The 56,221-nt window shown below is 66.3% G+C and carries 57 protein-coding genes (2 of these 57 running past the window's edge); 28 read left to right on the forward strand and 29 right to left on the reverse strand.

The features are described 5' to 3' along the window. On the reverse strand, positions 1 to 281 hold the 5' end (the start) of the coding sequence (locus AMD30_RS06175) for a biotin--[acetyl-CoA-carboxylase] ligase (RefSeq protein ID WP_055475048.1). 511 nt of this gene lie to the left of the window's left edge; 281 of the gene's 792 nt are visible here — the first part of the coding sequence; its start codon is at positions 279 to 281; its stop codon lies off the left edge, out of view. Positions 282 to 439: 158 nt separating this feature from the next. Here AMD30_RS06175 and AMD30_RS06180 point away from each other — a divergent pair, with 158 nt between their 5' ends. From AMD30_RS06180 to AMD30_RS06190, 3 genes are read left to right on the forward strand one after another with little or no spacing between them, the layout of a single operon-like run. Beyond that, entirely contained in the window at positions 440 to 2,068 is a 1,629-nt protein-coding gene (locus AMD30_RS06180; protein ID WP_055475049.1) for an acyl-CoA carboxylase subunit beta, read from the forward strand. Positions 2,069 to 2,100: 32 nt separating this feature from the next. Then, positions 2,101 to 2,319 (forward strand): acyl-CoA carboxylase subunit epsilon, encoded by a 219-nt coding sequence (locus AMD30_RS06185; RefSeq protein WP_171011626.1) that lies wholly within the window; start codon positions 2,101 to 2,103, stop codon positions 2,317 to 2,319. A gap of 2 nt (positions 2,320 to 2,321) precedes the next feature. Further along, positions 2,322 to 2,990 carry a Maf family protein gene (locus AMD30_RS06190; protein WP_055475051.1) on the forward strand — a complete coding sequence of 223 codons (669 nt, stop codon included), beginning with the start codon at positions 2,322 to 2,324 and terminating at the stop codon, positions 2,988 to 2,990. A 25-nt stretch (positions 2,991 to 3,015) separates the two neighbouring features. Here the strand turns inward: AMD30_RS06190 and AMD30_RS06195 are convergent, their stop codons facing one another. Then, entirely contained in the window at positions 3,016 to 3,999 is a 984-nt protein-coding gene (locus tag AMD30_RS06195) for a metalloprotease (protein WP_231632652.1), read from the reverse strand. A 152-nt stretch (positions 4,000 to 4,151) separates the two neighbouring features. Between AMD30_RS06195 and AMD30_RS06200 the strand changes: the two genes are divergently transcribed. From AMD30_RS06200 to AMD30_RS06220, 5 genes are all read left to right on the forward strand, one after another. Continuing rightward, positions 4,152 to 5,048, forward strand: coding sequence for a sulfurtransferase (locus AMD30_RS06200; protein WP_055475116.1), 897 nt, complete (start codon positions 4,152 to 4,154; stop codon positions 5,046 to 5,048). Between the two features lie 13 nt (positions 5,049 to 5,061). Next, positions 5,062 to 5,499, forward strand: coding sequence for a SufE family protein (locus tag AMD30_RS06205; protein ID WP_055475052.1), 438 nt, complete (start codon positions 5,062 to 5,064; stop codon positions 5,497 to 5,499). Next, complete coding sequence (locus AMD30_RS06210) at positions 5,496 to 7,034, forward strand: condensation domain-containing protein (protein ID WP_055475053.1); 1,539 nt, start codon at positions 5,496 to 5,498, stop codon at positions 7,032 to 7,034. The genes AMD30_RS06205 and AMD30_RS06210 overlap by 4 nt, the downstream gene beginning before the upstream one ends. A 206-nt stretch (positions 7,035 to 7,240) precedes the next feature. After that, positions 7,241 to 9,043, forward strand: a complete 1,803-nt coding sequence (locus AMD30_RS06215) for an acetyl/propionyl/methylcrotonyl-CoA carboxylase subunit alpha (protein ID WP_055475054.1) — start codon at positions 7,241 to 7,243, stop codon at positions 9,041 to 9,043. Between the two features lie 101 nt (positions 9,044 to 9,144). Continuing rightward, positions 9,145 to 9,507 carry a GNAT family N-acetyltransferase gene (locus AMD30_RS06220; protein WP_055475055.1) on the forward strand — a complete coding sequence of 121 codons (363 nt, stop codon included), beginning with the start codon at positions 9,145 to 9,147 and terminating at the stop codon, positions 9,505 to 9,507. A gap of 112 nt (positions 9,508 to 9,619) precedes the next feature. Here the strand turns inward: AMD30_RS06220 and AMD30_RS06225 are convergent, their stop codons facing one another. Beyond that, positions 9,620 to 9,955, reverse strand: coding sequence for a hypothetical protein (locus tag AMD30_RS06225; RefSeq protein WP_055475056.1), 336 nt, complete (start codon positions 9,953 to 9,955; stop codon positions 9,620 to 9,622). After that, positions 9,955 to 10,149 (reverse strand): hypothetical protein, encoded by a 195-nt coding sequence (locus AMD30_RS06230; protein WP_137809921.1) that lies wholly within the window; start codon positions 10,147 to 10,149, stop codon positions 9,955 to 9,957. Before AMD30_RS06230 ends, AMD30_RS06225 begins: the two co-directional genes overlap by 1 nt. 193 nt (positions 10,150 to 10,342) lie before the next feature. Here AMD30_RS06230 and AMD30_RS06235 point away from each other — a divergent pair, with 193 nt between their 5' ends. Further along, complete coding sequence (locus AMD30_RS06235; protein WP_055475058.1) at positions 10,343 to 11,260, forward strand: hypothetical protein; 918 nt, start codon at positions 10,343 to 10,345, stop codon at positions 11,258 to 11,260. Positions 11,261 to 11,368: 108 nt separating this feature from the next. Then, positions 11,369 to 12,829, forward strand: a complete 1,461-nt coding sequence (locus tag AMD30_RS06240) for a DUF222 domain-containing protein (RefSeq protein ID WP_240198504.1) — start codon at positions 11,369 to 11,371, stop codon at positions 12,827 to 12,829. A gap of 75 nt (positions 12,830 to 12,904) precedes the next feature. Here the strand turns inward: AMD30_RS06240 and AMD30_RS24975 are convergent, their stop codons facing one another. From AMD30_RS24975 to AMD30_RS06265, 7 genes are all read right to left on the reverse strand, one after another. Beyond that, positions 12,905 to 13,150 (reverse strand): hypothetical protein, encoded by a 246-nt coding sequence (locus AMD30_RS24975; protein ID WP_137809920.1) that lies wholly within the window; start codon positions 13,148 to 13,150, stop codon positions 12,905 to 12,907. 277 nt (positions 13,151 to 13,427) lie between these two features. Then, complete coding sequence (locus AMD30_RS06245) at positions 13,428 to 14,876, reverse strand: aldehyde dehydrogenase (protein ID WP_137809919.1); 1,449 nt, start codon at positions 14,874 to 14,876, stop codon at positions 13,428 to 13,430. Between the two features lie 25 nt (positions 14,877 to 14,901). Then, positions 14,902 to 16,014 (reverse strand): NDMA-dependent alcohol dehydrogenase, encoded by a 1,113-nt coding sequence (locus AMD30_RS06250; protein ID WP_055475060.1) that lies wholly within the window; start codon positions 16,012 to 16,014, stop codon positions 14,902 to 14,904. Positions 16,015 to 16,157: 143 nt separating this feature from the next. Next, positions 16,158 to 17,111: a porin PorA family protein gene (locus AMD30_RS24460; protein ID WP_269432752.1), complete on the reverse strand. Its 954-nt coding sequence runs from the start codon at positions 17,109 to 17,111 to the stop codon at positions 16,158 to 16,160. A gap of 115 nt (positions 17,112 to 17,226) precedes the next feature. After that, positions 17,227 to 18,210 carry a helix-turn-helix domain-containing protein gene (locus AMD30_RS24465; RefSeq protein WP_165630250.1) on the reverse strand — a complete coding sequence of 328 codons (984 nt, stop codon included), beginning with the start codon at positions 18,208 to 18,210 and terminating at the stop codon, positions 17,227 to 17,229. Between the two features lie 116 nt (positions 18,211 to 18,326). Beyond that, positions 18,327 to 19,487, reverse strand: coding sequence for an acyl-CoA dehydrogenase family protein (locus tag AMD30_RS06260; protein ID WP_055475062.1), 1,161 nt, complete (start codon positions 19,485 to 19,487; stop codon positions 18,327 to 18,329). A gap of 120 nt (positions 19,488 to 19,607) precedes the next feature. Then, positions 19,608 to 21,269 carry a long-chain-fatty-acid--CoA ligase gene (locus AMD30_RS06265; protein ID WP_223258868.1) on the reverse strand — a complete coding sequence of 554 codons (1,662 nt, stop codon included), beginning with the start codon at positions 21,267 to 21,269 and terminating at the stop codon, positions 19,608 to 19,610. Between the two features lie 108 nt (positions 21,270 to 21,377). Between AMD30_RS06265 and AMD30_RS06270 the strand changes: the two genes are divergently transcribed. Beyond that, positions 21,378 to 21,998 (forward strand): TetR/AcrR family transcriptional regulator, encoded by a 621-nt coding sequence (locus tag AMD30_RS06270; protein WP_055475064.1) that lies wholly within the window; start codon positions 21,378 to 21,380, stop codon positions 21,996 to 21,998. A 727-nt stretch (positions 21,999 to 22,725) separates the two neighbouring features. On the opposite strand, the gene AMD30_RS06275 is transcribed toward AMD30_RS06270, so the two are convergent. Both AMD30_RS06275 and AMD30_RS06280 read right to left on the reverse strand, forming a co-directional pair. Beyond that, a complete protein-coding gene (locus tag AMD30_RS06275; RefSeq protein WP_055475065.1) occupies positions 22,726 to 23,436 on the reverse strand; it encodes a creatininase family protein in 711 nt (236 codons plus the stop codon). Next, complete coding sequence (locus tag AMD30_RS06280) at positions 23,433 to 24,644, reverse strand: helix-turn-helix domain-containing protein (RefSeq protein WP_055475066.1); 1,212 nt, start codon at positions 24,642 to 24,644, stop codon at positions 23,433 to 23,435. The genes AMD30_RS06275 and AMD30_RS06280 overlap by 4 nt, the downstream gene beginning before the upstream one ends. A 158-nt stretch (positions 24,645 to 24,802) precedes the next feature. Between AMD30_RS06280 and AMD30_RS06285 the strand changes: the two genes are divergently transcribed. From AMD30_RS06285 to AMD30_RS06310, 6 genes are all read left to right on the forward strand, one after another. Then, on the forward strand, positions 24,803 to 25,129 hold the full coding sequence (locus tag AMD30_RS06285; protein WP_055475117.1) for a hypothetical protein: 327 nt from the start codon (positions 24,803 to 24,805) through the stop codon (positions 25,127 to 25,129). Between the two features lie 128 nt (positions 25,130 to 25,257). Further along, positions 25,258 to 26,658, forward strand: coding sequence for an FtsK/SpoIIIE domain-containing protein (locus AMD30_RS06290; protein WP_055475067.1), 1,401 nt, complete (start codon positions 25,258 to 25,260; stop codon positions 26,656 to 26,658). Positions 26,659 to 26,673: 15 nt separating this feature from the next. After that, a complete protein-coding gene (locus tag AMD30_RS06295; RefSeq protein WP_083229338.1) occupies positions 26,674 to 27,999 on the forward strand; it encodes a replication initiator in 1,326 nt (441 codons plus the stop codon). Then, positions 27,996 to 28,157, forward strand: a complete 162-nt coding sequence (locus AMD30_RS06300) for a hypothetical protein (protein ID WP_156354182.1) — start codon at positions 27,996 to 27,998, stop codon at positions 28,155 to 28,157. Before AMD30_RS06295 ends, AMD30_RS06300 begins: the two co-directional genes overlap by 4 nt. Before the next feature lie 29 nt (positions 28,158 to 28,186). Then, positions 28,187 to 29,041, forward strand: coding sequence for a hypothetical protein (locus tag AMD30_RS06305; RefSeq protein ID WP_055475070.1), 855 nt, complete (start codon positions 28,187 to 28,189; stop codon positions 29,039 to 29,041). A 243-nt stretch (positions 29,042 to 29,284) separates the two neighbouring features. Next, positions 29,285 to 29,728 (forward strand): hypothetical protein, encoded by a 444-nt coding sequence (locus AMD30_RS06310; protein WP_137809918.1) that lies wholly within the window; start codon positions 29,285 to 29,287, stop codon positions 29,726 to 29,728. Positions 29,729 to 29,759: 31 nt separating this feature from the next. Here the strand turns inward: AMD30_RS06310 and AMD30_RS06315 are convergent, their stop codons facing one another. Further along, positions 29,760 to 31,154, reverse strand: coding sequence for a recombinase family protein (locus AMD30_RS06315; protein ID WP_055475072.1), 1,395 nt, complete (start codon positions 31,152 to 31,154; stop codon positions 29,760 to 29,762). A 170-nt stretch (positions 31,155 to 31,324) separates the two neighbouring features. On the opposite strand from AMD30_RS06315, the gene AMD30_RS25395 reads away from it, so the two are divergent. Continuing rightward, positions 31,325 to 31,495: a hypothetical protein gene (locus AMD30_RS25395; protein WP_223258865.1), complete on the forward strand. Its 171-nt coding sequence runs from the start codon at positions 31,325 to 31,327 to the stop codon at positions 31,493 to 31,495. 39 nt (positions 31,496 to 31,534) lie between these two features. On the opposite strand, the gene AMD30_RS06320 is transcribed toward AMD30_RS25395, so the two are convergent. Next, positions 31,535 to 32,389: a sigma-70 family RNA polymerase sigma factor gene (locus AMD30_RS06320; RefSeq protein ID WP_055475073.1), complete on the reverse strand. Its 855-nt coding sequence runs from the start codon at positions 32,387 to 32,389 to the stop codon at positions 31,535 to 31,537. A gap of 155 nt (positions 32,390 to 32,544) precedes the next feature. Between AMD30_RS06320 and AMD30_RS06325 the strand changes: the two genes are divergently transcribed. Continuing rightward, positions 32,545 to 32,907, forward strand: a complete 363-nt coding sequence (locus AMD30_RS06325; RefSeq protein ID WP_055475074.1) for a DoxX family protein — start codon at positions 32,545 to 32,547, stop codon at positions 32,905 to 32,907. 22 nt (positions 32,908 to 32,929) lie between these two features. On the opposite strand, the gene AMD30_RS06330 is transcribed toward AMD30_RS06325, so the two are convergent. The 3 genes from AMD30_RS06330 to AMD30_RS06340 are packed head-to-tail and all read right to left on the reverse strand — an operon-like array spanning position 32,930 to position 36,150. Continuing rightward, complete coding sequence (locus tag AMD30_RS06330) at positions 32,930 to 33,487, reverse strand: nuclear transport factor 2 family protein (RefSeq protein WP_055475075.1); 558 nt, start codon at positions 33,485 to 33,487, stop codon at positions 32,930 to 32,932. Next, complete coding sequence (locus tag AMD30_RS06335) at positions 33,484 to 34,656, reverse strand: flavin reductase family protein (protein WP_055475118.1); 1,173 nt, start codon at positions 34,654 to 34,656, stop codon at positions 33,484 to 33,486. Before AMD30_RS06335 ends, AMD30_RS06330 begins: the two co-directional genes overlap by 4 nt. A gap of 39 nt (positions 34,657 to 34,695) precedes the next feature. Beyond that, positions 34,696 to 36,150: an MFS transporter gene (locus tag AMD30_RS06340; RefSeq protein ID WP_055475076.1), complete on the reverse strand. Its 1,455-nt coding sequence runs from the start codon at positions 36,148 to 36,150 to the stop codon at positions 34,696 to 34,698. Between the two features lie 157 nt (positions 36,151 to 36,307). Between AMD30_RS06340 and AMD30_RS06345 the strand changes: the two genes are divergently transcribed. The 3 genes from AMD30_RS06345 to AMD30_RS06355 are packed head-to-tail and all read left to right on the forward strand — an operon-like array spanning position 36,308 to position 38,539. Beyond that, positions 36,308 to 37,603, forward strand: a complete 1,296-nt coding sequence (locus tag AMD30_RS06345) for an amidase (RefSeq protein WP_055475077.1) — start codon at positions 36,308 to 36,310, stop codon at positions 37,601 to 37,603. Between the two features lie 25 nt (positions 37,604 to 37,628). Further along, on the forward strand, positions 37,629 to 37,907 hold the full coding sequence (locus AMD30_RS06350; RefSeq protein ID WP_055475078.1) for a hypothetical protein: 279 nt from the start codon (positions 37,629 to 37,631) through the stop codon (positions 37,905 to 37,907). Further along, complete coding sequence (locus AMD30_RS06355) at positions 37,904 to 38,539, forward strand: response regulator transcription factor (protein WP_374100783.1); 636 nt, start codon at positions 37,904 to 37,906, stop codon at positions 38,537 to 38,539. The genes AMD30_RS06350 and AMD30_RS06355 overlap by 4 nt, the downstream gene beginning before the upstream one ends. A 32-nt stretch (positions 38,540 to 38,571) precedes the next feature. On the opposite strand, the gene AMD30_RS06360 is transcribed toward AMD30_RS06355, so the two are convergent. From AMD30_RS06360 to AMD30_RS06385, 6 genes are all read right to left on the reverse strand, one after another. Next, on the reverse strand, positions 38,572 to 39,522 hold the full coding sequence (locus AMD30_RS06360; RefSeq protein ID WP_055475079.1) for a PDR/VanB family oxidoreductase: 951 nt from the start codon (positions 39,520 to 39,522) through the stop codon (positions 38,572 to 38,574). A 41-nt stretch (positions 39,523 to 39,563) separates the two neighbouring features. Further along, a complete protein-coding gene (locus AMD30_RS06365; protein WP_055475080.1) occupies positions 39,564 to 40,316 on the reverse strand; it encodes an SDR family NAD(P)-dependent oxidoreductase in 753 nt (250 codons plus the stop codon). Between the two features lie 14 nt (positions 40,317 to 40,330). Then, the gene (locus tag AMD30_RS06370; protein WP_055475081.1) at positions 40,331 to 40,828 is read right to left on the reverse strand and encodes an aromatic-ring-hydroxylating dioxygenase subunit beta; all 498 of its coding nucleotides are present in this window, start codon (positions 40,826 to 40,828) and stop codon (positions 40,331 to 40,333) included. Then, on the reverse strand, positions 40,821 to 42,098 hold the full coding sequence (locus tag AMD30_RS06375; RefSeq protein WP_055475082.1) for an aromatic ring-hydroxylating oxygenase subunit alpha: 1,278 nt from the start codon (positions 42,096 to 42,098) through the stop codon (positions 40,821 to 40,823). Before AMD30_RS06375 ends, AMD30_RS06370 begins: the two co-directional genes overlap by 8 nt. A 76-nt stretch (positions 42,099 to 42,174) precedes the next feature. Then, complete coding sequence (locus tag AMD30_RS06380; protein ID WP_055475083.1) at positions 42,175 to 42,537, reverse strand: hypothetical protein; 363 nt, start codon at positions 42,535 to 42,537, stop codon at positions 42,175 to 42,177. Between the two features lie 50 nt (positions 42,538 to 42,587). Continuing rightward, positions 42,588 to 43,763, reverse strand: a complete 1,176-nt coding sequence (locus tag AMD30_RS06385) for an acyl-CoA dehydrogenase family protein (RefSeq protein ID WP_055475084.1) — start codon at positions 43,761 to 43,763, stop codon at positions 42,588 to 42,590. A 174-nt stretch (positions 43,764 to 43,937) separates the two neighbouring features. Between AMD30_RS06385 and AMD30_RS06390 the strand changes: the two genes are divergently transcribed. Next, positions 43,938 to 45,464: a PAS domain S-box protein gene (locus AMD30_RS06390; RefSeq protein ID WP_156354184.1), complete on the forward strand. Its 1,527-nt coding sequence runs from the start codon at positions 43,938 to 43,940 to the stop codon at positions 45,462 to 45,464. A gap of 49 nt (positions 45,465 to 45,513) precedes the next feature. On the opposite strand, the gene AMD30_RS06395 is transcribed toward AMD30_RS06390, so the two are convergent. Both AMD30_RS06395 and AMD30_RS06400 read right to left on the reverse strand, forming a co-directional pair. Continuing rightward, entirely contained in the window at positions 45,514 to 46,641 is a 1,128-nt protein-coding gene (locus AMD30_RS06395; protein WP_055475085.1) for a nitronate monooxygenase, read from the reverse strand. A gap of 180 nt (positions 46,642 to 46,821) precedes the next feature. Further along, positions 46,822 to 48,132 carry an NAD(P)/FAD-dependent oxidoreductase gene (locus AMD30_RS06400; protein ID WP_055475086.1) on the reverse strand — a complete coding sequence of 437 codons (1,311 nt, stop codon included), beginning with the start codon at positions 48,130 to 48,132 and terminating at the stop codon, positions 46,822 to 46,824. A gap of 75 nt (positions 48,133 to 48,207) precedes the next feature. Between AMD30_RS06400 and AMD30_RS06405 the strand changes: the two genes are divergently transcribed. From AMD30_RS06405 to AMD30_RS06415, 3 genes are read left to right on the forward strand one after another with little or no spacing between them, the layout of a single operon-like run. Further along, positions 48,208 to 48,729 (forward strand): 2Fe-2S iron-sulfur cluster-binding protein, encoded by a 522-nt coding sequence (locus AMD30_RS06405; RefSeq protein ID WP_055475121.1) that lies wholly within the window; start codon positions 48,208 to 48,210, stop codon positions 48,727 to 48,729. Further along, entirely contained in the window at positions 48,726 to 49,709 is a 984-nt protein-coding gene (locus AMD30_RS06410) for an FAD binding domain-containing protein (protein WP_055475087.1), read from the forward strand. The genes AMD30_RS06405 and AMD30_RS06410 overlap by 4 nt, the downstream gene beginning before the upstream one ends. After that, entirely contained in the window at positions 49,706 to 51,808 is a 2,103-nt protein-coding gene (locus AMD30_RS06415) for a xanthine dehydrogenase family protein molybdopterin-binding subunit (protein WP_055475088.1), read from the forward strand. Before AMD30_RS06410 ends, AMD30_RS06415 begins: the two co-directional genes overlap by 4 nt. A gap of 21 nt (positions 51,809 to 51,829) precedes the next feature. On the opposite strand, the gene AMD30_RS06420 is transcribed toward AMD30_RS06415, so the two are convergent. Next, positions 51,830 to 52,600, reverse strand: a complete 771-nt coding sequence (locus AMD30_RS06420; RefSeq protein WP_055475089.1) for a hypothetical protein — start codon at positions 52,598 to 52,600, stop codon at positions 51,830 to 51,832. Between the two features lie 129 nt (positions 52,601 to 52,729). Continuing rightward, the gene (locus AMD30_RS06425; RefSeq protein ID WP_055475090.1) at positions 52,730 to 53,314 is read right to left on the reverse strand and encodes a nucleotidyltransferase family protein; all 585 of its coding nucleotides are present in this window, start codon (positions 53,312 to 53,314) and stop codon (positions 52,730 to 52,732) included. A 51-nt stretch (positions 53,315 to 53,365) separates the two neighbouring features. Between AMD30_RS06425 and uraD the strand changes: the two genes are divergently transcribed. After that, positions 53,366 to 53,869 carry a 2-oxo-4-hydroxy-4-carboxy-5-ureidoimidazoline decarboxylase gene (gene uraD / locus AMD30_RS06430; protein ID WP_055475091.1) on the forward strand — a complete coding sequence of 168 codons (504 nt, stop codon included), beginning with the start codon at positions 53,366 to 53,368 and terminating at the stop codon, positions 53,867 to 53,869. Then, positions 53,866 to 54,192 (forward strand): hydroxyisourate hydrolase, encoded by a 327-nt coding sequence (gene uraH, locus AMD30_RS06435; RefSeq protein ID WP_055475092.1) that lies wholly within the window; start codon positions 53,866 to 53,868, stop codon positions 54,190 to 54,192. The genes uraD and uraH overlap by 4 nt, the downstream gene beginning before the upstream one ends. Positions 54,193 to 54,229: 37 nt before the next feature. Here uraH and AMD30_RS06440 read toward each other — a convergent pair whose 3' ends face one another. Then, a protein-coding gene (locus tag AMD30_RS06440; RefSeq protein WP_055475093.1) for a pyruvate carboxylase crosses the window boundary here: on the reverse strand, positions 54,230 to 56,221 show its 3' portion. It continues 1,398 nt past the right edge of the window; only the last 1,992 of its 3,390 coding nucleotides appear in the window; its start codon lies off the right edge, out of view — the gene reads right to left on this strand; its stop codon occupies positions 54,230 to 54,232.

Below are 56,221 nucleotides of genomic sequence, written 5' to 3' on the forward strand. Positions count from 1 at the left end.
CCGGCCAGCAGCGACAGCCAGCCCAGGTCCTCGGTGTGGTCGGCGACGTCGAGCGCGGCCGACATGGCCAGCTGCGTGCCGGCCGGCGCGGTCCAGGTGCGGGCGTGGCGGCCACGTCCGGCGGTCTGGTCGGTGGTGATCCGCACGGCGCCCCCGACGGATTCGCCGGCGGCGCGCGAGACGAGGTCGGCATTGGTCGAACCGGTCGCCTCGACCACCTCGATGCGGTGCCAGCGGGTGCCGGTGAGACGGGTGCGGAGCAGATCGGCGTCGAGACTCATACCTGACGAAACTACTGGCCGCCGCCTCCGCACGAACGGATACCACCGGTTTCACGGTCGACCCGCCGGCCCACCGACCGATCGCTCGTAAACCTGAGGGATATCTCACGTTGATCCGGTTGACGTGGCTCACACTCGGGTAGTTAGCATCGTCAGTCATGACCACTGCTTCGCGCGACGACGCCGCCGCTCCCGACATCCACACGACGGCGGGAAAGCTCGCCGATCTGCGCAATCGTCTCGAGGAGACCAAGCATCCGGTGGGTGAGGCCGCCGTCGAGAAGACCCACGCCAAGGGCAAGCTCACCGCGCGGGAACGGATCACCCACCTGCTCGACGAGGGGTCCTTCGTCGAACTCGACGCCCTCGCCCGGCACCGCAGCACCAACTTCGGACTCGCCGAGCGCCGCCCGCTCGGTGACGGCGTCGTCTCGGGTTACGGCACCATCGACGGTCGCGAGGTCTGCGTCTTCTCGCAGGATTCGACGGTCTTCGGCGGCAGCCTCGGCGAGGTCTACGGCGAGAAGATCGTCAAGGTCATGGACCTCGCGATCAAGACCGGTCGCCCCCTGATCGGCATCAACGACGGCGCCGGCGCCCGCATCCAGGAGGGCGTGGTCTCGCTCGGCCTCTACGGCGAGATCTTCCACCGCAACGTGCGTGCTTCCGGTGTCATCCCGCAGATCTCGCTGATCATGGGCGCCGCGGCCGGCGGTCACGTGTACTCCCCCGCGCTCACCGACTTCGTGGTCATGGTCGACCAGACCAGCCAGATGTTCATCACCGGTCCGGACGTCATCAAGACGGTCACCGGTGAAGAGGTGACGATGGAGGAGCTCGGCGGCGCCCACACGCACATGTCGAAGTCGGGCACCGCGCACTACGTCGCCTCCGACGAAGAGGACGCCCTGGAGTACGTCAAGGAACTCCTGAGCTACCTGCCGAGCAACAACCGCGCCGATGCCCCGCGTCTGCCCGTCGCGCAGCCGGCCGCCGGTTCCATCGAGGACACCCTCACCGAAGAAGACCTCGAGCTCGACACCCTGATCCCGGATTCGCCGAACCAACCCTATGACATGCACGAGGTCATCCGTCGCATACTCGACGACGACGAGTTCCTCGAGGTGCAGGCCGAGTACGCGACGAACATCATCATCGGCTACGGCCGGGTGGACGGCCGCAGCGTCGGCATCGTCGCCAACCAGCCGACGCAGTTCGCCGGCTGCCTCGACATCGACGCCTCGGAGAAGGCCGCCCGGTTCGTGCGCACCTGCGACGCCTTCAACATCCCCATCGTCACCCTGGTCGACGTCCCGGGCTTCCTTCCCGGCACCGATCAGGAGTACCGCGGCATCATCCGTCGCGGTGCGAAGCTGCTCTACGCCTACGGCGAGGCGACGGTCGGCAAGATCACCGTCATCACCCGGAAGGCCTACGGCGGCGCGTACGACGTCATGGGCTCCAAGCACATGGGTGCCGACGTGAACCTGGCGTGGCCCACCGCCCAGATCGCCGTCATGGGCGCCTCGGGTGCGGTCGGGTTCGTGTACCGCAGCCAGCTCAAGGACGCGGCCGCCAAGGGTGAGGACGTCGACGCACTGCGTCTGCAGCTGCAGGAGGAGTACGAGGACACCCTCGTCAACCCGTATGTCGCGGCCGCCCGCGGATACGTGGACGCGGTGATCCCGCCGAGCCACACCCGCGGTCAGATCGCCACTGCGCTCAAGCTGCTCGAGCGCAAGATGGTCAACCTGCCGCCCAAGAAGCACGGCAACATCCCCCTGTGACACCAGCGGTCAGTTCCGAGAGCGAGAATTCCGTGAGCGAAGACTCCACGAAGTCCGAGCGTCCGTTCCTGACGGTCGTCGGCGGCAATCCGACCGACGAGGACCTCGCCGTGCTGGTGACCGTCCTCGCCGGTGCCGGTTCGGGCGGCGGTTCGGCCGAGCCCGAGACCCGGAACGACTGGGGCCACCCGATCGACCGGCTGCGTCCGCAGTGGGGCGGCCCGGGAAGCTTCACCAACCTGCGTTACTGACGATGACATCCGAATCCGAGATCGGGCCGGGTACTCCCGGCCCGATCTTCGTACTCGGTTCGGCCTCCCCTGCCCGGCTCCGCATCCTTCGGGCGGCAGGCGTCGAGCCGGTCGTGCGGGTGTCGGATGTCGACGAGGATGCGCTCCTCGCCGCGCTCCCCGATTCCACACCGGCCGGTGTGGTGGTCGCCGAACTCGCCCGCGCGAAGGCGGAAGCCGTTGCGGCACTTCCGGAGATCGCCGAACTCGCCGGGTCCGGCAGCGCCGTGGCCGTCATCGGCTGCGACTCGATGCTCCATCTAGGCGGCCGGCTGCTCGGCAAACCGCACACCCCCGAACGCGCCGTCGCGCAGTGGTCGGAGATGCGCGGTCGTAGCGCGGACCTGCTGACCGGCCATCACCTGATCCGCCTCGACCGGCCCGCGACCGCCGGCGGGACGAGCTCCACCACGATCCATTTCGCCGCCGCCGACGACCACGTCATCGAGCGGTATGTCGCCAGCGGTGAACCTCTACAGGTGGCCGGCGCATTCACCCTCGACGGTCTGGGTGGCTGGCTGGTCGAGCGCATCGAGGGCGACCCGTCGTCGGTCATCGGTATCGGCCTGCCGCTGGTCCGCACCCTCCTGGCCGACGTCGGGCTCTCGGTCACCGACTTCTGGCGCCACTGACGACGACCCGCTCCCTGAGGTGGCCCTACTCCACCTCGAAGAATTCCGGCCAGTACCGCTCGATGCAGTCGACCGGCTGACCCTGGCGGTTGAACTGCGGGCCGGTCAGTCCGACCGTCAACGCCACCGCACGTTCGCGCGCCGAGCCGTGTCCGGACGCGCCGCCGGTGTCGCCGATGATCGGCAGCAGCGTCGCGACCTGCAGGATCTCCCGCGCGCCGAGCGCATCACGCTGGTAGGCGGTTGCACCCCAGTTCGCGGCCAGGCAGTCGGCGATGAGCTCGCTGTTCTTGCCGGCCGGGAGACGGCTGTCGGGGATGTCGAACGCCTCGGCCATCCGGAACACGACGTTGTGGCCGTATTCGTGAGCGACCACGATCGCCGCGGTGAAGTCGCCGACGATCGGCGATGGCACCCCGAAGACGTTGCCGTCCCAGATGGCCGCGAAGGTGTCGACCGGGAGCACGATGCTGCCCTCGGTCGGGGTGCCCTCTCCGTTCGGTTCGGTGTCCACTCCACAGAAGAACGCGTTGGCCTCGTCGGACGGGATCGGTACGGGGTTCGAATCCTCGTCGCCGGCAATGCACTCCGTGGCGAAGGAGGTGCCGGACTCGATCAGCACCCGTCCCGGTGCCGGGTCGCCCCAGCCCAGTTCGTCGAACCACCCACCCCATGTCTGGTCGAGGTCGTCGAGGAGCGTGGTCAGGTAGTCGGGCACCGCGGTGTCCACGTTGGCCGGGGTGACCCCGCTGGTCATGAGTTCCGCGGTCGGCGTCGGCAACTTCGGGCAGTCGTCGGGCCGGCACTGCGCCGCGTCGGCGTCGCCGGTCGGGTCCGTTGAGCGCGACGGCGTCGGACTCGGTGCGCTGCTTGTCGACGCGGACGACGGACGGGACTCCCCGGAATTCTCGGACGGGATGAGTGCGCATCCGCTTCCGACGGTCAGTGTCACCACGGCGGCCAGAGCGACCGCCCACCGCATCGCGAGGGGCCCGCGTCGATCGATCATTCGGCGAACGTAGCAGGCGGGACCCGCTTCACCTGGGGTTTGTCGTCTGATCGAAGCACGCTCCGGCCGATGCCCTACGCTTTATCAGCGGGACCGCAGATGGTCCGCGCGTGATCCACGCGGAACGTCCGAACAGCGAGCTGGAGAGCACCGTGAGCGTTGACACCGACCCGAATCCGGCCTTCGCCGACTACGCCCACCCCGAGCGGCTGGTGACGACCCAGTGGCTGTCGGCGCATCTCGGCGCCAAAGGACTCAAGATCATCGAGTCCGACGAGGATGTGCTGCTCTACGACATCGGCCACATCCCGACCGCTCAGAAGATCGACTGGCACCTTCATCTCAACGACCCGGTCACGCGCGACTACATCAACGGCGAGCAGTTCGCGGAACTGATGCGCAGCAAGGGAATCGAACGCGACGACACTGTCGTGATCTACGGCGACAAGAGCAACTGGTGGGCCGCCTACGCGCTGTGGGTCTTCACCTTGTTCGGCCACGAGGACGTCCGCCTGCTCGACGGTGGCCGCGACGCCTGGATGGCCGAGGACCGTGACACCTCCTTCGACGTCCCCGATTACCCGCGGTCGGACTACCCGGTGGTCGAGCGCGACGACGCCAAGATCCGCGCGTTCGCGCCGCAGGTCCTGGAGGCCCTGGGCACCGAGCCCCTCGTCGACGTCCGTTCCCCGCAGGAGTACACCGGCGAGCGCACGCACATGCCGGACTACCCGGAGGAGGGCGCGCTGCGCGGCGGGCACATCCCGACCGCCATCTCGATCCCGTGGGCGAAGTCCGCTGCCCCCGACGGCCGTTTCCGCAGCCGCGCCGAACTCGACGAGATCTACGCCGGGCTCGACCCGAAGACGCCCACGATCGCCTACTGCCGCATCGGTGAGCGGTCGAGCCACACCTGGTTCGTGCTGACACATCTGCTGGGGCACACCGCGGTCCGCAACTACGACGGATCGTGGACCGAGTGGGGCAACGCGGTGCGCGTGCCGATCGCCGTCGGCGAGGAGCCGGGCGCCGTTCCCGGCACCGAGTGAACCCGACCGCACGATGAGTCTGCCTCCAGCCCTGGCCGAGATCGTCGACGACTTCGGCGCACTCGACGACTCCGACAAGGTCACGCTCCTGCTCGAGTTCGCCGGCGAATTGCCGGACATACCGGCGCATCTCGAGCAGGATGCGATGGAACCGGTACCCGAGTGCCAGTCGCCGGTCTTCCTGTCCGTCGACGCCGCCGACCCGTCGTCGGTGCGGCTGTATTTCAGCGCTCCGCGCGAGGCGCCGACGACCCGCGGTTTCGCCGCCATCCTTCATCAGGGACTCGACACCGCGTCGGCGCGCGAAATCCTCGACGTGCCATCGGATTTCTATTACGACCTGGGACTCGGCAGCGCCGTGAGTCCGCTGCGCCTGCGGGGTATGGCGGGCATGCTGGGCCGCATCAAGGCGCAGGTTCGCGCCCAGGTGCCCGACACGCCCGGGGCATGAAGTTCATCCAGATCCGCGACGAACCCATCGCGCCCGGCGGTCTCGTCGAGTGGACGCCGTATGTGCCGGGCGGACTGGGTAATTGGGACTACGACTCGCGCCTGACCTCGCACAATCACGAGCAGCATCTGCGGGCGGCGTTCGAGTACCGGGTCCGCACGCGTCGCGAGGGCGGACGTGAGGCCTGGCTCGGGTTGAGCATCGAGTTCGACGAGCCGCTGTCGATCCCGGCCATCCGGTCGGTGCTGACCCAGTGGATCGACCGGCACGAGGTGCTGCGTAGTCACGTCGTGATCAAGGGCTCCGGCCTGCAGCGGCTGACCACCGCGCCGGGGACCGTGAAACTCAAGATGGGCCGGGTCGGCTGGTACGCCGAGTCGGGTCCGCTCGTGGAGCAACTGGCGGGCTCGTTCGATCGCGCCACCGCGCCGCTGCACTGGCCGGCCTACCGGTTCGCGACGGTCGGACGCGAACGCTCGTTCACGCTCCTCTTCGCCGCCGATCACTCGCTGGTCGACGGGTACTCGCTGATCATGGCCCAGCAGGAGCTGGTGTCGATGTACCGGGCGGCGCGGGAGCATCGCGGCGCGAATCTGCCCGAGGTCGGCAGTTATGTCGACTTCAGCGCCGCGGAACGCCGGCTCGCCGACCAGACCGGGCGCGATCATCCGGCCGTCGGCCTGTGGTCGGAGTTCCTGGCCGCCGGCAACGGTGACATGCCCGGCCTGCACACGGCTGACCCGGCCAACGATCACCGCACCCCCGACGATGTCGACACGGACGCGGCACTCCCCCAGGAGTCGCTGTGGGGTGTGGTCGCCGACGACGCGACGGCCAACCGGTTCACCGCGATCTGCTCGGAGGCCGGCGGCACGCTGACCGCCGGAGTGCTGGCGGCCTTCGCCGTGGTGCACCACGAACTGACCGGCGATCGGCAGTTCCGTTGTGTGCTGCCGCGGCACACGCGCGACGACGCCCGCTGGCTGACCTCCCTCGGCTGGTTCGTCGGGGTCGCTCCCTTCTGTCTCGACATGTCCGACTCCCCGACGTTCGACCAGGCCGTCGTCCGATCCACCGCCGCGCTCAAGCACGGGCGTCAGGGCGCTTCGCTGCCGTTCCTGCGGGTGGCCGACCTGATCGGGCACGAGGGTGGCCCGCGGTTCGTCATCTCGTTCATCGACACGCGCTATGCACCGGGCGCCGGGGCCGCCGACGCGGGGCGTGCGAAGGTCCTCCGCAGTCACAGCTATTCGCCCGACGAGGTGTACATCTGGATCAACCGCACCCCGTCGGGACTGCGGTACTCCGCCCGGTTCCCGCGCGAGTCGCCGCTGCGTGAGCTCGGCGTCACCGCCTCGGCGAACACTCCGGGTGCACAACATGAGGGAAACGTCACATTTCCCGCCGCCGAGGCCCGTTCCGAAGACGGTTGGGCGATCGACCCGACAGGTGGTCCCGTCCACGCCTACCTGCGTGCTTTCGCCGAACTGGTCCGACGCCTCGGTGATGCGAGCACATTCTCTCCGGCGTTGTGACCCAGGGCTCCACCGAACGATTGCTCGGTGGGCTAGGGTATTGCCCGGAAGGTCGCGACACCTGCACCGCGAAGGTGTCGCATCGCCCTCGCCGTCCGCATCCCGGCCGGTGACGGCGGGCCGCCAGACTTGACCGACGTCCGCCCAACGTGTCGCGTGCGCTACCGCGTCGTGCACCTGAGTACGAGTAAGGCCCAGGAGAACAAGTGCCCAGTACCTCTGCGAACACTCCGTCCGCAATCAGCAAGGTCCTCATCGCCAACCGTGGCGAAATCGCTGTCCGCGTGATCCGCGCCGCCCGGGATGCAGGCATCGCGAGCGTCGCGGTGTACGCCGAGCCCGACGCGAACGCACTGTTCGTCAAACTCGCGGACGAGGCTTTCGCACTGGGCGGGCAGACATCGGCGGAGTCGTACCTGGTCTTCGACAAGATCCTCGACGCGGCCAAGAAGTCCGGCGCCGACGCGATCCACCCGGGTTACGGCTTCCTGTCGGAGAACGGCGACTTCGCGCAGGCCGTCATCGACGCCGGGCTGATCTGGATCGGTCCGTCCCCGCAGTCGATCCGCGACCTCGGCGACAAGGTGACCGCGCGCCACATCGCGCTCAAGGCCGACGCACCGATGGCCCCCGGCACCAAGGATCCGGTGAAGGACGCCGACGAGGTCGTCGCCTTCGCCCAGGAGCACGGCGTGCCGGTCGCCATCAAGGCGGCATTCGGCGGCGGTGGACGTGGCATGAAGGTCGCGTACACGATCGAGGAGATCCCGCATCTGTTCGAGTCGGCCACGCGTGAGGCCGTCGCGGCGTTCGGTCGCGGCGAGTGCTTCGTCGAGCGCTACCTCGACAAGGCCCGCCACGTCGAGGCCCAGGTCATCGCCGACCAGCACGGCAACGTCATCGTCGCCGGCACCCGCGACTGCTCGCTGCAGCGTCGATTCCAGAAGCTGGTCGAGGAGGCCCCGGCCCCGTTCCTGACCGACGAGCAGCGCACCAAGATCCACGAGTCCGCCAAGGCCATCTGCCGCGAGGCCGGCTACTACGGCGCCGGCACGGTCGAGTTCCTGGTCGGCAGCGACGGGCTGGTCTCGTTCCTCGAGGTCAACACCCGCCTGCAGGTGGAGCACCCGGTCACCGAGGAGACCGCGGGCATCGACCTGGTGCGTCAGCAGTTCCGCATCGCCAACGGCGAGAAGCTGGAGATCACCGAGGACCCGACCCCGCGCGGTCACGCCTTCGAGTTCCGCATCAACGGTGAGGACGCCGGCCGCAACTTCCTGCCCGCCCCGGGACCGATCTCGGTCTACAAGGAGCCGACCGGCCCCGGCGTCCGCGTCGACTCCGGCGTCGTCGAGGGTGACGTCATCGGCGGCCAGTTCGACTCGATGCTGGCCAAGCTGATCGTCACCGGCGAGACCCGCGAGCAGGCGCTGGAGCGTTCGCGTCGCGCACTCGCCGAGTTCGAGGTCGAGGGCCTGGCGACGGTCATCCCGTTCCACCGGCACATCGTCTCCAACCCCGCCTTCATCGGCGACGGCGAGAAGTTCGACGTCTACACCAAGTGGATCGAGACCGATTGGGAGAACCCGATCGAGCCGTACACCGGCGGCGAGCCCATCGAAGACGACGAGGCCGCCCCGCGGCAGAACGTCGTCGTCGAGGTCGGCGGCCGTCGCGTCGAGGTGTCGCTGCCCGGCGATCTCGCCCTCGGTGGCGGTGGCGGCTCGGCCAACGGCGTCGTCCGCAAGAAGCCGAAGGCACGTTCGCGCAAGAAGGGTGGCGGCGCAGCCGTTTCCGGCGACGCCGTGGCAGCTCCGATGCAGGGCACCGTCGTCAAGGTCGCCGTGGAGGAGGGCCAGGAGGTCGCCGCCGGCGATCTGGTCGTCGTCCTCGAGGCCATGAAGATGGAGAACCCGGTCACCGCCCACAAGGACGGCGTCGTCACCGGCCTCACCATCGAGGCCGGTGCTGCCGTCACCCAGGGCACGGTGCTGCTCGAGCTGAAGTAAGACACACCGCTCCCTCGCTGCCTGAGGTGCGAGCGCCCCTGCTCCCTGAGGTGCGAGGAGCGCAAGCGACGAGCCTCGAAGGGCGGGCGTACAACAAGGCAATGCAACCAGTCGAGATCAACGCCGGGACGTGGTATCTGCGTGCGCTTCGTGCGGACGAGCGGATCACCGACGTCCCGGCGTTGTCTCATCTCGAGGTCGACGACCCCGCCGCGTACGTCGCTGCGGCGCAGCGTGACTGGGAGTCGGAGACACGATTCGTCTGGGCGATCTGCATCCCCACCACCGGTGAGCTCATCGCCCTGATCGGGGTCACGCCGAACGGCTCGTCGGGCCGCCTGTGGGGCGAGGCACGCGACGGCTACGACGAGGCGCTGGACACCGCCGTCGGGCCGGTCTCGAGGTTTGCCGAGGGTGCACTCGGTCTGGTTGTCGGGCAAATGCTGTCGCGCGGGATCGGCTGAGACGCGGAGTCAGCACACGACCATTCGTCGTACCCGGGGCGATCTTCGTCCATTCGGCGATCTGCGCGCCGCTTCAGATGACCCAGGTCTTGCTCACCGCCGAACGTTACGGTCAGCAATCTCCGCAGGTCGTCTTGATCCAGGAAAGGTCGTACCGGGTTTCTCCTCGGTCGCCGCAGAATTCGCATACGGTGCTCGACTCGTCGGTTGTCGCGTCGACCAGGAGCTCGCAAAGGCTCCACGTGAAATCGTCGACCGAGTTTCCGTAATTGAGGTAGCAGCGCAAAACCCCGAACTTCTCTTTGATCTGCGCGTAGGTGAAGTCGTCGGTGACGGCTGAGAGCCGGCGATGGAGGCGAACCAAGAGCGGATACCAGCCGGCGTTCACAGTGCAGCCGACTGCCGGGGACGCCATCGCGGCGGGGAGTCGGACGGGTTCGGGCGCCATCAGGCGACGCCTCGCTCGGCCTCCGCGGGCCCCTCGAAATCCACGCCCGTCAGTGGGCTCATCGAGTCGATCGCAGACGATGAATGGCGGTGTCGATGGGAACGGCACATCTCTCCGGTCTCGCGCACGATGCCCGCGCGAGCGCCGGCCTCGGCCGAATCAATGAATTCTGCGAGGGCTTTCGAGTTCACCATGTCGCCTCCTCTCGGTTCGGCCGAGTTGACCTGTCGGCTTCCGTCACCAGAATGCGACGCGGCACCGACATCCACCACAACGATCGCCGTCCGATTGCGACGAGTCACCCCACGATTGATGTCACTGGCCCCGAGTAGGTTCTCGGCGTAGGAATGGACGACCGAGACAGAACGTCAGGGAGGAGGTGCCGCGTTGGGCACGTTCACGAACGATCACTGGATCGACTCGTCCGGCGAAGGCTCCGATCGGTTCACTCGGATCATCGCCGAGTTGCAGGAGCAGTCGCTGATCCCACACTCGACATCCGGCGAATCAGCCAGAGCTCTCGCGTGGGAGTTGGTCGACCGGCGCGATCGGATCGCCGCCGAGTTGTGGGACTGCCGGACATCGGGAATCTCTGTGCCGGTTGGGAAGACGGCACTCCGCTTGGCATCCGGAGCGCTCTACGACGCCGAGCAAGCGGTGGTCGACGAACTCGTCTCGCGGATCCCGGCGAGAGCGGTTCATGAGCGGATGAACTCCGCCGCCTACCTGGCAGCGGATATCGACGCTGCGACAGCCGAGGCCGCAGTGCTCGACACACATGAATCCGTCGGTCGGGCAACGCAGCACGAGGCCACCGATACCGAACTGCTCGGCGATCCCGCCGACTACGCCGGAATCGACCCCATCGAGGACGTGGCGATTCCACCCCGGATCGAATGGACCGAAGCCGACCGCAAGGCCGTGCTCGACGAGGCCATCGGAACGTACGGAATCGCTGCCGGCGAGTGGTACTCGGTGGAATGGCCGCCGACGGAGGGCTCCCTGTGGGACCCCGGATACCTCGTCACCTCGGACTGGGAGCCATGCGACGAACACGCCGACGATCCGGACAGTGACGCAGCACTCGACTGTGTCCGATGCGAAGACTCGGTCACCACTGAGGTCGAAGCGATGGCCGTCTGGAAGTTCACGACCAGGTTGACTCACCACCGAATCGGGTTCGACAGCAACGGTTCTCTGATCGTCGATCGGGTGGCGGAGGAGATCGACCCGACATTCGAGGTACGCGAGATCACGCAGGACCCACGCCTGATCCGCATCGGCCTGCCACGCGGACATCGCTGACCTCGATCTGAGGATGACCTGTCGGTGCGTCGTGGTTGCATCATCGGATATTCGAAGGAGAAACAAATACACCCTTGACTCGAACATATATTCGAGTATCGTGGAGGTATGTCATCGGGGGCGGGGGCCGGGTCCACTACATCTGTGGACCCATCACAGGAGTCGGTCGAGCCGCGCTTTCGTCCCGACCATGAACTCTCCGCTGCCGAACTCGTCGAGGTCCTCAACCACTGCGCGGGTTTGGCGGCAGCGTCGGCGCATCGAATGATGGTCGTTGCCAGCCTCATTCACGACGAACGCGAGATGGACTACGCGCAGCGGCGCGCCGAGACGCACAGCGGCGAACTCGACTCCATCGAAGCCTTCGAGCACCTGTCCGCGCGGGTGGCCGCTGGTGAGAATCCCTACGAGCAGTTCGGGCCCAACGGTCTCGAACAGGCCATCGCCGAAGTCGGTGCCACCCTCACCGTGACGCCGGCCGAGGCGAAAGATCTCATCGAAGCCGGCGACGCACTGCGCTACCGACTCTCCTTCACCGGACACGCACTCGCGTGCGGTCGAATCGACAAGCGCCGCTTCCTCATCGCCCTCAAACGCACCGACCTCATCACCGACGACGAAGAGATGCAGACCGTCGACGCCCATCTCGCCGAGGCGATCTTCGCCCGCGCACCGATGTCCACGGCCCGGTTCACCGCCATGGTCGATTCCATCGTCGCCAAGTGGGCACCCGACGCGATCCGCCGACGCAAGGAGCGAGTGAAATCCGACCGCAAGGTGACCGTCACCCCCGACCGGTTCACACCCGGGCAGTCCCGGATCTCCGGCACGCTGCCCACTGCTGATTCCGCCGAGTTCGACGCCCGCCTGACGGCGATGGCCACCGCGGTCCACGCCGGTGACCCTCGAAAGTTGGCCAACCGCCGAGTCGATGCTCTGAAAGCGCTCGCGCGGGGCGAAGCTTCTATCGCGTGCGAATGCGACGACTGCCGACCTGCCGCAATGGACATTGAAGCCAACACCACCGGCGACGTCGACGCAGCGACAGTGGACACCGCCGACCACACGACTGAGGCACCCGCGCGCCACTCCGGGAACGATGACACCGACACCCCGGACAGCGACACGGTTGTCGCCGACCCTCCGGGTCCGGACGCGTCGCCGTCGTCATCGCCGGCGCCGCGCGCGACCTTTCACATCGTGGTCAACCTGTCGACCCTGATCGGTCTAGACAACGACCCCGCATTCCTCGACCGCCACGGCATCCTCGACGCCGACACCGCCCGGCAGCTGCTCGCCGAAGCCCGACGCACCTACATCCATCCCGCACCGAACCCCGCCGCGCCCGACGCGCCACCGGTATCGCCTCCCGAGGCGGACAGTTCGACAACGCGGTACACCCCGTCGAAGAAGCTCCAGGCCCTGGTGCGTGCCGGCGAACTGTGCTGCACCTTCCCCGGCTGCAACGCCCCGGTCTGGCAGATCGACCTCGACCACACCGAACCGTTCGACCACACCGACCCGCGGCGCGGCGGCCCGACCGATGCACGCAACCTCGCTAGTCGCTAACAACACCCCTTCCGGTGGCCGGATCAGGCTGCTTCGTGCCTCTGCTCGCAGTGTCTTCGTCGTCATCGACGGGCTTCACTGGAACTGCGCCGGAGAAACGGCCACCGGCCATGGGCGTATCGAAACGGGTCTGTCTCCGCCGTGAATGACGGATCGTTTGGTCAGGGCAGGGCAACCTATTTCGACGCCGATGGTTCCGGGCGCACCTATATGGCTGGTGTAGGTCCGGGGCGAGACGAAGTCGGAGCCCGGCGCCGGCACCGCGCGCGAGTGCGCCTTGAAAATAAAGTAGAGAATGTCCTCAAAAATATCGTCAGGCATCCTAATACGGTTCACCATCTTGCTAGCCGGACGAGTGCATCCGCGTGATACCAGCATGCGGATCCGTCATCCAGGCGAACAGGGATAGATCCCAAACGGTCGGGTTTGCCGATCACATAGCCAAACGCTGGCACCGCCGCTGCGTGCCGTGCGCGCACGATGACTTTGTCCCCGTAGCGCCAGCCGTCATGTCTCTCCGTGATGTCAGGAACCTCCCCTCAGTCCGTGTGTCGTTCCTGCCCGGTGGGCACTGCGGCAGGAACGACACACGGGGTGGCTACGCGCTGGTCGACAGATATGTCGTGTGGGTTCGCATGCATGCCGCGAGGCCTTCGGGGCCGAGTTCGCGCCCCAAACCGCTCGCTTTGATACCGCCGAATGGCGCAACCGGGTCGAGCATGTAGTAGTTGACACCTACCGTGCCAGATTCGATCTGCTCGGCGATCTGGATACCGTGAGCCTCATCTGCGGTCCACACGGTGCCGGCCAACCCGTATGCCGAATCGTTAGCGATCTGAACCGCCTGACCGACGTCGTCGTATGGCATCAGAGCGAGTACCGGTCCGAACACTTCTTCTTGCGCAAGGGGACTCGACGGATCAACATCCGAGAAGAGGGTGGGTTGTACATACCAACCACGATCGAGGTGGGCCGGCCGACCGCCGCCGGCAACAACGCGAGCGCCGTCGTCCTTGGCTCTTGCGATGTGTGCCTCCACCCGGTTGCGGTGCGCATCAGTGACCAGTGGCCCGACCTGTGTACTCGGATCAAGTGGATCGCCGATGACAGCACCATTCACGAGTCCGGCGAAGACCTCAAGCGACTCGTCGAACCTGTTGCGAGGGACAAGAATTCGGCCATTCAGCACACAGGTCTGACCGTTATTCAGTAACGTCGCCTGAAACAGTCCTTCGATGTTCGCAGTGAGGTCAGCATCGTCGAGGATGATCGCTGCCGACTTTCCCCCGAGCTCGAGGGTCACTGGGCGGAGTAACTCACCACAGGTCTTTGCGATTTGGCGGCCGACGGTGGTCGATCCGGTGAACGTGACCTTGTCGACGTCTCGGTGTGACACGAGGTAGGAGCCAGTGCTCGCCCGCCCGGGAACGATGTTGACGACTCCCGCGGGTATGTTCGCGGCGGCGACCGCTTCTGCGAAAACATAAGAGTCCAAGACTGTTTCCGGGCTGGGCTTCACCACCACGGTGCAGCCAGCGGCCAACGCAGGCGCCACCTTCAAGGCAGTGACCAGGTTTGGATAGTTCCATGGCACGATCGCGGCGACCACACCGACGGGGGACTGCCGAACAATGGCGCGGCCACCGAGTACGCCTGGACGTGTCTGCTCCAGTTCTGTGGTCCGAATGAGGTTGGCGTAATACCGGTACACGGTCGCGGGAAGCCCGGATTCGAGCGTTCCGGCGATGGCAATCGGCATCCCGTTTTGCGACGAGACCAATTCGGTGAGTTGCGGCGCGCGCGCCTCCAACTCGTCGGCAAGCCGCTCGATCGCCGCTGCGCGGTCGTCGGGGCTCCACGCCGACCAACCACGCGGATCGTCGAATGCACGTCGTGCCGCGGCAACCGCGGCGTCGACGTCGTCCTCATCTGCTGCTGGTGCGCGTCCGATGACTTCTTCGGTGGCCGCGGACAATATCTCGATGCGTTCGGGCGCGTGGGCTGGTGACAATGCGCCATCGATGAACAGTGCGTTCTGGTCGATCATGTGTTCCTCCGTGAGTGCTTGCATCTCAGTGGCTGTGCGTGATGATCCCGCGAATGTTCTTGCCATCGAACATGTCTTGATATCCCTGATTGATATCGCCGAGTTGGTACTCGGCGGTGACGGTCTCGTCGAGCTTGAGTTGGCCGTCTCGGTACAGTCGGAGCAGCCGGTGAATGTCGGCTCTCGGGTTAGCTTCGCCGAAAAGACTTCCAGCCAAACGCTTTTGGAAGAGTGTGAACATCATCAACGGGATAGTTGCAGTGTTCTCAGTTGCCGGGGCAATACCGGTGACAACACCCACACCGCCTTTTCGCACCAACTCCAGCGTCTGCCCGATCATTTCGCCGGCGACGACTCCGACTGTGAGAATCGCCGAGTCCGCCATTACACCGCGGGTGAGGTCGGCCACAAGCGCGGTGGCCTCCTCGAAGCTTGTGCAGAAATGCGTTGCCCCGAGTGGCATTACCTGCTGCCTCTTTGATTCGACAATGTCCACCGCGACGATATTCTCGGCGCCCGCTATCCGGGCGCCCTGGATCGCGCTGCCGCCAATGCCGCCGCAGCCGATGACGACGACGGTATCGCCCGGTTGGACCTTTGCGGTGTTCACCGCCGAGCCCCACCCCGTGGTTACTCCGCAACCAAGTAGACACGCTCGCTCAAGTGGTACGTCGTCGTCTACCTTCACCACGGACTCTTGGTGCACCGTGCCGTACTCAGCGAAAGTTCCCAGCAGCGATAGGGCGCCGAGATCCTTTCCGCGGGCGCGGCGACGGTAGCTGCCGTCGAGCATGGTGCCGGCAAGGATGAATGCGCCCATGTCGCAAAGATTCTGCTGTCCAGTCGAGCACCACCGGCACTGTCCGCATGCGGGAAGAAACGAACACACAACCTTGTCACCGGGCCGTAGGTTCTTGACTCCTGGACCGACTTCTTCAATGACACCTGCCCCCTCGTGGCCGCCGACGGTGGGGACGGCGATCGGCATGTCGCCGGTGCGAGCGTGATCGTCGGAGTGGCACAGCCCGCTCGCTTCGTAGCGGATGAGCACTTCGCCTTCCTGGGGCCCGTCGAGCTCGACTTCTTCGACACTCCAATCCTGGCCGGGACCCCAGAGAACTGCGGCTTGCATTTTCATTACTTGCTCCAATCAATGAAAGAATTCGGGCGATCGCCCATCGTGGATAGTGTGCTGCGTCACACACGCGCGAAGCGTGGATCGCAACGCCACGTGCTTGAACAGGAGCGCCATTTGCGGGCGGACCAATTCGTCGCGTTCGGCTAGTGGCTGTTCACCGGTTGCTTGTCATCGACCGGCGCGTCGGGCGCAGATCGCCGCCGCCGTAGTTCCCGCCACACTGTCCAAAGGAGCAGGAAGACTCCAAGGATCGTCAGAATGGTGGGCAACCAGGTGCTCATGATCGTGAGCATGAGTCCGCTCTTGTGTGCGGTCTTGGCCGCGCTCGCCACCGACTGGTCAGTCGTCTTCACGTTCAGTTGCAACACGGGCAATAGTTCGATCTGTTTCCCGCCGAGATCGGCATACGCGGTTACCGTGCGGTCGATCGCGACCGATAGCGGTGCCCCGAGTTGCTTGTCGACCTGCAGGTCATAGTTCGTGGTCGCCATGTAGGACAGCGGTATCGCAGGAGGGATCGGACCTGCCTGCTTTATCGCTTCCTGGCTGGCGGTAGGGAGGCTTGGCATCAACTGTGCGGCAATAGCACTGGGTAGCGCAGGCGGGAGCGTCTTCAGCAGCGACGGGCTCTTCACTGCACCTGTCCCGGTCGAGTTGTACTCATACACGTTGCGGCCATGTACTTTTGCCGCGGCTCGGTAGTTCAATGGGAATGCCTGCTGCGTCGCGTTGTCATTCAAGCGATACGAGCTGCCAGATCCTTTAGGGCCGATCGGCAGCGTGACGGTGTAACCGTCCGTGTGCTCGACCTGCTGTCCGTTCGGCGGATCCGTCGGCAGCATGTTGGTCCGGTTGATCGAATACGTATGGTCGTCAGTCAACGTCTGCGTCGCGACCTGGACCGTCGAATTGTCGGTGACCACAACGGTGTTTCCAGAGGTCTTTACCGCCTTGACTGTTCGATCCATTGTCACCGGAGCGTTGCTGATGAACGCGTGCGCGACATCGCCGCGGCCGAGCGCTTGCGCATCGAGCAAGTTTGCGACACCCGAATAGTGTTGAGTTGTATTTAGTTTTCGACGGAAATTTGGTAGCACTCGGCACGACGACAAACCAGATGGCCAGGGCCAGGGCAATGAGCAAGACGCCGACTGCCGACCAGACCTTCGAAGAGAGTTTCATGATTCCTCCTCGATCGGGGGCCTTCCCCAATCAAGTCAGAGTGTTCTGCCTCACAGTCGTAGGTGCGTGAACCCTAGTGCCATGCGATTGGACTGCAACGCCGTTGCCCACAACCTCGCCTTCGCGGCCCTCGTCGTCTTGTCGACATAGTGCGCGGTGATCAGTTGGCGACATGCCGAACTGGTGCTTGAAAGTTCGGGTGAAGTGGCTCGAGTCCGAGTACCCCCAGCGCGACGCGATCGCCGTGATCGAATGGTGAGTGCACTCAAGCTCGCGCCGGGCACGCATCAATCGCCGCAATCGCACAACTGAGCCGAGAGTATCCCCGGTTTCGGCAAACATCCGATGGACGGTGCGGACTGAGACCGCGTGTGCCGCTGCCACTGACGCAGGAGTGATCACTGTGTCCGGAAGATGATGGTCGATCCAGTCTTCAATCGCTGGTCGCAAAGCCATCGACGGTGCCGGACCTCCCCCGCCGTCGCTCGGGTGCAGCGAACCGACGAGAAGCTCTAGCGCGGCATTGCGGACGGTGCATACCGCCGTAGAACCCAGATCCTCGCCGGCTACGAGCAGCGATTCCAGGAAATGGTCCAGCAACTCGGTCGCCGGTGATCGTCGCCTAACGATCAGACCAGACTCGACCAATCGGCTGGAGCCCACTGCGGTCAGTAAGCCAGTAGGGACCACCATTAATCGCTTTTCGACGAGATTGCCCACCGTAAATCGGGCGGGTCGCTCGCAGTTCCACAAGAGCAGGTCACCTTTCCGCAGCAGAGTCGTCGAATCGTCCTGTCCGATCAATTCGGTGCCAGAACGGACCAGGAGTGCAGTCATGAGAGCACCATCCGACTCGGCGGCCTGCCGGCTTGTGCGTGCAGCCGACAGAGGGCCACACTGCATATTGACCACCGCCAGCTCGCGATAAGTCCGCTTTTGCATGCCAAGGTCGATACCGCGAGTTGGGTCGGCCGGTGGGACGCGTACCGCGAGGGCAACATTGATGCCGGCCATCGCCTGCTCGAGCTGTGATGCACGGTCCAGAACCGAGACACGGTCCGATACCTGGCCCGCTGCCGGTACTCCGTGGACGGGCCTAGTGGCACTCGATTGCATCGGATTCTCCTGCCTTAGAGGGATCTACTGATGAGTTCCTTCATGATCTCGCTGGTGCCGCCGTAGATCTTCTGGACCCGCGCATCGGCGTACATCCGGGCGATCGGGTATTCCATGATGTAGCCGTAGCCGCCGAAGATCTGCAGGCAGCGATCGGTGACCTCGATCTGCTTCTCGGTGCCCCACAGCTTCGCGATCGACGCGGTCGCCGGGTCGAGCGTCCCGTCGATCGCCCGCCCGATGCAGTGATCGATCAGCGTCTTGCCGGCCAGCACCTCCGCCTTGCATTCGGCCAGAACGTATTTCGTGTTCTGAAAGGACAGCAGCGGTTTACCGAACGCCTCGCGCTGCTTCGCGTAGGCGACCGCCTCGATCACCGCGGCCTCGGCGGCGGCCACCGCGCCCAGCCCGATGGCCAGACGCTCCCGGTGCAGCTGGCTCATCAGCTGGATGAAGCCCTGCCCCTCGACGCCGCCCAGCAGGTTCGCGGCCGGCACCCGCATGTCGGTGAACGACAGCTCCCGGGTGTCCTGACCGTGCTGGCCCATCTTCTGCAGCACCCGGCCCCGCTCGAATCCTTCGAGCCCGTCGACCTCGGCCACCAGCAGCGAGATGCCCTTGGCGCCCTGGGACGGATCGGTCTTGCAGACGATGACGAGCAGATCGCAGTGGGTTCCGTTGGAGATGAACGTCTTCGAGCCGTTGACGACGTAGTGGTCGCCGTCGAGGCGTGCGGTGGTGCGCACCGACTGCAGGTCCGATCCGGTGCCGGGTTCGGTCATCGCGATCGCCAGCACGCTCTCGCCCGTGGCGCAGGTCGGCAGCCACCGCTGCTTCTGCTCCTCGGTCGCGTAGGAGAGCAGATAATGCGCGACGATCGTGGAGTGCACAGCGATCGCCAGCGCGCTGTCGTGGGCGAAGGCCAGCTCCTGCAGCACCACCGCCTCGTGGCCGAAATCGCCTCCGCCGCCACCGTATTCCTCGGGCACATCGGTCAGCAGCAGGCCGGTGGCGCCGGCCTTGGTCCACACGTCTCGATCGACCTGATGCTGCTGCGCGAACCGTTCCTCGTGCGGCGTCAGCTCTTTGGCGAAGAAGTCACGCGCCAGATTGCGCAGCGCGGCGTGCTCGTCGGTCTCCCACGGGGAGCGGTAGTCGGGAAAGAGTGTGCTCATTGCGTTCTACTTTCAGTGAGATGCAAGTACGCTCCCGGCTCCACGTGTGCGTTGCGGACAGTGGTGTGTCCGATAGTGACAGCCAGGACCGGGCAGTCGACGGATGCTGTCACAGCGCCATCACGACCGCGCAGCGTAGACGTCCGCATGATTCACGCGCATAACCTTCTTGTCGAGCTTGCCGACGCTGGTGCGTGGCAACGATTCCAGACGGATAATGACGTCGGGCAGCTGCCATTTGGCGAACTGGCTGTCGAGTAGCGCGTGGATCTCGGCCAGCGGCAGGTCGGCGCCGTCCTTGGTGGCGACCAACACCACGGGCCGTTCCTGCCATTTGGGATGTGGCACGCCGATCACTGCCGCCTCAACGACATTCGGGTGTGCGACGATCGCGTTCTCCATGTCGATCGAGCTGATCCATTCGCCGCCGCTCTTAATGACATCCTTGATGCGGTCAGTAACCTTGAGATAGCCGTACTCGTCGATGGTGCCGACATCGCCGCTACGCCAATAGCCTTCGAAGAACCGCGAGTCGTTGTCGTCGAGGTCGTAATAGCTCTCGACGATCCACGGCCCGCGCACCAGGATCTCGCCGGCGGATGCCCCGTCGTGCGGCAGGTCGACACCGCCAGCGTCGACGATCCGGATATCAACACCGGTCATCGGAAGTCCCTGGTAACGCTTGTGATTCCACTGTTGCTCGTCAGATAGCCCCCTCAGCGATGGCTTGATACCCCGATTGGTGGTGACCAATGGTGTCGTCTCAGTGGCACCGTATCCCTGGACGATGTCCGCCCCGGTCAGGTCGTGGAATCCGCGCATCATCGTCAGTGGCGGCTCAGTGGCGCCAGACAACAGCCGGGTCCTGCCGAAATCGGGTTTCGTGGTCAGGGTTTCGATATATCGGAGCATCGGCTCGAAGATGGCGGGCGCACCGTTGGCAACGGTGACGTCCTCGGCGATCATCGCGTCCACCAAGGTGGATGTCTCCTCCGCGGCGTAGCGACCGGGGAGCACGAACCGCGTGGCCGCGAACACGCCGGCCTGCGGCAGACCCCAGCAGTTGCCATGGAACATCGGGGTGATCAGCATGATCGTGTCGTCGACCGTCAGAGACAATCCCTGCGCCTCCGAGACCGAATGCAGGTAGATCCCGCGGTGAGAGTAGTAGATACCCTTGGGCTTGCCGGTGGTGCCGGTCGTGTAACAGGCGCTGTAGGCGGAGGTTTCGTCGATCATCGGGAAGTCGATGTCCTCGGACGCATCGTCCATCAGCTCCTCGAACGACACCGCATTCGGCAGCGTGGTGGCCACCTCCGACAGCGGCTTGTCGGTCATCACGACCCAGGTCTGCACGCCGACGCCGGCCGCGGCGAGCGCTTCGGCGACCGGGAGCAGTGTCTCGTCCACGAAGATCACCTTGGCGTGACTGTGGTCGGTGACGAACGCGAGATCGTCGGTTGCCAGCCGTAGATTCATCTGCAGCATCACCGATCCCAATGCTGGTATCGCCCAATACAGTTCGAAATGCCGTTTACTGTTCCAGTCGATCACCCCGACGACGTCCGCCGGGCCGACGCCGAGGCCACGCAAGGCGTTGCCCAGCCGGCGCACCCGCCGATAGCAGTCCGCGTAGGTGTAGCGGCCCCAGCCGCCATCGGTGGTGCGGTAGACGATCTCCTGCTCCGGGTAGGTGCGTGCGGCATGCCGGATCAGTGTGTCGGTGTTGAGCTGGTAGTGGTCGCCATGCGTGGACGGCAGGCCATGAACGATGTCGTGCACCGCGCCTCCTACTATGAATGTGATGATCGAACTATACATTCGTACTGTATAGTCTGCAAGAACTCGAAAATGAGTTCACTTGTATAGTGGTTGATATGGGGAGACGACATGGGCAGTGGTGAACCACTCGAACGTGACCTGACCACAAAGGCGCGGATCCGCAACGCCGCGCTGGAACTCTTTGCTGCCGAGGGGGTTACCGCCATATCAATGCGGGCCGTTGCTGCGCACGCGGGCGTTGCCGTCGGGCTGGTTCAACACCATTTCAAAACCAAAGACGGGCTGCGATCAGCCGTCGAGCAGTACATCGTCGACCGTCATGCCGCCGCCATCGACTCCATACGCGGCGACGGCAATCCCGAGCAAGTGGCAACCGGCCGAAACAACGCAGTACGCCAGATGTACGACGAGCACCCAGCGCTGGTCGACTATATGCGTCGCGCGCTCCTCGATCCCGGCGATGACAATCATCTTCTCGAGCGTCTCACCGAGCTTGCGCGCGAGCAGGTCGTCCAAATGCGAGCATCTGGCAGCGCCTCGACTAACCGAACGATCCCCGACCAGGTCGTCCGCATGATGGTCAGGCAACTGGGGCACCTATTCCTGCAACCAATGATCGACGCCATGTGGGCTCAGCTTGATACGGCAGAAATGCGCAAGCCGCAGCTGGTCGTGCACGCATACGCAGATGACAGGGAATCCCGCGCGCTCAGCACGGACGCTTCCTAGTAGCCGGACGATCTGGCCACATTCCCCGGCTCCTCGGTCGACCGCGAACCTCGCACGACTCTCGCTGGAAATGGAACGACGCCCTTGAACTACATTTCCGCTGTTCACGGGGCATTGTCAACGTGGTGCGCCCGAGAGGATTCGAACTCCTAACCTTCTGATCCGTACTCGTCCGCAGGCCCCATCCGGTCCACATTTGTGCCGAATCGCTTGCGGTAGTTTCGTCCGCCTTGTTCCGAAAATGTCTAAATGCAGTCCGACTCGGTTGGCTCCCATTTTGGCTCCTCGATCACCGATGTCCGTCGATCCGATATCTGGCTGCTTGACTCGCCGGCAGCCGGGGTCAATGGTGGCCGGTGGTCATCCCGCTGGGACGCGAAGCGTCGTTGACGCTGGCTGGCGGCGAATACATGGTGTCGAATCGGGTCGGTCTCCGCTGCGAGTAACGGATCACTTGGTCGGGGCAGGGCAACCTGGTTTCGACGCCGATGGATCCGGACCTATGTGGCTGGTGTCGGCCCGGGGCGAGACGAAGTCGGAGCCCCGGCGCCGGCACCGCGCGCGAAGCGCGCCTTGATAGCAGTAGAGAAAGTTTGAACACGCCGCTGACTTGGTGGTCTCCACGTGGATAGGGGTCGGGGCGGCCGCACGGCGGGCGTAGCGGGAGCGAGTGGCGCGGACGGGAGCGCAGCGGACGGGAGCAGAACGAGCGGAGGCGGAGCCGCTGTTAGGAACTCTGGTTAAGGATGCTGATGATGTGGTCGGAGTTGGACGCTAGGTAGTCGAGCGCGGCGGTTCCTTTGTCCGCGGTTGCTGCCGAGGGGCGCCCGATGACGCCGGAGTTGGAGTAGGCGTGCATGCCGAGGGTTGCGAGGTGGCGCCGGTCGGACACCTCGTGATCATCGTTCTGCCAGCCGTCGCGCAGGTACTGGGGTGTGGTGGCGAGCAGGATGGATGTTTCGAGTTCGCCGGCGTGCATGTCGTCGTGGCTGTTCGTGATCATCTCTGCTGCTGTGCGTGCTTGATCCCAGTCGTCGCGGCTGGGGTAAAGCGCGGTCGTGGGCGCGCTGGTGGTGGCTTGCTGAACGATGTTGGACAGCACGTAGTTGCCGCCGTGTGCATTGACGATCAGCAGGCGGCTGATTCCCTGGGCGTTAAGTGATGCGGTGATGTCGGCGATCACCGCTGTAAGGGTCGCTGCGCTAAGACTGACGGTACCGGGAAACGCGATGTGCTCGTGTGAGCAGGAGAAGGTGATCGGCGGTAACTGAAAGAGGTTGTGGCGCAGGCAGACCGCTTCCGCGATGGCGGTGGCGATGAGAGTGTCGGTGACCAGTGGCAGATGTGGGCCGTGTTGTTCGAGCGCGCCGACCGGGAGCACTGCGATCGCAGCGCGGGCAGCGTCGTCGGTGCTGGTGGTGGTTGGCAAAACGGTCATGTGGCGGCTCCTTCGCTCAAAACGGTGGTGATATGTCGCCGGATGGCTGTGGCGATCGAGGTTTGGCATGAACCAGGCCGGGCGATCGCCGCAGTCGCGAGGACGCCGCGCAGGGAGTTGCGGGCCCGTGCTGATGGCGCACCACTGTAGGCGGCCAGCGTTGTCTCGTATTCAGTGTGGGCACCGGTGTAGTCCCCGGCGAGGCAGAGCGCATGTAGATAGCGTGCCCGGGCGACGGCGTGGTCGCGTGCTTGACCGGGATTGCGCCATTGCGCGACATGGTCGGCCAGCAGTGTCATCGCGGTGGCCGCGTCCCCGAGGAGCAGATGGGCGTATGCCATCTCGCTGTCGATATAGGACCGGTCGACGTAGCCGACCAGCTTGTGTGGTGTCGCGTCGACATAATCATCCGCGCGGGCTTGGTGGTCGGCGACGGCATGCTGATCACCCATGTGTGCGGCAGCGAGCGCTGACTGGCGGGCGAGGATGGCATGTAGACGGGATTCGGCCTCGCGTGCCGCGAGGTCATGGGCCTTCTGTGCGTACATGCCCGCCAGCTGCGGATTGCTTACGGTCAATGTGTTCGACAGACGCATCGTGACCATCGCGTGCAGCGCAGGGTCGCCGGACATTTCGGCGTACATCTTGGCCTGATCGGTCCTCATGACCGCCTCGGTGGTGTGCCCGGATTCCTGCAGGGTCCAACCCTGCAGCTCCATCAGCCGGGCAACCAAATGGATCAACGTTGAACGGTGCTGCTCTGGGGCGATTTTCAGGAAGTCGAGCGCCATCGCCACATCGTCGCTGAGCTGGCGAATGGCCCAGTACGGGCCGAAGGTGTGTTCGGTACGCACCGTCACCGACCGCCGATCCTCCAACAACGCCAGTGTTTCTGGGGTGACACGCGCTTCCAGGATTAGTGGCCGCGGCAGCTGTGAATCGGTGGGGAGGCCGAACAATTCCTCGACGCTAGTTTCGAACACTTCCGCCAGCATCTCTCGTGTCGCCGGCGACGGATTGACAACATCATTCTCCCACCGCGAAATCTGCGATTTGTACGATTCGACGTCGGCGATCAGTCCCCGGTCTTCGCTGACCCTGGCGATATGCCGTGCCAGCGTCTTCTGCGACCACTTACGCCGGGCGCGTGCAGCGCGAATCGCCTGACCCGGCGTCATCGGCTGCAGATTCGGAAGCGGCGCTGTCATCGCTTTCCGATTGTGCCCGATCACCAGCGGTCGATGGTGTCATCGCGTGTCCGAATGTTGACCCCTGCTAACCCCTGTCAATTTTCTGCGGCGCCGGCGACGGCTGTGCTGAACAGGTGGCCGAACACGCGGCCACCAGCACAGAAGGCAGGAACATCATGCGTTTGAAGATCGATACCGCAACCACGCGGCACCTCGTCACCAAAGAGCCGGAGCCGAAGACGAATTTCGACACCGGCGGCGCCAAACTCGACCCGGTCACGGGTCTGGCCCAGTACGGCGTGCAGCTGCTCGCCCTGGACGAGTCCGGCGGCGAGATCATCACCGTGACCGTGGCCGGTGACCCGAAACTGACTGTCACGCAGCAGGTGACCGTCACCGGGCTGGTAGCGATTCCATGGAGTCAGGGCGACCGCTCGGGTGTCGCGTTCCGCGCCGACTCGATCGTCCCTGCCGACACCGCTACCGCGGGGCGGCAGAAGTAACCCGCTCGGCCAGGACGATCCCGCGAGTGATCGCCCTGGCCCGCCGGCCCGCCGAGTCGTTACCGACCGGCCATCAAACTCAGCCATCCCCAAGTTGACACTCTCTTGCACTCCAAAGGATTCCACTCATGAACGACACGCCCTCGCCGACGCCGAACAAAGGCGGCAAACCCGATACCACCGCCGACGAGATCGCCGGATCGATCGCCACCGGGCTATGGCGTCTGGCCCGCTTCATCCTGGTGTGGGCGTGGCGGCTACCCGTCGTATCCGTTCCGGCGATCGGCCTCGGCGTCATCTATTGGCGGACCGGAGCCGTGTGGACCATCATCGCGGCCATCGCCACGGGTGCCGCCGTCATCGCGTGGTCGGTGTACTCGCCGATATCGTTGCGGCGCTACACCATTGACCGCATCCGGTTCCATCATCTGGTGTGGCGGCGCTACCGGTCGTGGACCGCGGTCTGCACCGACTGCGGGCTATCGCGCACCCGCAGTGATCAGGTTCTCGTGCCGAAACTGCTGCGGGTGCAGTTCGCCGCGACCGATGATGTACTCACAGTGCACCCGCTACGCGGCCAAACCGTTACCGACTTCAACAAAGCCGCAGACGCACTCGCTGACGCCTTCGCTGCCGACAGCGTCACAGTGACCCGTCCGGGGCCCGCGGTCATCGAGCTGGCCGTGCGCCGCGCTCAGCCGCTCGCAGAACCCATCACGCCGACCCCGACTGGCTCGGGGTCGGTCAGTCGTGGTGGGTCGCGGCGGTGGACACTGCAACTCGGGCAGCGCGACGACGGGTCTCCGTGGCGGTTGCCGATCCTGGGCACCCATCTGCTGATCGGCGGGGTCACCGGCTCCGGCAAAGGCTCCGTGTTGTGGTCGTTGATCGGTGCCATCGCACCCCTGACCGCTACCGGCGACGTGCAGCTCTGGGTCGCCGACCCGAAGGGCGGCATGGAATTCGGTGCCGGGGCACCGCTGTTCGCGCGGTTCGCCTACACCCCCGACACGATCGCCGACATGCTCGCGGACGCCGCCGCGCTGATGACCGAGCGGGCGGAGCGGCTGCGTGGGGTCACTCGGCTGCACACCCCAACACCGGCAGACCCGCTGATCATCCTCATCATCGATGAGTTGGCGGCGCTGACCGCGTTCACCGACCGCACCACCAAAACCGCCATCGACAAGCACCTCGGGCTGCTGCTCACACAAGGGCGCGCGGTCGGGGTCAGTGTGGTTGCCGCCGTGCAAGATCCGTCTAAGGAGATTGTGCCGATGCGGCAGCTGTTCCCGGCACGGCTGGCGTTGCGGATGGCCGAACCCACCCAAACCACCATGATCCTCGGTCCCGGCGCCATCGACCGTGGGGGTGCCGCCAATCAGATCCCGGATGATCTGCCCGGGGTCGGGTACCTCGCCGTCGACGGCGCGGCCGCACCCATCCTCGTGCGCGCCTTCCACTACACCGACAACGACGTCGCGGCCCTCGTCCGCCGCTACGGCCACCCCGACCACGGCCAGAAGTAGGGAAAGGCCGATATCGTGTCGTCCAACCCGCCACCCACGCTGCTGCCCACACCCGCAGCAGACTTGGATGCCGCCACCGTCCGGGAGATGCTGCGCCGCGCCGGCGGCCAGCACTACCCGCGGTGGGCAGCGAGGGTACGGGCGACCGGTTACTGCCTGCACCCGATCCACCTGCAGCGGCGCCACGGTGTCGTCGCCGCCGACAGGCTCAGCATGCGGTGCGGGAATCGCCGTGCCGCGGTCTGTATCTCCTGCTCGCGGTTGTATGCCGGGGATACCTGGCAGCTGGTGCACGCCGGCATTCTCGGTGGGCACCACAACATCCCCGACACCGTCACGCAGCATCCGCAGGTGTTCCTGACCTTGACTGCGCCGTCGTTCGGGGCGGTGTATCCGACCGCGCACCGCACCCATGCCGGTCAGCCCCGCCGGCCCGACACCTACGACTATCGCGGGCATGTGCTGTTCACCTGGTGGGCGCCCAGCTTGTGGCAGCGGTTCACCATGCGACTGCGACGACTGCTTGCCGCCCAGCTGAAGGCGTTGGGGTTGGCGAAAGATGCTGTGCGGCTGTCATTCCTGAAAGTGCACGAAAACCAGACCCGGCTCATCCCGCACTACCACGCGGTCGTTCGCCTCGACCACCCCGACACCACCGGAAAGCAATGCGGCGCAATCGATTTTCCGGTCAGCAGCAGCGACCTCGCCGCACTCGCCGCCGAAGCCGTCCGCAGCATCGTCCTCCCAGTCCCTGACACATCGATGCCGGATGGTGTGCGGGAGCTACGGTTCGGGCCCCAAATCGATGCCCGCCCCCTCGACGCCTCGATCCCGGAGCGGCAGCGACGCAAGATCGCCGGCTACCTCGCCAAATACGTCACCAAATCCGTCACTGATGCCGGGATCAGTCCGCGGCCGATCAGCCCCGCCGCGATCGATGACCCGACCATCGCTGTCCAGGTCAGCCGTCATGTCCTGCAGATATGGCACACCCTGCGCGACCTCGCTGACCAACAACCCGATGAGTACGCGGCGATGGTCCGTTGGCTCCACACACTGGGCTATCGCGGACACGTCACCACCAAATCCCGCCACTACTCGACCACCCTCGGGCACCTGCGCCAGATCCGCGCCGTCTGGCGCCAGCAACACGGCACCGCTGACAACGCCGACGGTCACGGTGACAACCAGGGTGAGAGTGATTGCGAACCTTGGGAATTCGCCGGCGCAGGACATTTCACCCACGGCGACTATCAACTCACCCTCGCCGCCGCCCATCGCCACATGGAGCAACTCTGGGCAAGGCGCGAACACGCATGGCCAGCGGGTGGTCCGCCATGATCGCAGCGCTGGACCGACCTGTCCACACTCAGTCACACCGACTGGACGAGAGCGTGTTTCGGAAATGGTTGACCGATTCTTGCAAGCAGCAAGGCGTTCCTGTCACCATCACCGACCCCGCCATCGTCAACCAGATCGCCGTACTTCTCAAAACCTGAGGTAACCAACGACCGCAGAGGGCAAGACGATGCTCGCGGCGTCGCGGCAGCACCATGCGCCGCCGACAACCAATCACCGGTACGCGCATCAATATCTGCCACGCGAACACCAAAACGGTTTTGTCCGTGGCGATTTCACCCAACATTCGTCGATCGGCACGAGGATCGGGCAGGGACTGCACAGCGTATACCAGGTTGTCGGATACTCCATCGCACTGGCGAGCTGGCCGAATCAGGCGATCGCCCGGGCGGCCTGTTTGACCGACGAAAACTGGATGGCGGCGATCAGCAGCTGGTGCCACACTGGCTATGTGCCAGAAGAGCTGTCGGCCACTGAGGCCGCACGGTACCGCGCCGCATTCGCCGCCGGCGCGGATATGCGCTCTGCCTATACGGGCGGCGATACGAACGAGCGCCAGGCCGCGGCTGCCGCCCTCTGGCAGTCGCTGACAAAGATCGATCCGGAACACACCGGCGACAAGCTACACATTCCGGACGATGCCGGGCCCTACCGGGAGGCGTTGACGGCGATACTGTGCCGCATCCCCGACGGTTGGGGCCGGTGGATCTCCTGCGACGCGGGCTGGTATCGGCTGATCTGCCAGCTGGACCGCCAACTCGCCGCCATCGACCCCGGCTACGAAGTGCACCAGGTGAAGGAAAAGTTCGGCGCACTGCGATATTACTTCGCCACCTCGCCGGGCCTGCCCGCCACGAATGAGCAGCGGATGGACGACCTCGTCGCAGCCGCCGAAACCGCCAGCTGCAACACATGCGAACGCTGCGGGCACGGCGGGATCCGGCAGCGCAGCACGGGACAAGGGATCAGAACACTCTGCGCGGACTGCGCCGATACCCTCGGCGGATACTCACAAACGGCGTGAACCGGCCGCGCTGACAGACACCAGCAACGAGCAGGCGGCCGCAGATCACCTCCACGGCAACGACCACGCCGATCGTTCGTGTGCGACCTGACTGCGGCTCCGCATCAACGTATTCATCCCGGACGACGCGGAAGCGACTGGCGGCGCCTGCACGTCGCCGCAGAGCAGAGTTGTCGGTGGCACCTGCGACGATCGGCGGACACCCCAGAAAGCGGACACCCCGGAAAATTGTGAGGAGCACCGATGACTGTCTATGGCCGATTCATGGCGATCTTCTGCATCACTCTCATTGCGGTCATCCCGTTGGACGCGCTCATCTGGTCAGTCGAAGGCCCGCTCAGGCAGGTCGACCGCAGTGGAGCGCTGGCCCTGGTCGCCGCGTTCATTGCGGTGATGGGCACCGCTACTTGGCTGCGGCCCCGGTGGCGGCCGACGATCGCGACCTATGTCGGATGGATTCTCGCCGGAGCAGCATGGTTCACCGCGGTGGCGACCGACTTTTCCAGCCACGACGCTAGCAGCGAATCCACGTCACTGCTTCTCGCCGTGATGGTCCTCGCATTGAGCTATGCGGCAGGATTCAAACCGTGCGGAGACGAACAACGCCAACATGCCGATGATCAGCGGCTGCGCCTGCTGATCCGCGAGGAAATCACCGCCGCCGTCCGCGACACGCAGCGCATCTGACCGGCCACCGCCGAATGGCCCAATTGATCGGTCATACCCGCCACTGCGGCTGGACACGGTTGATGTCCAGTGTTCGGGCGCCTTTGGTGCCCGGCGCGATGACCGCGTGATCGAGGACCGTTTTGATGATGGCGTGTTGCCGGTCTATCGACAGGATCTCCCAACCCTCCCGGAGTGACTGTCCAGTCCCGGCAAGCTCATACAACGCACCGTCGGACGATATAGCCGCAATGTCCTTCTGCACGCGACGAATTCGCTCCTCGATCGGGTTGCGAGCTGCCATCCACTCACGTGCGGTGATCGCCCCATCCGCATACAGCCCGGCCAACTCATCAAGCTTGGCCGTGTCGGCCGTGGCCTGCGCAGTCAACTGTGCGGTGTCCGGGCTCTGGGCAGCCTTGCCGGCCAACGCTTTCCGCAGCCCCGGCGAATCGAGCCGGGTCAGCACCGCGTCCACCAACAACTCCTCGACCGGAACCGCAACGACCGTCAGCCGACCGCAGCCACCGAAATCCGGACCGGAATTGCACACATACCGGCGTACTCGCTTCTCGGCTTTCGTCTCAATGCGCGCTACCGAGTACAGCATGTGCCCGCAGCGGCCGCACCGCAGCATCCCCGAGAACACATAACGGCGCGGCACCCGCTTGTTCGCCCGCGCTTTCGCCGCGAACACCGCCAACACCTGATCCCGCTCGGCAGGAGTGATGATCGGCTCCCACACCCCCGGCGCGATCACCTCACCATGCAACTCACGCAAACCTGCGATTCGACCCGAACGCACCAACGTCCGCAGTGTCGAGGTAACCCACGGCTTGCCACTGACGGTCGGGATCTGCTGATCATTGAGCCACTGCGCCAGCGACCGCATCGACTCCCCGGCGATCGTCCGGGCCACCAGATCCCGTACCACCGCCGCTTCGGACTCACGCAGCACCAGATTTCCCTGCTCGTACCCGAATGCGCGCTGCGCCGTTCCGTGCGGTAGTCCCGCCTCCGCATTCGCCAGTGCCTTGCGCTTGATCCGGGCAGACCGGCGACCCGATTCCTTCGCCGCAAACGCAGCGAAGATCCGCGCCATGAACAAGCCATCGTCATTGCCAAGATCGATGTCGGCGGTCACCGTCGCAACCTCGCGCACCCCGACCTGTTCACACAATGTGACGAACTCTTCGAGCTCGACCGGCCGGCGATGGAGCCGATCCAAGTTGTAAACGATCACCGCATCGCGCGACCCATTCGCCAGATCGTCAACCATCTGCCGGTAGGCCGGCCGCATTTTCCCCGAGTACGCGGACACGTCGTTGTCGACGTATTCACGACCAATAGTCCAGCCACGTCCTGCCGCCAACTTCCGACAGTCTTCCAATTGTCGTTGTACGCCAAGGCCTTTCCCCTCCTGATCGGCCGAGACTCGGGCGTACACTGCCGCTGACTGGACCCGAGTTTTCGAACTCCTCACAGAGGTTAGTTTAGCGACTAGCTAGCAACCTCAAACCGCTGTGCCGGTTCCATCACCGCATCAAGACCTTCACCAGCTGGCAGGACCACCAAGACGAGTCCCGCACCGCCTGGTTCACCACACCCACCGGGCACATGTTCGTCGGCAACGCCTTCAGCGGACGCGACCTGTTCAACAAGCTCTTCCCCAGACGGTCACCCGATCATCCCGCCCGCGACAGACTCGACACGCAGCGCGACAACGACTTCCGGCGCCACCAACGCGCCGAGAAGCGCTGGAACGACGCCAACCCGCCACCGTTCTAGAGATTCCGCTCCGGACGGAGCAGCTCCCCATATCGCCGGTCAGGACCACTCTGACACGGTGGCAAATGTCATGCGACGGATGTCGACTCTCGCGACGCGGCCGTCGACCACAACAACATCGATGACGGCGAGCGGGTGACCGCCCGGTGCGATCACATGAACCATCCGACCTCCCAGCCACATCGGCGTGCTTGCCCGGATACGGTCGGCGAAGAATCGGGTCTCCTCCGCGACCGCCCGGGCGCCCCGGACCACGGTCGGTGTGTCCGGCGGTACCAGTGACCGGTCGGCGACACGGATGCAATCCTCGGCCAACAGCGCGACCATCGCATCAAGACTGCCGCCGCGCGCCGCGGCCAGAAAGGCGTCGACGACCAGGGACGCATCACCCGACGGCAGTTCAGGGTCCAGCTCGGAGTTCAACCGCGAAGACGCGATCCGGCCGCGTGCCCGGCTCGCATGCTTCTTCGCACCGTCCACACTGGTGTCGAGGATCGTTGCGACCTCGCCGAACGGCACCGCAAAGAGGTCATGCAGCACATAGGCCACGCGTTGCGAAGGCGTCAACCGATCGAGGACCACCATCAGCGCGCGCGACACGTTCTCGCGTTGCAGGTAGAGCTCGTCGGCCGCGACAGCCTCCGCGGGGAGAGCGTCGGCGAACAGCGGATCTTCCTGTCGTCTGCCGCGGGCGCGCAACTGATCGAGACACACCCGGGTGAGTGTTGTCGTCAACCATGCGGCAGGGTTGCGGATCTCGGTGCCGTCGACACGCAGCGAGTTGAGCCACGTGCTCTGCACGGCGTCCTCGGCGTCGTGGATCGAGCCGAGCATCCGGAACGCCATGGTTGTCAGCTGCGGTCGTAGATCTTCGAACTCTGAGGTCGGTACCACCGGGTGTCACCTTCTCGTGGGGCAGGACGTCGGTACGGATGAGAGCACCACACTCACATCGTCCATCCGACAACCCACCTCAGAGGAGGACACATGTCGACCGTACCGACCCGGCCACCGCGCGGCGGAACCCGACCAGCGAAGGGCCCCCGGCGATGACCATTCCCCTGTTCGTCGCCACGATCATATGCATCGTGGCCAATGCCGGTATCGCCATCGCCGACTTCGCCCGGGCCGAGTTCGTGCTGGACAATTCGGCCGAGGTCCACGTCCCACCTCGGTTCCTGCCCCACCTCGCGACACTCAAGGCCGCCGGAGCAGCAGGGCTCGTCCTCGGGTTGACGATCGAACCCTGGATCGGCGTCGCCGCCGGAACCGGGCTCACTCTGTTCTTCGTCGGCGCGGTCATCGCCCATGTGCGGGCCCGCATCTTCTACAACATCGCGTTCCCGGGCGCCTTCCTGCTCCTCGGCGTGGCGGCAACGGTCTACATGATCCGACTGACCACAGGCGCGTGACCCGTCACCGGCGTCGAACGCCTCAGCCCATCAACACCGACGCCGAGGGGTAGCTCTCGGCGAATCCGTCGGGAAGCGGGGCGATGAAGACGTTCTCGGTGCGGGTGCGGGTGATCCGCCACCGGCCCTCATCCCTCCGGAAGGCGTTGTTCAGCCGGCTCGACCGCAGCAGGGCCGAGCCGTCGCCGAAGAGCCACGGCTGCATGTGAATCCACTGTCCCTCGGCGTCATCGCCGTCGACATGGATCTGCTCCGACGTCAGGTAGTGCGCGTTGAGCACCAGTGCCGGGTCCCGCTTCTCACTCCAGAAGCGCTGGAAGTGTTCGCGGATCGCCTGCTTGCCCTCGGCACGCCCGAACTGTCCGTCGTAGTACTCGCCGACGCCCTCCCACACCGCGTCGTCGGTGTAGAGGTCAAGGATGCGCTCGATGCGCTCGGCGTCATCCGCGAGACCGGGTTCGGGACACGGGGTGTCGCAGAGGAACATGTATCGAGCCTGGATTCGCCGGATCTCGGCTTCGGCCTCCAGGGTCTCGACCCGCGCGACGAGCGCCGAGATCCTGGCATCGTCGTCGCTCATCGGCCAAGCACCTCGACCACCGCACGCGCCTCCGAGATCCAGGCCTCGACCTCAGAGCCGTTCACGCCCAGCGGCAACTGCGACAACCGGAGCGTCATCGAGTATCCGCCGCGTGCGTCCCGGATCGGCAGGACGACGGAACCGACGTCGTAGGTCTGATCGGGTCGCACCTCGCGGAGGCGATAGTCGACGGCCGACTTCCCGATGGACTCGCAGATCTCGCGTTCCTGCGAAGGCGTCAACCGCCCTCGCTCATAGGATTTCGTCGCCTCTCGCATCTCCTCGTACGCAGTCGACGAGGCATCGGGCAGAAAGGACACCAGGTAACCGTGCCGCCGCACGAAGTCGAGACGGTCGCGATGTACCTGTCGCACATCATCGTCGGCATGCCGGAGCTTCGCCAGCCACCGCTCCCGGGTCTCGTCGTCCTGGTCGAACACGTACGTGTCCCCGATGGGCGGCACCATCGGGATGCGGTACGCGAGGCCTTCCTCACGGTCGACGCCCGGCGCGGTGGCCGACAACACGACGGCCATCTCGTCGCGGCTGACCGCGGTGAGGACCGACACCTCGCAGCCGACGGACGTCGCCAATGCCTCCACCTGCGGGCGCGCCGCGTGCGCGGCGTGGATCGTCGGCAGGATCTCGTGGTCCATTCGGGCCATCAGCGACGTCGACACGAAGCTGCCGTAGCCACCCTGGAAGAAGATCAGCGGCGACACCGGGTTGGTCACGGCCAGATCCCGCACCTCACAGAGCGTTATCCAGTGATCGCCCGCTTCGACGACGTTGCTGATGCGGGTGTCGATCCAGGCCACCGAATCCGCGAGAACCGGATCGCCCGACGGCGAAGGGAACCAGTCGATGCCCGCGAGCTTGTCCTTCCAACGCTGCGCGATGGTGAGGACGACGTCCTCCTGTTCACCGCCGAGGATGTTGATGCACAACGACTCGCAGGCCCGCATCTTCTCGAAGGTGCGCGAGGTCTTCATCGGCATGAAGGACACCAACGGCGGGTCCATCGACACCGAACTGAAAGTCCCGACGACCATGGCCAGCACGGAGCCGTCGTCACCTCGTCCCGTCACCACGACCACGCCGGTGGGATAGTGCCCCATCACATTTCGGAAGATGCCTGGGTCGATGGCACTGATCACGTTGTCGGACATGTCTTCTCCTGGGATCGAATCGTCGCGGTGGTCGGGCACTCAGGCGGTCCGGGCCTCGACCGGCTCCTTGACGTAACGCTTCTGCAGAATGGCACCGAGTCGCTCCGGCCGGAGGAAGGCGATGCACAGTGCGCCGCCGATCAGCAGGACGATGCCGGTGATCGTGAACGCCTGGTGCACGCCGGCCGCCATGTTGTCGGCCATCTCCGCGCTGGGCTTCTCACCCTTCGGCGGCGACACATACCCCGCGTCGGTCATGAGCCAGCCGACCAGGATCGGCGAGATGACCGCGCCGAACGACGCCACGCCTCCGAGGGTGGCCATGAGGATCGGTCGCTGCCGAGCGCCGACCGCGTAACCGATCGCGGTGGCGGTCATCGGGAACGCCAGGCTGCATCCACCGGCGAGGCACAGCAGTGCAACCGCAGTGATCCCGGACGACGCCTGGATGGCGATGAAGCACAACCCGGCCAGGACCGCGGCGCAGCCGAACGGGACGGCGATCGCCCGATGTGCCGAACTCCCCCGGTGCAGCATCCGGTGCCCGAGCGCACCCAGTCCGAGCAGGACGAGCGCGCCGACCACCCACGGCACGGTGGTCACCGCACCGACCTCACCGAGCGACAGCCCGACCACGGTGCCCAGGTACTGGGGCAGCCAGGTCGTCAGGAAGCCCTGCACCCAGAAGTTCGACGCCCCGCCGATCACGGCGGAGATGAACGCCAGGCTCAGCAGCGCACGCCAGATCTTGACCGGCTTCTGCTCGTCGACCGCGGAGGTCGCGACCTCCTTCGCATCGGCAACCGTCTCGTCGGTGTCGAGTGCCGGCTCGTCCGGCGACGAGGCCTTCTTGGGACGGTAGGGACCGTCCGCGCCGATCGCCCACCAGGCGATCACCCACACCAGGCCGATGATGCCCAGAACACCGAACGCCCAGCGCCAACCCCATACGGCGATGACCCAGGCCAGCAGCGGCGCCGCGAAGACAGGACCCAGCGTGGAGCCGGCGGCGATCAGGTTCGACGGCAGCGCACGACGTGTGGGCGAGAACCAGGTGTGCGCGGAGGTGAGCGACATGGCCGTCGCGGGACCCTCGGCGCCGCCGAGGATGATCCGCGTCACCAGCAGGATGGCGGCGCCGCCGCCGAGCAGCATCGGGAATTGCAGCACCGCCCAGGTGACGCCCATCGCGAACAGGATCCACTTCACCGAGATCTTCGACGCCAGGAACCCGGTGACGACCGAGACGATCGCGTACAGGAAGAAGAAGGCACTGCCGATGAATCCGAATTCGGTTGCGGTCAAGCCGAGTTCGGGCATCGCGTCGGCCGAGACCAGGCCGAGCACCGCCTTGTCGGCGAAGGCGATGATCTGGAACAGCACGAGCATGCCGGTGACGATCCAGGCCCGTCTCGACATGCGGCCGAAGTCGATTCGTCGATCGGGGGCGGTCGGCGACGACGGCGTCGTCACCGCGGGTTCTCTGAGGCTCATTGGGTTTCCTTGGACTGGCAGGGTGCGAAGACGCCGGGCTGTCGGGGGCTGGCAACGACGTTATGGCCACCCGTCCCTACGGGGATACGAGGGAAATCTTTACTGTCGCCGCGATGCGCGACAGGGCAGACTGGTCCCATCACATGAAGGAGGAACGGTGAGCTCGGCCTACTGGAAACAGCCCATCAGTGAGCAGGCGACCGCGGTCCACGAGAAGGTGGTGTCGGCGGAGATTCTCGCGGAACAGGTCCGTGAGGAGATCGTCGGCACCGACACCGATCTGCGCGCGTGGGTCGAGCTGTCCCCGGGCGTCGTCGACGAGGCACGACGGCAGGATGGGATACCGGGTCGCCGGCCCCTGCGAGGCGTCTCGCTCGGGGTCAAGGACCTCATCGACGTCGAGGGTCTGCCGACCCGTGCCGGTTCACCCGTCACGTCGTCGTCGCCGGCGGCGTCGGATGCGCCCTGTGTCAGTCGTTTTCGCGATCTGGGCGCGGTGATCCAGGGCAAGACGGTCACGACCGAGTTCGGCTACTTCTCGCCCGGGCCGACGCGCAATCCGCACCACCCCGGGCACACGCCGGGCGGGTCGTCGAGCGGTTCGGCCGCCGCCGTCGGGGCTGGCGTCATCCCGGTGGCGCTGGGTACGCAGACCGCCGGCTCGTTGACCCGGCCGGCCGCCTACTGCGGCGCCGCGGGCATGGTCCTCGCGCACGGCTCGACGGATCTGTCCGGCGTCACCGGACTCTCGGAGTCGCTGGACTCGCTGGGCATCCTCACCCGCGACATCGCCGACCTGCAGTACGTGTACACCGCCTTCACCGGCCGCTCGCCGATCGTTCCCGGTCGCTCCACCGTCCGGACCGTGGTGGTGTGGGGCGGCAGCGACCTGCACCCGATCGACCCGGCAATGGCAGACCTGGTCGACCGGCTGCCGGACCTGCTCGAGCGAGCCGACGTCGAGACCCGCGCACTCGAATTCGACGATCATGTCCGCACCCTGGCCGACGACCACGTGACCGTCATGTCCCATGAGGCGGCCGAGACCCTGGACGAGGTCGTCCGGGACCATGCGGCCGCGCTCAGCCCCGCGCTGCTCGACCTCGTCGACGCCGGCCGCGCGGTCCGGCCCGCGGACCACGCGGCCGCCCTCATCCGCCGCGACCGCTCGCGGGATCTGCTGGCCGAGACGCTCGGCGATCACACGGTGATCGTCGGTCCCGCCGCACCCGGCCCCGCACCGAGCGGCCTCGACGCGACCGGGTCGCCGGTCCTGAGCCGACCGTGGCAGCTGCTCGGCTGCCCGGTCGTCGTCGTCCCGGGGGCGACCACGGACTCCGGGATGCCCCTCGGACTACAGGTGATCGGCTTGCCGGGGCGGGAGTCGGCCCTGTTCGAGGTCGCCGCGGTGCTCGAGAACGAGCTCCGGTCCCATCCGGTCGTCCCGGTCTGATCCGGTTGCGAGAGAGAAGATCTGCATGACAGTCAAACCCCGTCCCGAGACGCACCACCGGATGTTCCTCACGTGTTACGAGGACACCTTCAACTACGGCTGGCACCATGTCGACCTGTTCGTGCACGACGAGTACGGCCGGGAGGTCAACTGGGTGCACTGGACCGTCGAGGCCGACGGCCCGGAGGCGGCCGACGAGTCGGTCCGGCGCGAGGAACCCTGGCTCAACCGGACGTCGGAGTGGCGCCATCTGGTGAGTGCCGTCGGGATGAACTACTGGACGGCCGACGCGGCGTGGACGTGACCGCATCGGATGTGACCGCGGCGGTGTACGTCGTCGACGACGACCCGGAACTCTGCGAATCGGTCGACTGGCTGCTCGGCAGCATCGGGATCTCGCCGCGGATCTGCCACAGTGCCGACGACTTCCTCGCGCAGTACTCCGGGGACACCCCCGCGTGCATCGTGCTCGACGTCCGCATGCCGACGATGAGCGGCCCGCGGCTGCAGGAGAAGCTCAACGAGTTCGCACCGCACGTCGCCATCATCTTCGTCTCCGCGCACGGCGACATCCGGATGTCGGTGTCCACCCTGCAGGCCGGCGCGATGGATTTCCTGGAGAAGCCCTACGACCCGCAGCGGCTGCTCGACGCCGTCCAGGCGGGGATGGAGAAGGCGGTCGAACGCTTCCGCACCCACGCGCAGAAGCGGTGGGTGGAATCGAAGGTCGCGCTGTTGACCCCGCGGGAACGCGAGATCCTCGCGCTGGTCGTCGAAGGTCTACCCAGCCAGAACATCGCCCGCCGCCTCGACATGAGCGTCAAGACGGTGGACGTGCACCGTGCCCGGATCAAGAGCAAGACCGACGCCGACAGCATCAGCACGCTGGTCCGGGACATCCTGCGGTTCGACGTCGAGGTGCCGACCAACCCCTAGGGCAACGGATAGGGGTGGCCGGCGCGCTCGGGTCAGTAATAGTCGAGCACGATCTTCTCGCCGGTGGTCCGCGAGACGCAGACCGCCATCACCTCTCCGGACTCTCGCTCGGCCTTGGTCAGCACGTTGTCGCGGTGCTCGGGATCACCGGAGAGGACCTGCATGATGCACGTACCGCAGATGCCCTCCTGACACGAGGTGTCGACGTCGCAGCCGTTCTCCTCGAGGACCTCGACGATGCTCCGGTCGGCCGGGACGTGATAAATCTCGCCGTCGAGTTCGACGTCGAAGGACGTGTTCTCCGACGCATCCGGCTGATCGGTGGCGTGGAAGTTCTCGAAGTGGACCGCGTCGGCCGGGATGAACTGTTCGGCCAATTCCCGGACCTTGGTCATGAACCCGTCCGGGCCGCAGACATAGACATGCGAGCCCTGCGGCGCCGATTCCAGCGCGGCGGTCAGGATCGGTCCGTGGGCCTCACGACCGACGCCGACATGCGCGTGCAGCTTGTCCGGGCAACGCTCCCGCAGCAGCGGCAGGAACGCCGCGTCATCGACTGTCCGGGCGAAGTAGTGCAGCTCGAAGCCGATCCCGTGCACGTCCATGTAGCGCGCCATGCTGAGCATCGGGGTGATCCCGATGCCGGCCGCCACCAGGACGTGATGCGTTGCTGTGGAATCGATCCCGAGCAGGTTCCGTGGCTCGCTGATCTGCAGCCGGTCGCCGACGCGCAGTTCGTGCAGTGCGGCCGAACCACCTCGGGACTGATCCTCGCGCTTGACGGCCACGGCGAAGGACTCCCGCCCGTCGGGCCGGCTGCACAGCGAGTACTGGCGGGTGATGGCGGTCGGCCCGACGACATCGATGTGCGCTCCGGGCGTGTACTCCCCCATCGTCGAGCCGTCGGGCCTCGACAGGTAGAAGGTCTTGATGCTCGGGGTCTCCTGGACGATCGCGGAGACGACGACGTCGGTGAGGGCCATGGCGGTGCTCCTGGTGGTGGCGAATAATTCTCGAGGTGCGATCAGCGGACGAAGAGCCCGCCGTTGACGTCCCAGCACGCACCCGTGACGAAGAAGGCGTTCTCGGCGGTCAGCAGGCCGACCATGTCCCCGATGAACTCGGGGCTGCCCAGCTTCCCGACGGGGATGCCGGCGATCACGGCGTCGAGTTTCTCCGGCGGCACGGTCGCCTTCACGACGGGCAGGTCGTGCGGCCCGGGCGCGATCGCGTTGACCGTGACACCCTTGGCCGCAAGCTCTTTGGCGAAGATCTTGGTGACCGTCAGGATCGCGCCCTTGGACGTGGCATAGTGCGCGCCGGTGGCGGTGCCGCCGTTCTGACCGGCCAGCGACGCCATGTTGACGATGCGGCCGTACCCCTCGTCGGCCATCGCGGCCCCGAAGACCTGGCAGCCGAAGAAGATGCTGTTGACGTTGGTGTTCAGCACGCGGGTGAAGTCCGGCTCGTCGAGCGTCATGAGATCGGCCGCCTGGGTCAATGCCGCGTTGTTCACGACGATCGTCGGTGTGCCCCAGACGGATTGCACATGCGCCAGCGCGTCGACGAAACCCTGCCGGTGCGCCACGTCGAGGACGGCCGCCCGTGCGGTCGACCCGTCGGGCGAGAGTTCTTCGGCGATGCGCTGGGCCGGATCGAGGGCGATGTCGGTGAGCAGGACGCGATGACCGTCCCGGTGCAGCCGGCGGGCGATGTGCGAACCCATGCCGCCGGCGGCACCGGTGACGACCGCGATCCCCTTGTTCGTCGAACTCATGTCCAGGTCCGTCCTCACACCAGGTAACCGGAGGCGCTGACCGCGTCCTCGCTGTCGATGAGACGGGCCACCTTCAGACTGATCCGGTCGTTACCGTCGGAACCGAGGCTGATGGTGTGGGTGAGCTCGGCGCCGATCGTCGAGAAGGCATCGCGCTTGAACGCGTTGAGGATCTGCGCGGACCGCAGGATGACGGTGTCGTCGCTGACGTCCGACACGGTGAACCGCGAGATGACCCGGACCGTGCGGGCAGCGGCGACCGCCGACGGCGCGTAACCCTGCATCATCCGTTCGACGCGCAGGCGCCGCATCCGCTGGTCGTCGTACACCATGTTCAGCGACGAGTCGAAATCGTCGGTGTCGGGATCGATCGGGATGACGTAGTGCGCGTCATCGGTGTAGAGGGCCTCCCACGCCGGGTAGTCCTTGGCGTCGAGGAGTTCGGCTTCCTTCCACACGAGCGCGATCGCGCGCAGGACGCGCGGGTCGTTGAAACTGTGCAGTTCAGTCATCGCTCATCATCTTCTTCCACATGGCGTAGGACTCGCGCATCCCCGTCTCGTCGGTGACATGCGATGTGGGCCAACCCTCTTCGGTCGTGTACTCGCGGTTCTCCCCGCGGTTGACCAGGATCGGCATGTTCGGGTTGCCACCGGCGCCGATCTGGACGCGATCCCATCCCTCGGCGTCGTCGGGGCTGCCGAAGCCGAAGGGGCCCTGGAAGTGCTCGTGGATCCGGAGGCGCTCGCGGTTGATGCTCTCCGGCCCACCGTCCATGCCGATCGCCATGTGCCACACCTCGGTCACGTCCACGCTGATCGGGATGAGAACCCGGAAGAACGACGACGACATGGCGATGTTCGGGAACATGTTGAGGTTGAACCCGCAGCCGTGCATCGAGCGCATGTAGCGACGGATGCGTTCGGGACTCTCCCCCGCCTCGGCGAGTTCGTCGACGAGATGCTGGAACCGCGGCTGCACCTCCTCGGAACCGTCGTCGATGTCGAGGTCCGCGTGCGCGGCCGCCATGATCGCGACGCTGTGACCGTTGCCGAGCGCGTGCGTCTCGGCGGCCGGATCGTCCATGAACGACATCATGTTCGCGGTCTCGGCGTCGACAGAGGCCATCCACGACTTGTGCACCATCGGGAAGTGGTAACCGTCGGTGGTGTTCTCGAGCTGGATCTTCCAGTTGCCCTTGAACCGGAACTTGTGACTGCCGAGGACCTTGGTGGGGAATCCGTTGGACTGCTTCAGGAATCGCTCCATCCAGATCTTCGCATCACCCAGGTGGTCTTCGAGCGGTTCGATCTCGGTGTTGAACGTCGCGAAGATCATGCCGAGATAGCTCTCGGTGCGCAGCTTCTGCAGGGGGAAGTCGTTCTTCTCGACGACGCCCTCGTAACCGTCCGGGTACGGGATGCCGCGCAGTCGACCGTCGAGGGTGTACGACCAGTTGTGGTACGGGCAGGTGAAGCCGTTGGCCTTGCCGCTGCGCTGGTCGCACACCGTCGCCCCGCGATGCCGGCACCGGTTGAGCAGGGTGTTGAAGTTGCCCTTGCGATCCCGGGTCACGATGACCGGTTGGTCCCCGACCTGGGTGGTCTTGAACGAGCCCGCCTCGGGGACCTCGCTCTCGTGCGCGACCCACACCCAGGTGCGGTAGAAGATCTTGCGCATCTCCTCGGCGAAGATCTCGGGATCGGTGTACAGCTGACCGGCGACGCGGTCCTTCTCGGCGAGGTCCGCGAAGCCGCGGGTCGGCCGCTCGATGGTGGTCATCGATGTTCCTTCGTGTGTCGACCGCGCCGGGGCGCGGAGAGGGGCTGTCGGTGCGCGAGAGATCAGGAGGCGGTGCTCATGAGGGGACGTCGTCGCGGATGGTGAGGGCTCGTCCCATCCGCGCCTCGACCTTGAAGTACTTCCAGAGCGCATGTTCACCGACCATGATGGTGCGCAACAGGTTGCAGGCCGCCCGGACGGTCGGCTGGTCGCGCACGTCGGCGAGGACGTAGAACGTCCACGGCCAGCCGTCGGACGGGCCGACCATGTGGGCGTCGTCGTCGAAGGTCCCGATGATCTCGACACCGTCGAGGTTCTTCAGACTCGTGAGGAACTCCATCGTGGCCTCCCACACCGGACCGATGTCGGCCTTGGGCAGGTCGAAGAAGTTCTGGTTGTTCCCGACACAGAACAGCGTGCGCAACGGTTCGTCGGACATGGGTGATGGTCTCCTCGCGGTCGTGACGTCTGGGCTGGATGACGGGTGGGTCAGGGAAAGCTGGGGATTCCGGCCTCGAGGCCGAGAAGCAGTGCACCGGCGGCCTCGTAGGTGTTGGTCTGCAGCATCGCGTGCTGCGCGGGCACCAACGCGTCCTGCAGGAACCGCTGCAGCGGATGGGTCTCGTAGATGGCCCCGGTGCCGGCGAGGTCGAACACCTGCAGCACGACGCTGCGCCCGACGTGCGCGGCGTGGGTGGCACTCAACCGCAACAGGGCCTGATCGTCGGTCGAGATGTGCTGTCCCGCGACGGCCTTGGCCCACACCCGGTCGGTGCTGTCGTAGAAGAACGCTCGCGCCGAACGCAATTCGGCCTCGGCGACCGCCAGGCCGCTCTTGTACGCCGGCCGGTTGCCCTTGCTGGCACCTCCGGTGATCGAGGTCCGCGCCGCGCCGACCTCGATCGCGTAGTCGAGGGCGCCCCGGGCCGCGCCGAGGGTCACCACCGCCAGCACCTGCGCGGCGTAGGCCAACGCGGGGTACCGGGTCAGGGGTTCGTCGATCTGCGGAGCGCCGCCGCGCACGAAGGTCATCTCCTCGGGCACGAACACGCGGTCGGCGCGGATGGCATGGGAGCCGGTCGCCTTCATCCCGGCGACATCCCAGTTGTCGACGATCTCGACCTCGGCCGGATCGACCAGCGCGGTCAGCGGTTTGCCGCCGGTCTCGGGTCCGCCGGCCAGACCGATCCCGAGGAGGTCGGCGCCGCGACATCCGCTGGCGAACTGCCAGACCCCCGAGCACAGGTAGCCGCCGTCGACCCGCTGTGCCTCCTGCATGGGGAACAGCCCGCCCGCGTAGGCGACATCGGGACCGTGCGCGTAGATCTTCTGCTGGGTCTCGGCCGGCAGCGCGGCGAAGTAGACCAGCGACGATCCGAAACTGGACACCCACCCGGTGGCAGGGTCGACGGCGGAGATGCGTTCGACCAGCGACATGAAATCCGACGGTGCCATCGGCTCGCCACCGAACGCCGCCGGCGTCGAGGCCCGGTACATCCCGGCACGCTTCAGCAACGCGATGAAGTCGGCGGGCACGTAGCGCTGCGAGTTGAACTCGTCCCGACGATCCCGGAGCACGTCGAGCGCGTGGTCGAACGCGGCGTCGCGCGCCGCCCCCGCCGGTTCCGCACACACCCGTTCGGTCAGGCTCTCCGCGGTCATCATGTCTCCGTTCGGAATCGACTCTCGATCTCGAGTCCGACACTATGGACGCGAGACCCGACGCGGTATCGGGATTTCCCGCGCCGCGGGTAAGCAATTCCTTACTTGCGTGTCCTCACCTGCATGGCATCGTGGCGGGGGCGAAGACGAGAACTCGGCGAAGGTGAGGTGATGGCGATGTTCCCCGCCCGTCGGGACTTCGAGCAGATGATCCTGCACACCGGCACCGGCATCCTCATCCACGAGGCGAGTTCGAAGAACATCCTGTGGGCCAACCCGGCCGCGTGCCGGATCTTCGGGTTCACCCTGGAGGAACTCAAGCCCCTCAAGGCACACCACATGAGCGCCCAGGAGCGTCAGTACCGTCGCGAGGTCGGCGTGGCATGGCTCCAGTCCGCGGTGGTGCACGGGTCGAGCCGCAAACAGTGGAAGTACCGCGCCAAGGACGGCACCGAGTTCCTCACCGATGCCCGCGCGACCCTGGTGCGCTGCGAGGACGGGCCGGTCGTGATGGTCGAGTTCCGCAACATCTCCGACGAGGTCGAGTTGCAGGAAGAACTGACCTGGGTGTCGGAGTCGTTGCAGCGCATCATGACCCACACGTCGGCCGGGATCGTCGTGCTCGACGACGACAACTGCATCGACGACATCTCCCCACTGGCCGCCAAGCTGTTCAGCCGCACCCCCGCGGAGCTGTCGGGCGTCCATCTGGAAGACCTCGGCCGGTGTGAGCCCCGGCTGACCAGTGACCCTGTCATCGAACGGCTGACGGACGGAGCGGGCTCGGTCGAGATCCAACAGGAGATCATCAAGGACGACGGCAGCACCGTGTGGCTGGCCGGCGAACTCGAGATCGTCGCCCACGACGGCATCTCCTCGCGGGTCCTGACCGTGCGCGACGTGACCGACCGCGTCGAATGGGAACGCCGCAACGCCTACCAGGAGGCCAACCTCCAATATCTGAGCCGTTACCACGCGATGGGTGACATGGCGATGATCCTGGCCCACGAGCTCGGTCAACCGCTCGCGGCGTCGACCAACTACCTGAGCGGGCTCAAGGCCCGCGTCTCCGCCGACACCGTCGACGCCCGCAGCCTCGCCTACGGCATCGACCAGATCGAGAAGCAACTCCACCGCGCCGCCGACATCGTGGCCTCCGTCCGCCGCTACGTACGACGCATCGAGAGCACCTCGACGCTCATGGATCTCAACGAGACCGTCGAGGAGAGCCTGTACTTCGTGCGACTACGCGCGGCCGAGCAGGGCGTACGCGTGTACGCCGAGATCCCCGACCGCGACCTGCCGATCCAGGGCGAGAACGTGCTCATCGGACAGGTCATCATCAACCTGTGCGTCAACGCACTCGACGAGATCGTCCGTCCGACAACCGAGGTGAAGGAACTGACGATCCAGACCGGCGAGTCCGACGGACTGGCCTCGGTGTGGATCCGTGACCAGGGACGCGGCATGACGGGCGCGCCCACCGATCGCCTCGCCTCCGGCGCGTTCTCGTCCAAGCAGGACGGTTCCGGAATCGGGCTCATCATCTCCGAGCACATCGTCGAGCGCCACGGCGGGACGATCCGGTACCTGCCGAACGAACCGTCGGGCACCACCGTCCAGGTGACTCTCCCCCTCGCGACGATCGCCGAGGACGGCGCCGGCCACTCCCCGGCTCCCGCGTCGCCGTTTCCGTCCCGCTGATTGAATCCAATCAGCGGGACGGAAACGAGGCCGCGCGAATTAGCCCCGGCTAGGCGTTCGCGTTGGCGAACGAGTCCAGGCTGCTCGTGGCGTCGATGTACTCGGTCACCCACCGCTCGATCACCGCAGAGGTCTTCTCGACCTTGCGGAACTGCCCGACCACCTGCCCGACCGGGTTGAAGGCGACGTCGATGCTCTCGTCGGGGTACTTGTGCGTCGCGGCCACCGCCATCCCGGAGACCATGTACTGCAACGGCATCCCCAGCGGATCGGGATTCTTCGGATCCTCCCAGGCCTCGGTCCAGTCGTTGCGCAGCATGCGGCACGGCTTGCCGGTGAACGATCGGCTCCGTACGGTGTCCCGGCTGGAGGCGTCGATGTAGGTCTGCTGCTGGACCGGGGTGTTCTCAGCCTCCTCGACCATCAGCCACTGCGATCCGGTCCACGCGCCCTGCGCCCCGAGGGCCAGCGCCGCCGCGATCTGCTCACCGCTGCCGATGCCACCGGCGGCCAGAACCGGAACCGGCGCAACCTCTTTGACGACCTGCGGCCAGAGCACGATGGAGCCGACCTCGCCGCAGTGACCGCCGCCCTCGCCGCCCTGGGCGATGATGATGTCGACACCCGCATCGGCGTGCTTGCGGGCCTGCTTCGGCGATCCGCACAGCGCGGCGACCTTGCGGCCGGCGGACTGGATCTTCTCGATCATGTCGGCGGGTGGCGTCCCGAGGGCGTTCGCGATCAGGGTGACCTTGGGGTGCTGGAGCGCGATCTCGACCTGCGGCGTGGCAGTGGCCTCGGTCCAACCGAGAAGCTGCAGGGAGTTGTCACTGTCCTCGTTGAGCGGCACGCCGTGGTCACGCAGGAGCTTGCGTCCGAAGTCGAGGGTCTCCGCCGGCACCATCGACTGCAACATCTTGGTGAGTTCCTCGCCCGACATGTTCGAGTCCATGCCCTCGTACTTGTTCGGGATGACGATGTCGACGCCGTAGGGACGGTCGCCGATGTGCTCGTCGATCCAGTTGAGCTCGATCTCGAGCTCCTCGGGGGTGAAGCCAACCGCGCCGAGCACTCCGAAACCGCCCGCCTTGCTCACCGCGACCACCACGTCCCGGCAGTGGGTGAACGCGAAGATCGGGAACTCGATACCGAGCTCGTCGCAGATCGGGGTGTGCATGGAGGACTCCTCGCCCGTCAGAAGAACAACCAAAATTAGAACGTGTTCTACTCTCAATACCAGGCGAGGCGGTCACGGACAAGCAATCGGGGAGAACTCGGGTCCCGGCGCCGGGAGCGAAGCGAGCGGGCCGAATCGACCCGGCGCCGGGAGCGAAGCGAGCGGGCCGAATCTAACCGGTCACTGCCCGTAGGGCTGCCTCGCCGTCTCCGGGCTGCCGTAGGTGATGGCGCGCTCCCGCCGAGTGTCGGTGAGCAGCGTTGCGCCCCACGTCATGACGGTCCCCATCCGGTTGCGGACACCCGCCAGGAAGGCGATGTGGATGACGCCCCAGGCCACCCAGCCGAGGAACCCCGACAGCTGGAGCGGGCCGGACTGGACGATCGCGTGGCGGCGGGCGATGTAGGCCGCGGTACCCAGATCGCGGTATCTGAACGGACTTCTTTCCTGTTGCCCTGCAACGGTTTCCGCGATCACCGCCCCGGCGTGCCGGCCGCCCTGCATCGCCACCTCGGCGACCCCGGGCAGGTCTCGGTAGGAACTCATGTCGCCGCAGACGAAGATGTCGGGATGGCCCGGGACCGAGAGATCGTCCTCGACCGGTATCCGCCCGCCGTGGTCCTGTTCGACACCCAGCGACCGGGCGAGTGTGGTGGCGAAGGGGACGGCCTCGACGCCCGTCGTCCACAGCGTCGTGCGCGCCGGGTAGACGTTCTTGGTCCCGTCGGCCTTGCGGGTCGTCTCGACGTGGTCCTCTCCGACCCCGGTGACGTGCACGCCGAGGTGGGTCTCGACGCCGAGGTTGTCGAGCGTGCGCTGGGCGCTGGCCGAGAGCCGCGTCGAGAACGACGGCAGCACGCGGTCGCCGCCGTGGAGCAGCAGCACCCGCGCCTGCGCCGGATCGATCGCGTCGAACTCGCGCTCGAGCGCCAGGGTCGCGACCTCCCGGATCTGTCCGGCGAGCTCGACGCCGGTCGGGCCGCCGCCCGCCACCGCGAAGGTGAGCCACGACCGCTGCTCCTCCGGGTCGGTGATCGTCTCGGCCATCTCGAACGCGGCCATGATCTTGCGGCGGATCGACAGCGCGTCATCGAGCGTCTTCATCCCGGGCGCGAACTCCGCGAACGTCTCGTTGCCGCGGTAGGCGGTGCGCATGCCGGCGCCGACCACGAGGTAGTCGTAGCCGAGACGGAACGACGACCCGTCGATGCGGTCGACCGTCAGCTCGTGACCCTCGACGTCGATGGCCGACGCCTCGCCGAGGACGACGTCGAGGTTCTTGTGCCGACGGGTCAGATGCCGAACCGGGCTGGAGATCGCGCCCTCGGACAACAGACCGGTGGCGCACTGGTACAGCAGCGGCTGGAACAGATGGCTGGTCCCGCGGTCGACGATGGTGACGTCGACCGGCTCGTTCTTGAGCCTGCGGGCGCAGTGCATACCCGCGAATCCGGCACCGATCACAACAACTCTGGGTCTCGAGGGGGCCATTCGACCGATTGTTCCAGACATTTCGCGGTTCTCGGCGGGTGTTTACCGCCTCTACGGACGGGTATGCCTCGCGACGTGGAAGCCAAAGTCTCCTTGACCGTGAACGGTGCCGAACACGACGTCGTCGTGGACACGCGAACAACACTGCTCGACGGTCTGCGTGACCGGCTGGGCATCTTCTCGCCCAAGAAGGGATGCGATCACGGCCAGTGCGGTTCGTGCACCGTGCTGGTCGACGGCAGGCGCATCGTCAGTTGCCTGTCCTTCGCCGTCTCCTACGAGGGCAGCGACATCGTCACCGCCGAGGGCCTGGGCGACGGTGACGAGCTACACGACATGCAGCAGGCGTTCATCGACGAGGACGCCTTCCAGTGCGGCTACTGCACCCCCGGCCAGTTGTGCTCGGCCATCGGGATGCTCGACGAGGCGAAACAGGGGTATCCCAGCCACGTCACCGAGGACCTCGACCCGTCGTCGAGCGGCGACGCGAGTCCGCTGGCCGACGACGAGATCCGGGAACGGATGAGCGGCAACCTCTGCCGATGCGCGGCGTACCCGAACATCCTCGCGGCGATCCGACAGGCGGCCGATCGATGATCCCGTTCACCTACGAGCGTGCGACCGACGTCCTCGCCGCCGTGGACTTCCTGCGGGATCACGACGGCGCGAAGCTGATCGCCGGCGGCACCAACCTGGTCGACCACATGAAGCTGGGCGTCGCCGACCCGCCGGCACTGCTCGACATCTCCCGCCTGCCGCTCGACGACATCACCGAACGCCCCGACGGCTCGCTCCGGCTCGGCGCCACCGCCCGCAACGCCGACACCGCCGCCCATCCCCTTGTCCGGCGCCGCTACCCCGTCCTGGCCCGCGCCCTGCTCTCGGGCGCCTCGCCGCAGTTGCGCAACCTCGCGACCAATGCGGGAAACCTGTTGCAGCGCACCAGATGCGTCTACTTCCAGGACGTCACGACCCCGTGCAACAAGCGGACGCCGGGCTCGGGCTGCTCGGCCGTCGGCGGATACACGCGGTATCACGCCATCCTGGGTGCATCCGAGACCTGCGTCGCGACCCACCCCTCCGACATGGCGGTGGCCCTCACCGCCCTCGACGCGCGCATCGTCGTGCAAGGCCCCGACGGCGAGCGCGTGGTGGACATCGGTGACTTCTACCGGCTCCCGGGTGAGCATCCCGAGCGCGACACGGTGCTCGAGCCGCACGATGTCATCGTGGCCATCGACGTGCCACCGCCCCTGCCGGACTCGTCGTCGACCTACCGCAAGGTGCGCGACCGTGCGTCGTACGCCTTCGCGCTCGTGTCCGTCGGGGCCGAGGTGAGCATGGACGGTGACGCCATCGGCGCAACGCGGATCGCGTTCGGCGGTGTCGCGCACAAGCCCTGGCGGGCCGCGCGGGCCGAAGAGGTGCTGCGTGGTCAGCGACCGTCGACCGAATTGTTCGCCGCGGCAGCCGATGCCGAACTCGGCGAGGCCCGTGCACTCGAGGGCAACGAGTTCAAGGTGCACCTCGCCCGCCGCACCCTGATCGCCACCCTGCGGGAGCTGAGCACTCGATGACCGCGATCGGTACCTCCCACGCCCGCATCGACGGCGCCGACAAGGTGCGCGGCACCGCGCCGTATGCCTACGAGCACCTCACCGAGGCCGCGTACCTGTGGCCGATCACCGCGACCATCGCGCGCGGACGCATCGCCGGATTTGACACGGCCGCAGCCGAATCGACGCCCGGTGTGCTGTACGTACTCACACCCGAGAATGCACCGGAACTGGCCGACACCTCGAGCGGCGACCTCACGATCCTGCAGTCGCCCGAAATCGCCTACCGCGGGCAGCTGATCGGCGCCGTCGTCGCGGAGAGTCCCGAGACGGCACGCGAAGCCGCCTCGGCGGTGACCGTCACCTACGACGAGGACGCCCACGACACCGAGTTCCGCGTCGATCACCCCGACAGCTACCGGCCCGAACAGGTCAACGGCGGGTTCGAGCCCACCTCACAGGACGGCGACCCCGATCGAATCCTGGACGAGGCGGCCAGTACCACCGGCGGGGACACGGTCACGGTCGACCAGTGGTACTCCACCCCGGAGGAGCACAACAACCCGATGGAGCCGCACACCGTGGTGGCCACCTGGGATGCGGATGCCGCTGTCCTCACGCTCTACGATTCGACCCAGTCGACTCAGGGCGTGGTGTCCTCGCTGGCGCCGGTGCTGGGTCTCGAACCCGAGCAGATGAGGGTGATGGCGCCGCACGTCGGCGGTGGATTCGGGTCGAAGGGCTCGCCGCACTCGCACGACGTGCTCGCGGCCATGGCGGCCATGCGCCTGCCCGGTCGTCCGGTGAAGTTCGCGGTGACCCGGCAGCACATGTTCGTCTTCGTCGGACACCGCGCGCCCACCCGATCCCGTCTGCGGCTGGCCGCCGATCGGGACGGCCACATCACCGCGATGGTGCACGAGGCATTCACCCACAGCGCACATGCCGGGGAGTTCGCCGAGCAGGCCGCGGTCACCTCACGATCGATGTACTCGGCCGACCATCGGCGGACCGATCACCACGTCGTCCCCCTCGATGTCCCGGTCCCGTTCTGGATGCGTGCGCCCGGCGAGGCTCCGGGGATGTTCGCCGGCGAGGTCGCCATGGACGAACTGGCACATGCCCTCGACCTCGATCCGATCGAGTTGCGAGTGCGCAACGAACCGCCCGAGGACCCCGAGACGGGCAACCCGTGGTCGTCGCGGCGGCTACTCGACTGTTTCCGCGAGGGAGCCCGACGATTCGGCTGGGAGCGGCGTGTGGCGGAGCCGGCGGCCCGCCGGAACGGTCGGCAGCTGGTCGGCCTGGGGGTCGCGTCGTCGACCTATCCCCACATGGTGCAGCCGGGCAACGCGGCGTCGATCACCCATCGCGACGGGCGGTACACGGTCCGGATCGCCGCCACCGACATCGGCACCGGTGCGTGGACGACCCTGAAGATCATCGCCGCCGACGCGCTCGACGTACCCACCGACGTCGTCGACATCGAGATCGGCGACAGCGCGCTGCCCAGCGCGACCGTCGCCGGCGGTTCGTCGGGCACCTCGTCCTGGGGATCGGCCATCGTCACCGCCGCGCATCAGTTCCGTGCACGTTTCGGCGACGATCCGCCTCCGGACGCCGAACTCAGCGCGGAGGCGGCGGACAACCCCGATCTCGAGAAGTTCACCGTGGCCTCGTTCGGCGCGCACTTCGTCGAGGTCGGCGTCGACATCGACACCGGGGAGATCCGCATCCCGCGCATGCTCGGGGTGTTCTCCATCGGCCGCGCCATCAACCCGCGCACCGTCCGTTCGCAACTCATCGGCGGCATGACCTTCGGTATCTCGATGGCGTTGCATGAGGAGAGCGTCCGCGATCACCGGTTCGGACACGTGGTCACGCAGGATCTCGCCGAGTACCACATTCCCGTGCACGCCGACATCGCCGACGTCGACGCGATCTGCCTCGACGACCGCGACGAGCACGCCACCCCGATGGGTTCGCGCGGTGCGGGCGAGATCGGGATCGTCGGCAGTGCCGCCGCGGTGGTCAACGCGATCTACAACGCCACCGGGGTACGGGTCCGGGACCTGCCGGCGCACCTCGACGATCTGCTCGGCGGACTGCCTTACCAGTAGTCGCTGCCCTGCGGTGCGGAGTCAGGCCGCGCCCGGATAGCTCGACCACCCCGGTACCGGCTGCTGGGCCGGCCACGGCTCGGTGTCGGCCATCGGCAGCCACTGCGGCATACCGTCCGGAGTCATTGCGGCGCACGCCTTCTGATCCGGGGTCGGCGTCGGATACAGGGCCGCGAAGTCGTAGCGGGAGGTGTACCAGCCGCCGAACACGTCGGCGCCGGGGGTCCGCTCGCCCCCGCGTGGTGCGGCCGCGGGATCGGTTCCCACGCGGCGGATGTCGATCTCAACCGGCCGCGGGGTGTCGTATCCGACGGTCCACTCGCCGTTCTGCTGCACCGACCGATACCCGTGACGGCACATCACGATTCGCGCCCAGCCGTTGTCGTCGACGCGGCGCAACCCCTGATAGAAGGCGGTGCCGACCTCGCGGCCCGAGGTCGACTGGATCGGGGGGTACGCCGTCACCATCTGGTCGATGTTCGACGGCGCGGCGTCGGCGAAACCGGGGTAGCCCCACCGCGCCGACCGTCCGGCGTTGGCGAGTTCGAAGGACTCGGTGAAGGCTCGGACGAAGGTGCCCTCGGCGGACTGTGGATCGAGGACACCGGTCGCGGTCCAGCGGAAGGTGGTGTCGAATCCGGGCGGCAGATGCGCGTCCTGCGCGGCGTGGGCCGGCGGTGTCCGCTCCGGTCCGTCGGGCCCGGTGGCGCATGCCGCGAGGCCGGCTCCCACGACGAGCGCGGCGAGAATCGCGGTGAGGCGTCGACGACGATCGTGCGCCACGGTGATCACCCGCTTCGACGAATAGCGCTCCGTTACCCGGCTATGTCTGCACCCTAGACATGGACGTCGTCCCACGTGGGATCACCGTGCACCGGAACGGCGACGAGAAGGTCTCGAAATGGGCACGCTGATCCCCGGTCAGGGCCGCTCGTCGATGTCCACGCCGGGCGCCAGATCCCCGCACTCGACGCGGGTCACCGCCCGGGACCGGAGATACACCTGAGCACCCACGTCACCATCGACCACACGCAGAGCCGGTCCGAAATGGTCGGCACCGATGTACACCGGGTGCCCCGGACTGCCGTCGAAGACCGCTCGCGCGAGAAGTGCGCGGTCACCCGATGCCGCGCCCAGAACGCGGGCTACGACGTCGGCGCCCGTGGCCGGGGTGTCGACCACGTGCACCGTCAGCCCCGCCGCGTCCGGTCGTGCCATCGCCCACCGCAGGGCCGCCGCCACCGTGGCGCCGACGCCGTCGGCCCAGTCCTCGACGATCAGCGTCTCGGCACCGGCCGGTGGTTCGACGACCGCGGCGCCCATGGCGACCGTCACCTCGGAACAACCGCCGTCGCGCAACGCCGCGACCGCCCGCTCGAGCCACTGGCCGTCGTGCGCGAGGATCTTCGGCATCCCGTACCTGGTCCCGGCTCCGGCGGCGAGTACCACACCGAGCACCCGTCCCGCGGGGTCGTCCGGGGGCGCTGTCCCGGTGACGTCGTCCATCGCCCCATCTTCCACGCGCCGTCAGCGACCACGCCTCCTAGGCTGGTCATCATGCGGCTCAACGAGATGGACGACGACGAAGCCCGTGCAGCACTGCGCAGCTGTTGCGCATCGACGGCCTGGGTCGAGCGCATGATGCTCGCGCGGCCCTTCGGCGATGTACCCGCTGTGCTCGATGCCGCCGATCGAGCACTGGCCGAGATCAGCGAGGACGACCTCGACGAGGCGCTCGCCGGGCATCCGCGGATCGGCGACCGGCCCGACAACGCCTCGTCGGCGCGCGAACAGTCCGGGGTGGCGGGCTCGTCGGCCTCGGTGCTCGCCGAGCTGAGAGACGCCAATGTCGCCTACGAGGCGCGGTTCGGGCACGTCTACCTGGTCTTCGCGAACGAGCGGCCCGCCGACGAGCTGCTCGCCATCCTCCGGACACGGATGACCAACGACGCCTCCACCGAACGCCGGGTACTGCGTGCGGAACTGGCGAAGATCAACCGCGCCCGCCTGCTCCGTATGCTGTCGACCGAGCACGCCGCCGACGAAGGGATTTCGAGATGACCGGTCTGTCCACGCACGTCCTCGACGCGGTGTCGGGTTCACCCGCCGTCGGCCTCGAGGTGTCCCTGCAGGATGCGTCGGGGACCGAATTGTCCAGCGGCAGCACTGATTCGGACGGTCGCATCACCGCAGTGAACACCGAGGCGCTCGTCCCCGGGATCTACCACCTCGTCTTCGACACCGGTAACTGGTTTGCCGACAACGACATCAAGGGTTTCTATCCCGAGATCGACGTCTGTTTCGAGATCGACGATCCCGGGCGACATCACCACGTACCGATCCTGTTGAGCCCCTTCGCCTACTCGACGTACCGGGGTAGCTGAACCGGCGGCGGGGCCAGGCGCCCCGCCGCCGATCTGCTCAGCGGATCTCGATCAGCAGATCCCCCGGCGCGACCTGCGTCACCTGTCCGATGGCGAGTCGGGTCACGGTGCCCGCGACCGGGGCGGTGATCGCCGCCTCCATCTTCATCGCCTCGATGGTGCCGATCGTCGCGCCGACGGCGACCTCGTCGCCGACGTCGACCGACAGCGACACGACGCCCGCGAACGGGGCACCGATGTGGTGCGGGTTGGAGCGGTCCGCCTTCTCCGCCGACGCGACAGCCGAGTCGACGGAGTGGTCGCGCACCGCGATCGGGCGCAGCTGACCGTTCAGGACGCACATGACGGTCCGCATGCCCTGCTCGTCCGGTTCGCTGACCGCCTCCAGCCCGATGAGCAGATCGACACCGGGTTCGAGTTCGACGCGGTGTTCCTCGCCGTAGCGCAGTCCGTAGAAGAACTGGTTGGCCGAGAGCCTCGACGTGTCACCGTAGGCCTCGTAGTGCTCCTCGAATTCCTTTGCCGGACCGGGGAAGAGCAGGTGGTTGAGCCGGACCTGACGGTCACGACCCGGCTTGTCGAGGATGGCCTCGTCGTCGGCGGACAGTGGGGTGACCTCGGGGGCCGGCGCGCGGCCCTGCAGCGCGAGGGTGCGCAGCGGTTCGGGCCAGCCACCGGGTGGGTCGCCCAGCTCGCCGCGCAGGAAGCCGATCACCGAGTCCGGGATGTCGTAGGACGCCGGGTCGGCCGCGAAGTCCGAGGCGGTGATGCCGCGGCCGACCAGCGCGAGCGCGAGGTCGCCGACGACCTTCGACGACGGGGTCACCTTGACCAGTCGGCCGAGCATCGAATCAGCGGCGGCGTACGCCTGCTCGACGGCCTCGAACCGGTTGCCCAGCCCGAGGGAGATGGCCTGCTGCCGCAGGTTCGACAGCTGCCCGCCCGGGATCTCGTGCGAGTAGACCCGCCCGGTCGGCGCCGGGAGACCGGACTCGAACGGCGAGTACACCTTTCGCAGCGCCTCCCAGTACGGCTCGAGGTCACACACCCGCGCGAGGTCGATGCCGCTGTCCCGCTCGGTGTGGGCGGTCGCGGCGACGATCGCCGACAGCGGCGGCTGGCTCGTGGTGCCCGCCAGCGCGGCACTGGCGCCGTCGACCGCGTCGGCCCCCGCCTGCCACGCGGCCATGTAGGTCGCCAGCTGTCCGCCCGGGGTGTCGTGGGTGTGCACGTGGATCGGCAGATCGAACTCACGCCGCAGCGCCGACACCAGGGTGGTCGCCGCGGGAGCGCGCAGCAGACCCGCCATGTCCTTGATCGCCAGGACGTGCGCGCCCGCCTCCACGATCTGTTCGGCCAGCCGCAGGTAGTAGTCGAGCGTGTAGAGGTCCTCGCCCGGGTCGGACAGATCGCCGGTGTAGCTCATCGCCACCTCGGCCACCGCCGTGCCGGTCTCGCGGACCGCGTCGATCGCGGGTCGCATCGCGTCGATGTTGTTGAGGGCGTCGAAGATCCGGAAGATGTCGATGCCGACGTCGGTCGCCTCGGACACGAACGCGGTCGTCACCTTGGTGGGATACGGCGTGTAGCCGACCGTGTTGGCGCCGCGCAACAGCATCTGCAGACAGATGTTGGGGATCGCCTCCCGCAACTGCGCCAGCCGATCCCACGGGTCTTCTTTCAGGAAGCGAAGCGCCACATCGTAGGTCGCCCCGCCCCAGCACTCGACGGACAGCAGTTCGGGGGTCAGCGCGGCCACGTACGGCGCCACGTTGAGCAGCCCGTTGGTGCGCACGCGAGTCGCGAGCAGCGATTGGTGCGCATCGCGGAACGTCGTGTCGGTGATGCCCAGCCGCGGGTTCTCGCGCAGGTCGCGCGCGAACCCCTCGGGTCCGAGCTCCAGCAGACGCTGCCGCGAGCCGTTCGGCGGCGAGGCGAGCACCGAACGCTCGACGGTCGGCAGCTTGTCGCGCGGGTACACCGTGGTGGGCCGCTCACCGTGCGGCTTGTTCACGGTGACGTCGGCCAG

Origin of the sequence: Gordonia sp. HS-NH1, assembly GCF_001418765.1 — a bacterium.
Classification (GTDB): Bacteria; Actinomycetota; Actinomycetes; order Mycobacteriales; family Mycobacteriaceae; genus Gordonia.

Bases quoted from the DNA above. Each gene is read 5' to 3' on its own strand.
- AMD30_RS06180 (WP_055475049.1), top strand. From the start codon at position 440: ATGACCACTGCTTCGCGCGACGACGCCGCCGCTCCCGACATCCACACG.
- AMD30_RS06190 (WP_055475051.1), top strand. From the start codon at position 2,322: ATGACATCCGAATCCGAGATCGGGCCGGGTACTCCCGGCCCGATCTTC.
- AMD30_RS06195 (WP_231632652.1), bottom strand. From the start codon at position 3,999: ATGATCGATCGACGCGGGCCCCTCGCGATGCGGTGGGCGGTCGCTCTG.
- AMD30_RS06205 (WP_055475052.1), top strand. From the start codon at position 5,062: ATGAGTCTGCCTCCAGCCCTGGCCGAGATCGTCGACGACTTCGGCGCA.
- AMD30_RS06210 (WP_055475053.1), top strand. From the start codon at position 5,496: ATGAAGTTCATCCAGATCCGCGACGAACCCATCGCGCCCGGCGGTCTC.
- AMD30_RS06220 (WP_055475055.1), top strand. From the start codon at position 9,145: ATGCAACCAGTCGAGATCAACGCCGGGACGTGGTATCTGCGTGCGCTT.
- AMD30_RS06225 (WP_055475056.1), bottom strand. From the start codon at position 9,955: ATGGCGCCCGAACCCGTCCGACTCCCCGCCGCGATGGCGTCCCCGGCA.
- AMD30_RS06230 (WP_137809921.1), bottom strand. From the start codon at position 10,149: ATGGTGAACTCGAAAGCCCTCGCAGAATTCATTGATTCGGCCGAGGCC.
- AMD30_RS06240 (WP_240198504.1), top strand. From the start codon at position 11,369: ATGTCATCGGGGGCGGGGGCCGGGTCCACTACATCTGTGGACCCATCA.
- AMD30_RS24975 (WP_137809920.1), bottom strand. From the start codon at position 13,150: ATGCCTGACGATATTTTTGAGGACATTCTCTACTTTATTTTCAAGGCG.
- AMD30_RS06245 (WP_137809919.1), bottom strand. From the start codon at position 14,876: ATGATCGACCAGAACGCACTGTTCATCGATGGCGCATTGTCACCAGCC.
- AMD30_RS06250 (WP_055475060.1), bottom strand. From the start codon at position 16,014: ATGAAAATGCAAGCCGCAGTTCTCTGGGGTCCCGGCCAGGATTGGAGT.
- AMD30_RS24465 (WP_165630250.1), bottom strand. From the start codon at position 18,210: ATGGCCGGCATCAATGTTGCCCTCGCGGTACGCGTCCCACCGGCCGAC.
- AMD30_RS06260 (WP_055475062.1), bottom strand. From the start codon at position 19,487: ATGAGCACACTCTTTCCCGACTACCGCTCCCCGTGGGAGACCGACGAG.
- AMD30_RS06270 (WP_055475064.1), top strand. From the start codon at position 21,378: ATGGGCAGTGGTGAACCACTCGAACGTGACCTGACCACAAAGGCGCGG.
- AMD30_RS06275 (WP_055475065.1), bottom strand. From the start codon at position 23,436: ATGACCGTTTTGCCAACCACCACCAGCACCGACGACGCTGCCCGCGCT.
- AMD30_RS06280 (WP_055475066.1), bottom strand. From the start codon at position 24,644: ATGACAGCGCCGCTTCCGAATCTGCAGCCGATGACGCCGGGTCAGGCG.
- AMD30_RS06285 (WP_055475117.1), top strand. From the start codon at position 24,803: ATGCGTTTGAAGATCGATACCGCAACCACGCGGCACCTCGTCACCAAA.
- AMD30_RS06290 (WP_055475067.1), top strand. From the start codon at position 25,258: ATGAACGACACGCCCTCGCCGACGCCGAACAAAGGCGGCAAACCCGAT.
- AMD30_RS06300 (WP_156354182.1), top strand. From the start codon at position 27,996: ATGATCGCAGCGCTGGACCGACCTGTCCACACTCAGTCACACCGACTG.
- AMD30_RS06305 (WP_055475070.1), top strand. From the start codon at position 28,187: ATGCTCGCGGCGTCGCGGCAGCACCATGCGCCGCCGACAACCAATCAC.
- AMD30_RS06310 (WP_137809918.1), top strand. From the start codon at position 29,285: ATGACTGTCTATGGCCGATTCATGGCGATCTTCTGCATCACTCTCATT.
- AMD30_RS25395 (WP_223258865.1), top strand. From the start codon at position 31,325: ATGTTCGTCGGCAACGCCTTCAGCGGACGCGACCTGTTCAACAAGCTC.
- AMD30_RS06325 (WP_055475074.1), top strand. From the start codon at position 32,545: ATGACCATTCCCCTGTTCGTCGCCACGATCATATGCATCGTGGCCAAT.
- AMD30_RS06330 (WP_055475075.1), bottom strand. From the start codon at position 33,487: ATGAGCGACGACGATGCCAGGATCTCGGCGCTCGTCGCGCGGGTCGAG.
- AMD30_RS06335 (WP_055475118.1), bottom strand. From the start codon at position 34,656: ATGTCCGACAACGTGATCAGTGCCATCGACCCAGGCATCTTCCGAAAT.
- AMD30_RS06340 (WP_055475076.1), bottom strand. From the start codon at position 36,150: ATGAGCCTCAGAGAACCCGCGGTGACGACGCCGTCGTCGCCGACCGCC.
- AMD30_RS06350 (WP_055475078.1), top strand. From the start codon at position 37,629: ATGACAGTCAAACCCCGTCCCGAGACGCACCACCGGATGTTCCTCACG.
- AMD30_RS06360 (WP_055475079.1), bottom strand. From the start codon at position 39,522: ATGGCCCTCACCGACGTCGTCGTCTCCGCGATCGTCCAGGAGACCCCG.
- AMD30_RS06365 (WP_055475080.1), bottom strand. From the start codon at position 40,316: ATGAGTTCGACGAACAAGGGGATCGCGGTCGTCACCGGTGCCGCCGGC.
- AMD30_RS06370 (WP_055475081.1), bottom strand. From the start codon at position 40,828: ATGACTGAACTGCACAGTTTCAACGACCCGCGCGTCCTGCGCGCGATC.
- AMD30_RS06375 (WP_055475082.1), bottom strand. From the start codon at position 42,098: ATGACCACCATCGAGCGGCCGACCCGCGGCTTCGCGGACCTCGCCGAG.
- AMD30_RS06380 (WP_055475083.1), bottom strand. From the start codon at position 42,537: ATGTCCGACGAACCGTTGCGCACGCTGTTCTGTGTCGGGAACAACCAG.
- AMD30_RS06385 (WP_055475084.1), bottom strand. From the start codon at position 43,763: ATGATGACCGCGGAGAGCCTGACCGAACGGGTGTGTGCGGAACCGGCG.
- AMD30_RS06390 (WP_156354184.1), top strand. From the start codon at position 43,938: ATGTTCCCCGCCCGTCGGGACTTCGAGCAGATGATCCTGCACACCGGC.
- AMD30_RS06395 (WP_055475085.1), bottom strand. From the start codon at position 46,641: ATGCACACCCCGATCTGCGACGAGCTCGGTATCGAGTTCCCGATCTTC.
- AMD30_RS06400 (WP_055475086.1), bottom strand. From the start codon at position 48,132: ATGGCCCCCTCGAGACCCAGAGTTGTTGTGATCGGTGCCGGATTCGCG.
- AMD30_RS06410 (WP_055475087.1), top strand. From the start codon at position 48,726: ATGATCCCGTTCACCTACGAGCGTGCGACCGACGTCCTCGCCGCCGTG.
- AMD30_RS06415 (WP_055475088.1), top strand. From the start codon at position 49,706: ATGACCGCGATCGGTACCTCCCACGCCCGCATCGACGGCGCCGACAAG.
- AMD30_RS06425 (WP_055475090.1), bottom strand. From the start codon at position 53,314: ATGGACGACGTCACCGGGACAGCGCCCCCGGACGACCCCGCGGGACGG.
- uraD (WP_055475091.1), top strand. From the start codon at position 53,366: ATGCGGCTCAACGAGATGGACGACGACGAAGCCCGTGCAGCACTGCGC.
- uraH (WP_055475092.1), top strand. From the start codon at position 53,866: ATGACCGGTCTGTCCACGCACGTCCTCGACGCGGTGTCGGGTTCACCC.